Origin of the sequence: Prauserella sp. PE36 (genome assembly GCF_003311655.1) — a bacterium.
Lineage (GTDB): Bacteria > Actinomycetota > Actinomycetes > Mycobacteriales > Pseudonocardiaceae > Prauserella_A > Prauserella_A endophytica.
In genome coordinates this window covers 57672-113537 of record NZ_QEQT01000049.1, presented here as the reverse complement: position 1 = coordinate 113537, position 55866 = coordinate 57672, and the positions used below count along the sequence as shown (strand labels likewise).

General features: G+C 70.8%; 55 protein-coding genes (2 of these 55 running past the window's edge). 15 read left to right on the top strand and 40 right to left on the bottom strand.

Features of this window, described 5'->3' with window-relative positions; translation table 11 throughout:
• A protein-coding gene (locus tag DI005_RS10700; RefSeq protein ID WP_113642011.1) for a 2-oxoacid:acceptor oxidoreductase subunit alpha crosses the window boundary here: on the top strand, positions 1-1861 show its 3' portion. Its footprint begins 56 nt before the window's first position; only the last 1861 of its 1917 coding nucleotides appear in the window; its start codon lies beyond the left edge, outside the window; the stop codon is at positions 1859-1861.
• Positions 1861-2925: a 2-oxoacid:ferredoxin oxidoreductase subunit beta gene (locus DI005_RS10695; protein ID WP_113642010.1), complete on the top strand. Its 1065-nt coding sequence runs from the start codon at positions 1861-1863 to the stop codon at positions 2923-2925. The genes DI005_RS10700 and DI005_RS10695 overlap by 1 nt, the downstream gene beginning before the upstream one ends.
• Before the next feature lie 100 nt (positions 2926-3025).
• Here the strand turns inward: DI005_RS10695 and DI005_RS10690 are convergent, their stop codons facing one another.
• Positions 3026-4279: a LapA family protein gene (locus tag DI005_RS10690; RefSeq protein WP_113642009.1), complete on the bottom strand. Its 1254-nt coding sequence runs from the start codon at positions 4277-4279 to the stop codon at positions 3026-3028.
• A gap of 16 nt (positions 4280-4295) precedes the next feature.
• A complete protein-coding gene (locus DI005_RS10685) occupies positions 4296-5315 on the bottom strand; it encodes a polyprenyl synthetase family protein (protein WP_112266545.1) in 1020 nt (339 codons plus the stop codon).
• Between the two features lie 231 nt (positions 5316-5546).
• Here DI005_RS10685 and DI005_RS38170 point away from each other — a divergent pair, with 231 nt between their 5' ends.
• From DI005_RS38170 to DI005_RS10670, 4 genes are read left to right on the top strand one after another with little or no spacing between them, the layout of a single operon-like run.
• Positions 5547-5999 (top strand): hypothetical protein, encoded by a 453-nt coding sequence (locus tag DI005_RS38170; RefSeq protein ID WP_158303029.1) that lies wholly within the window; start codon positions 5547-5549, stop codon positions 5997-5999.
• Positions 5996-6637, top strand: coding sequence for a DUF3558 domain-containing protein (locus tag DI005_RS10680; protein WP_158303028.1), 642 nt, complete (start codon positions 5996-5998; stop codon positions 6635-6637). Before DI005_RS38170 ends, DI005_RS10680 begins: the two co-directional genes overlap by 4 nt.
• Before the next feature lies 1 nt (position 6638).
• Entirely contained in the window at positions 6639-7940 is a 1302-nt protein-coding gene (locus DI005_RS10675) for a PPE domain-containing protein (protein ID WP_113642007.1), read from the top strand.
• Positions 7941-7943: 3 nt separating this feature from the next.
• Positions 7944-8624 carry an ESX secretion-associated protein EspG gene (locus DI005_RS10670; protein ID WP_228713612.1) on the top strand — a complete coding sequence of 227 codons (681 nt, stop codon included), beginning with the start codon at positions 7944-7946 and terminating at the stop codon, positions 8622-8624.
• Here the strand turns inward: DI005_RS10670 and nuoN are convergent.
• The 18 genes from nuoN to DI005_RS10580 form a co-directional block, all read right to left on the bottom strand.
• Positions 8617-10185: an NADH-quinone oxidoreductase subunit NuoN gene (gene nuoN / locus DI005_RS10665; RefSeq protein WP_112266538.1), complete on the bottom strand. Its 1569-nt coding sequence runs from the start codon at positions 10183-10185 to the stop codon at positions 8617-8619. The two genes, DI005_RS10670 and nuoN, sit on opposite strands and share 8 nt — an antisense overlap.
• An 8-nt stretch (positions 10186-10193) precedes the next feature.
• Positions 10194-11741 carry an NADH-quinone oxidoreductase subunit M gene (locus tag DI005_RS10660; protein WP_112266536.1) on the bottom strand — a complete coding sequence of 516 codons (1548 nt, stop codon included), beginning with the start codon at positions 11739-11741 and terminating at the stop codon, positions 10194-10196.
• A complete protein-coding gene (gene nuoL, locus DI005_RS10655; protein WP_113642006.1) occupies positions 11738-13636 on the bottom strand; it encodes an NADH-quinone oxidoreductase subunit L in 1899 nt (632 codons plus the stop codon). The genes DI005_RS10660 and nuoL overlap by 4 nt, the downstream gene beginning before the upstream one ends.
• Positions 13637-13646: 10 nt before the next feature.
• Positions 13647-13946: an NADH-quinone oxidoreductase subunit NuoK gene (gene nuoK, locus DI005_RS10650; RefSeq protein ID WP_112266532.1), complete on the bottom strand. Its 300-nt coding sequence runs from the start codon at positions 13944-13946 to the stop codon at positions 13647-13649.
• A complete protein-coding gene (locus DI005_RS10645; RefSeq protein WP_112266530.1) occupies positions 13943-14827 on the bottom strand; it encodes an NADH-quinone oxidoreductase subunit J in 885 nt (294 codons plus the stop codon). The genes nuoK and DI005_RS10645 overlap by 4 nt, the downstream gene beginning before the upstream one ends.
• Positions 14827-15393, bottom strand: a complete 567-nt coding sequence (nuoI, locus tag DI005_RS10640; RefSeq protein WP_112266528.1) for an NADH-quinone oxidoreductase subunit NuoI — start codon at positions 15391-15393, stop codon at positions 14827-14829. Before nuoI ends, DI005_RS10645 begins: the two co-directional genes overlap by 1 nt.
• A complete protein-coding gene (gene nuoH, locus DI005_RS10635; RefSeq protein ID WP_112266830.1) occupies positions 15380-16678 on the bottom strand; it encodes an NADH-quinone oxidoreductase subunit NuoH in 1299 nt (432 codons plus the stop codon). Before nuoH ends, nuoI begins: the two co-directional genes overlap by 14 nt.
• Positions 16679-16707: 29 nt before the next feature.
• Positions 16708-19215, bottom strand: a complete 2508-nt coding sequence (locus tag DI005_RS10630) for an NADH-quinone oxidoreductase subunit G (protein WP_113642005.1) — start codon at positions 19213-19215, stop codon at positions 16708-16710.
• Positions 19212-20495: an NADH-quinone oxidoreductase subunit NuoF gene (nuoF, locus tag DI005_RS10625; protein WP_112266525.1), complete on the bottom strand. Its 1284-nt coding sequence runs from the start codon at positions 20493-20495 to the stop codon at positions 19212-19214. The genes DI005_RS10630 and nuoF overlap by 4 nt, the downstream gene beginning before the upstream one ends.
• Positions 20492-21352, bottom strand: a complete 861-nt coding sequence (nuoE, locus tag DI005_RS10620) for an NADH-quinone oxidoreductase subunit NuoE (RefSeq protein WP_112266524.1) — start codon at positions 21350-21352, stop codon at positions 20492-20494. Before nuoE ends, nuoF begins: the two co-directional genes overlap by 4 nt.
• On the bottom strand, positions 21349-22722 hold the full coding sequence (locus DI005_RS10615; protein ID WP_113642004.1) for an NADH-quinone oxidoreductase subunit D: 1374 nt from the start codon (positions 22720-22722) through the stop codon (positions 21349-21351). The genes nuoE and DI005_RS10615 overlap by 4 nt, the downstream gene beginning before the upstream one ends.
• Positions 22723-22756: 34 nt before the next feature.
• Positions 22757-23524, bottom strand: a complete 768-nt coding sequence (locus DI005_RS10610) for an NADH-quinone oxidoreductase subunit C (protein ID WP_113642045.1) — start codon at positions 23522-23524, stop codon at positions 22757-22759.
• Complete coding sequence (locus DI005_RS10605; protein WP_112266522.1) at positions 23524-24072, bottom strand: NADH-quinone oxidoreductase subunit B family protein; 549 nt, start codon at positions 24070-24072, stop codon at positions 23524-23526. Before DI005_RS10605 ends, DI005_RS10610 begins: the two co-directional genes overlap by 1 nt.
• Positions 24073-24077: 5 nt before the next feature.
• The gene (locus DI005_RS10600; protein ID WP_112266521.1) at positions 24078-24473 is read right to left on the bottom strand and encodes an NADH-quinone oxidoreductase subunit A; all 396 of its coding nucleotides are present in this window, start codon (positions 24471-24473) and stop codon (positions 24078-24080) included.
• 429 nt (positions 24474-24902) lie between these two features.
• Positions 24903-26171 carry a geranylgeranyl reductase family protein gene (locus DI005_RS10595; protein WP_113642003.1) on the bottom strand — a complete coding sequence of 423 codons (1269 nt, stop codon included), beginning with the start codon at positions 26169-26171 and terminating at the stop codon, positions 24903-24905.
• Entirely contained in the window at positions 26168-26884 is a 717-nt protein-coding gene (locus DI005_RS10590; RefSeq protein ID WP_112266519.1) for a demethylmenaquinone methyltransferase, read from the bottom strand. Before DI005_RS10590 ends, DI005_RS10595 begins: the two co-directional genes overlap by 4 nt.
• Before the next feature lie 10 nt (positions 26885-26894).
• Positions 26895-27998: a glycosyltransferase gene (locus DI005_RS10585; protein WP_112266518.1), complete on the bottom strand. Its 1104-nt coding sequence runs from the start codon at positions 27996-27998 to the stop codon at positions 26895-26897.
• A complete protein-coding gene (locus tag DI005_RS10580) occupies positions 27998-29116 on the bottom strand; it encodes a glycosyltransferase family 1 protein (RefSeq protein WP_199542713.1) in 1119 nt (372 codons plus the stop codon). The genes DI005_RS10585 and DI005_RS10580 overlap by 1 nt, the downstream gene beginning before the upstream one ends.
• Before the next feature lie 175 nt (positions 29117-29291).
• Between DI005_RS10580 and DI005_RS10575 the strand changes: the two genes are divergently transcribed.
• The gene (locus DI005_RS10575; protein WP_112266517.1) at positions 29292-30134 is read left to right on the top strand and encodes an inositol monophosphatase; all 843 of its coding nucleotides are present in this window, start codon (positions 29292-29294) and stop codon (positions 30132-30134) included.
• Between the two features lie 60 nt (positions 30135-30194).
• Here DI005_RS10575 and DI005_RS10570 read toward each other — a convergent pair whose 3' ends face one another.
• The 3 genes from DI005_RS10570 to menD form a co-directional block, all read right to left on the bottom strand.
• The gene (locus DI005_RS10570; protein WP_228713610.1) at positions 30195-30644 is read right to left on the bottom strand and encodes a DUF3592 domain-containing protein; all 450 of its coding nucleotides are present in this window, start codon (positions 30642-30644) and stop codon (positions 30195-30197) included.
• Between the two features lie 22 nt (positions 30645-30666).
• Positions 30667-32175 carry a M1 family metallopeptidase gene (locus DI005_RS10565; RefSeq protein WP_113642002.1) on the bottom strand — a complete coding sequence of 503 codons (1509 nt, stop codon included), beginning with the start codon at positions 32173-32175 and terminating at the stop codon, positions 30667-30669.
• 186 nt (positions 32176-32361) lie between these two features.
• Entirely contained in the window at positions 32362-34032 is a 1671-nt protein-coding gene (menD, locus tag DI005_RS10560; protein WP_113642001.1) for a 2-succinyl-5-enolpyruvyl-6-hydroxy-3-cyclohexene-1-carboxylic-acid synthase, read from the bottom strand.
• 48 nt (positions 34033-34080) lie between these two features.
• Here menD and DI005_RS10555 point away from each other — a divergent pair, with 48 nt between their 5' ends.
• The 4 genes from DI005_RS10555 to DI005_RS10540 all read left to right on the top strand — a co-directional run bounded on the left by DI005_RS10555 (position 34081) and on the right by DI005_RS10540 (position 38304).
• Positions 34081-35004: a 1,4-dihydroxy-2-naphthoyl-CoA synthase gene (locus tag DI005_RS10555; RefSeq protein ID WP_112266512.1), complete on the top strand. Its 924-nt coding sequence runs from the start codon at positions 34081-34083 to the stop codon at positions 35002-35004.
• Positions 35004-36143, top strand: coding sequence for an o-succinylbenzoate--CoA ligase (menE, locus tag DI005_RS10550; RefSeq protein WP_113642000.1), 1140 nt, complete (start codon positions 35004-35006; stop codon positions 36141-36143). Before DI005_RS10555 ends, menE begins: the two co-directional genes overlap by 1 nt.
• A 75-nt stretch (positions 36144-36218) precedes the next feature.
• Positions 36219-37331 carry a hypothetical protein gene (locus DI005_RS10545; protein ID WP_147263836.1) on the top strand — a complete coding sequence of 371 codons (1113 nt, stop codon included), beginning with the start codon at positions 36219-36221 and terminating at the stop codon, positions 37329-37331.
• 100 nt (positions 37332-37431) lie between these two features.
• Positions 37432-38304, top strand: a complete 873-nt coding sequence (locus tag DI005_RS10540; protein ID WP_113641998.1) for a 1,4-dihydroxy-2-naphthoate polyprenyltransferase — start codon at positions 37432-37434, stop codon at positions 38302-38304.
• Here DI005_RS10540 and DI005_RS10535 read toward each other — a convergent pair.
• Genes DI005_RS10535 through DI005_RS10525 form a run of 3 tightly spaced genes read right to left on the bottom strand, consistent with a single transcriptional unit; the run spans position 38297 to position 40121 of the window.
• Positions 38297-39370, bottom strand: a complete 1074-nt coding sequence (locus tag DI005_RS10535; protein WP_112266504.1) for a PLP-dependent cysteine synthase family protein — start codon at positions 39368-39370, stop codon at positions 38297-38299. The two genes, DI005_RS10540 and DI005_RS10535, sit on opposite strands and share 8 nt — an antisense overlap.
• Entirely contained in the window at positions 39367-39651 is a 285-nt protein-coding gene (locus DI005_RS10530; RefSeq protein WP_112266502.1) for a DUF4229 domain-containing protein, read from the bottom strand. Before DI005_RS10530 ends, DI005_RS10535 begins: the two co-directional genes overlap by 4 nt.
• Before the next feature lie 11 nt (positions 39652-39662).
• A complete protein-coding gene (locus tag DI005_RS10525; RefSeq protein ID WP_112266500.1) occupies positions 39663-40121 on the bottom strand; it encodes an Lrp/AsnC family transcriptional regulator in 459 nt (152 codons plus the stop codon).
• Positions 40122-40313: 192 nt separating this feature from the next.
• Here DI005_RS10525 and DI005_RS10520 point away from each other — a divergent pair, with 192 nt between their 5' ends.
• Together DI005_RS10520 and DI005_RS10515 are read left to right on the top strand one after the other, a co-directional pair.
• Positions 40314-40523 (top strand): BldC family transcriptional regulator, encoded by a 210-nt coding sequence (locus DI005_RS10520; RefSeq protein ID WP_112266498.1) that lies wholly within the window; start codon positions 40314-40316, stop codon positions 40521-40523.
• A 137-nt stretch (positions 40524-40660) separates the two neighbouring features.
• Positions 40661-40846, top strand: coding sequence for a hypothetical protein (locus tag DI005_RS10515; RefSeq protein WP_112266497.1), 186 nt, complete (start codon positions 40661-40663; stop codon positions 40844-40846).
• A 30-nt stretch (positions 40847-40876) separates the two neighbouring features.
• On the opposite strand, the gene DI005_RS10510 is transcribed toward DI005_RS10515, so the two are convergent.
• From DI005_RS10510 to DI005_RS10495, 4 genes are all read right to left on the bottom strand, one after another.
• A complete protein-coding gene (locus tag DI005_RS10510) occupies positions 40877-42094 on the bottom strand; it encodes a MinD/ParA family protein (RefSeq protein WP_112266495.1) in 1218 nt (405 codons plus the stop codon).
• Between the two features lie 86 nt (positions 42095-42180).
• On the bottom strand, positions 42181-43149 hold the full coding sequence (gene ccsB / locus DI005_RS10505) for a c-type cytochrome biogenesis protein CcsB (RefSeq protein WP_113641997.1): 969 nt from the start codon (positions 43147-43149) through the stop codon (positions 42181-42183).
• Positions 43149-44765, bottom strand: coding sequence for a cytochrome c biogenesis protein ResB (locus DI005_RS10500; RefSeq protein ID WP_113641996.1), 1617 nt, complete (start codon positions 44763-44765; stop codon positions 43149-43151). Before DI005_RS10500 ends, ccsB begins: the two co-directional genes overlap by 1 nt.
• Positions 44762-45511, bottom strand: a complete 750-nt coding sequence (locus tag DI005_RS10495) for a cytochrome c biogenesis CcdA family protein (protein ID WP_112266824.1) — start codon at positions 45509-45511, stop codon at positions 44762-44764. Before DI005_RS10495 ends, DI005_RS10500 begins: the two co-directional genes overlap by 4 nt.
• Before the next feature lie 218 nt (positions 45512-45729).
• On the opposite strand from DI005_RS10495, the gene DI005_RS10490 reads away from it, so the two are divergent.
• Positions 45730-46794 (top strand): hypothetical protein, encoded by a 1065-nt coding sequence (locus tag DI005_RS10490; protein ID WP_233520079.1) that lies wholly within the window; start codon positions 45730-45732, stop codon positions 46792-46794.
• On the opposite strand, the gene DI005_RS10485 is transcribed toward DI005_RS10490, so the two are convergent.
• From DI005_RS10485 to DI005_RS10450, 8 genes are all read right to left on the bottom strand, one after another.
• Positions 46699-47307, bottom strand: a complete 609-nt coding sequence (locus DI005_RS10485; RefSeq protein ID WP_112266475.1) for a TlpA disulfide reductase family protein — start codon at positions 47305-47307, stop codon at positions 46699-46701. The genes DI005_RS10490 and DI005_RS10485 overlap by 96 nt on opposite strands.
• Positions 47304-47936 carry a histidine phosphatase family protein gene (locus tag DI005_RS10480; RefSeq protein WP_112266473.1) on the bottom strand — a complete coding sequence of 211 codons (633 nt, stop codon included), beginning with the start codon at positions 47934-47936 and terminating at the stop codon, positions 47304-47306. The genes DI005_RS10485 and DI005_RS10480 overlap by 4 nt, the downstream gene beginning before the upstream one ends.
• Entirely contained in the window at positions 47933-49234 is a 1302-nt protein-coding gene (gene hemL, locus DI005_RS10475; RefSeq protein WP_113641995.1) for a glutamate-1-semialdehyde 2,1-aminomutase, read from the bottom strand. The genes DI005_RS10480 and hemL overlap by 4 nt, the downstream gene beginning before the upstream one ends.
• A gap of 24 nt (positions 49235-49258) precedes the next feature.
• The gene (locus DI005_RS10470) at positions 49259-49606 is read right to left on the bottom strand and encodes a hypothetical protein (protein ID WP_113641994.1); all 348 of its coding nucleotides are present in this window, start codon (positions 49604-49606) and stop codon (positions 49259-49261) included.
• Positions 49603-50043 (bottom strand): hypothetical protein, encoded by a 441-nt coding sequence (locus DI005_RS10465; protein WP_113641993.1) that lies wholly within the window; start codon positions 50041-50043, stop codon positions 49603-49605. The genes DI005_RS10470 and DI005_RS10465 overlap by 4 nt, the downstream gene beginning before the upstream one ends.
• Entirely contained in the window at positions 50040-50558 is a 519-nt protein-coding gene (locus tag DI005_RS10460) for a hypothetical protein (protein WP_112266465.1), read from the bottom strand. The genes DI005_RS10465 and DI005_RS10460 overlap by 4 nt, the downstream gene beginning before the upstream one ends.
• Positions 50559-50569: 11 nt before the next feature.
• The gene (gene hemB, locus DI005_RS10455; protein ID WP_112266463.1) at positions 50570-51541 is read right to left on the bottom strand and encodes a porphobilinogen synthase; all 972 of its coding nucleotides are present in this window, start codon (positions 51539-51541) and stop codon (positions 50570-50572) included.
• A 106-nt stretch (positions 51542-51647) separates the two neighbouring features.
• Positions 51648-52577 (bottom strand): nucleoside hydrolase, encoded by a 930-nt coding sequence (locus tag DI005_RS10450; protein ID WP_113641992.1) that lies wholly within the window; start codon positions 52575-52577, stop codon positions 51648-51650.
• Between the two features lie 64 nt (positions 52578-52641).
• Here DI005_RS10450 and DI005_RS10445 point away from each other — a divergent pair, with 64 nt between their 5' ends.
• Positions 52642-53760 (top strand): M20 family metallopeptidase, encoded by a 1119-nt coding sequence (locus DI005_RS10445; RefSeq protein ID WP_113641991.1) that lies wholly within the window; start codon positions 52642-52644, stop codon positions 53758-53760.
• Between the two features lie 73 nt (positions 53761-53833).
• On the opposite strand, the gene DI005_RS10440 is transcribed toward DI005_RS10445, so the two are convergent.
• Together DI005_RS10440 and hemC are read right to left on the bottom strand one after the other, a co-directional pair.
• The gene (locus tag DI005_RS10440) at positions 53834-55366 is read right to left on the bottom strand and encodes a bifunctional uroporphyrinogen-III C-methyltransferase/uroporphyrinogen-III synthase (protein ID WP_112266457.1); all 1533 of its coding nucleotides are present in this window, start codon (positions 55364-55366) and stop codon (positions 53834-53836) included.
• Between the two features lie 84 nt (positions 55367-55450).
• Positions 55451-55866 carry the final stretch of a hydroxymethylbilane synthase gene (gene hemC, locus DI005_RS10435; RefSeq protein ID WP_113642043.1) on the bottom strand. Its footprint extends 511 nt past the window's final position, so the window shows 416 of its 927 coding nt (coding positions 512-927); the start codon falls outside the window, past its right edge — the gene reads right to left on this strand; the stop codon is at positions 55451-55453.

The window sequence follows — 55866 nt, the reverse complement described above, 5'->3', positions numbered from 1 at the left end:
CGAGGTCAGCCAGCTCGATCGAGTCGTCATCCGCTTCGCCGGTGACTCCGGCGACGGCATGCAGCTGACGGGCGACCGGTTCACCTCGGAGGCGGCGGCCTTCGGCAACGACCTGGCGACCCTGCCGAACTTCCCCGCCGAGATCAGGGCGCCCCAGGGCACGATCCCCGGCGTGTCGAGCTTCCAGGTGCATTTCGCCGACTACGACATCCTCACGCCCGGCGACCGCCCCGACGTGCTGGTGGCGATGAACCCCGCCGCGCTGAAAGCGAACCTCGGCGACGTTCCACACGGTGGGACCGTCATCGTCAACACCGACGAGTTCTCCAAGCGCAACCTCACCAAGGTCGGTTACGACTCCGACCCACTCGCCGACGACTCGCTCTCGGCGTACGAGGTGCACCGCGTGGCGATGTCGACCCTCACGCAGGGCGCGCTCGCCGACACCGGCCTCGGCAAGAAGGACGCCGAGCGCTGCAAGAACATGTTCGCGCTGGGCCTGCTGTCGTGGATGTACCACCGGCCGACCGAGGGCACCGAACGCTTCCTGCACGAGAAGTTCGCCAAGAAGCCCGACATCGCCGAGGCCAACATCCTGGCCTTCCGCGCTGGCTGGAACTACGGCGAGACCACAGAGTCGTTCGCGACGACGTTCGAGGTGGCCCCCGCGAAGCTCGAGCAGGGCACCTACCGGCAGATCACCGGCAACACGGCGCTCGCCTACGGCATCGTCGCGGCCGGCCAGCTCGCCAAGCTGCCGATCCTGCTCGGCACCTACCCGATCACCCCGGCGTCGGACATCCTGCACGAGCTGTCGAAGCACAAGAACTTCGGCATCACCACGTTCCAGGCCGAGGACGAGATCGCCGGCATCGGCGCCGCGCTCGGCGCCGCCTACGGCGGTGCGCTGGGAGTCACCTCCACCTCGGGCCCCGGGATCGCGCTCAAGTCGGAGACCATCGGCCTCGGCGTGATGACCGAACTGCCGCTGATCGTGATCGACGTGCAGCGCGGTGGGCCCTCGACGGGTCTGCCGACCAAGACCGAGCAGGCCGACCTGCTGCAGGCGATGTTCGGCCGCAACAGCGAGTCGCCGGTGCCGATCATCGCGCCGTGCTCGCCGGCGGACTGCTTCGACGCAGCGCTCGAGGCCACCCGGATCGCGCTGACCTACCGCACCCCGGTGCTGCTGCTGTCCGACGGCGCGATCGCCAACGGCTCCGAGCCGTGGCTCATCCCCGATGTCAGCACGCTGCCGGACCTCTCGGTCGAGTTCGCCACCGAACCGAACGCGCCGGACGGCTCCGGTGAGCACTGGCCGTACGTGCGCGACCCGGAGACGCTGGCCCGCGAGTGGGCGGTGCCCGGCACGCCTGGTCTGCAACACCGCATCGGTGGCCTCGAGAAGGCCGACGGCAAGGGCAACATCTCCTACGACCCCGACAACCACGAGAAGATGGTGCGGCTGCGCCAGGCCAAGGTCGACGGCATCGACGTGCCCGACGTCGTGGTCGACGACCCTTCGGGTGGCGAGGCGCGCGTGCTGGCACTGGGCTGGGGCTCGTCCTACGGACCGATCGGCGCGGCGGCTCGGCGGGTCCGCAAGAAGGGCCTGCCGATCGCGCAGGCGCACCTGCGCCACCTCAACCCGCTGCCCGCGAACCTCGGCGAGGTCCTCTCCCGCTACGACACGGTCGTGGTGCCGGAGATGAACCTCGGCCAGCTGGCGATGCTGCTGCGCGCCAAGTACCTCGTGGACGTCAACTCCTACACGAAGATCGCCGGGCTTCCGTTCAAGGCCGAGGAGCTCGAGGGCGTCTTCACCGACATCATCACCAGCAGCAAGGAGGTCGCGCGCTGATGACCGCCACCGACCTTGGCCTACCCCGTCTCGGCGGGCTGGACCTCGTCCCCACGACGGACGAACCGCAGAAGGCCAAGGACTACAAGTCCGACCAGGAAGTGCGCTGGTGCCCCGGCTGCGGCGACTACGTCGTGCTCAACACCATCCAGTCGTTCCTGCCGACGCTGGGCCTCAAGCGCGAGAACATCGTGTTCGTGTCGGGCATCGGCTGCTCCAGCCGCTTCCCGTACTACATGAACACGTACGGGATGCACTCCATCCATGGCCGGGCCCCCGCGATCGCCACGGGCCTCGCCACCACTCGTCCGGACCTCTCCGTGTGGGTCGTGACAGGTGACGGCGACGCGCTCTCCATCGGAGGCAACCACCTGATCCACACGCTGCGCCGCAACGTCAACCTCAAGATCCTCCTGTTCAACAACCGGATCTACGGGCTGACCAAGGGCCAGTACTCGCCGACGTCCGACCAGGGCATGGTCACCAAGTCCACCCCCATGGGCTCGCTGGACACGCCGTTCAACCCCGTCTCGCTCGCGATCGGCGCGGAGGCGTCGTTCGTGGGCCGCGCGCTCGACAGCGACAAGAAGGGCCTCACCGAGGTACTGACCGCCGCTGCCCAGCACCGCGGCTCCGCGTTCGTGGAGATCTACCAGAACTGCCCGATCTTCAACGACGGTGCGTTCGACGTGCTCAAGGACAAGGACGAGGCCGCCCAGCGGATCATCCCGCTCAAGCCGGGCGAGCCGATCCGCTTCGGCCCCGAGGGCGAGTACGGCGTCACGCGCAGCGGCTGGGGCGGCTTCGAGGTCGGCAAGGTCGCCGACATCGGCGAGAACGACCTCGTGGTCCACGACCCGACGATCCAGGACACGTCCTACGCGTTCGCACTGTCCCGGATCGGCGACCAGAACCTCAACCATACGCCGACCGGCATCTTCCGCCAGGTCGAGCGGCCCACCTACGACGACCAGGCCCGCGCACAGGTCGAGCAGGCCGCACAGGCCAAGGCCCCGAACCTGCAGGCCCTCCTCACCGGCAAGGACACCTGGACGGTCGCCTGACCCCGCTGGGCCCACCAACGCCCCCCAAGGCCACCTTTGTTGCGCTCAACGCAACAAAGGTGGCCTTGGGGGGCTTTTGAGGACTGCGCCGGTGGAGCTTCTACGACAGCGGGCGGAAGCCGACGCGCTCGGCGTCGGCGGGCGTGCGGAACCACACCTCGGCCACCATGCGTGGGAACTGCGCCGAGTCCTCCGTGCAGTAGCGCAGCGCCGTGACGCTGGCCTTGACGGCGAACTCCTCCGACGGCCTCCCACCACCGGGACGCGGCATCGCCGAGCCGGGTCCGAAGGGACCAGGGGGAAGTTCACTGTCCGGTGTGGACTCACGGGCAGGCGGCGCCGCGCCGCCGGGGGCTACCGCGGGCTCGAAGAGCGAGCCGCTGTGCATGCCGCCATCGGACTCCGGCTCCCGCCGCTCGACCGGACGCATCGAAGGCTGGATCGGCCTCGGCGGCTCGAACCCACCGAGCGGCGACTTCCTCGGCTGGCGCTTGGGCAGCACCTGCGTCTGCTCAACGGCGTCCTCGGCATCGGGCGTGGCACCGGGCTCGCCGAAGGCGTACGTCGGTGGGGCCTCGGGCTCCCGGCGCTCCGGCTCGGGCTGCTCGTCCTCCAGGTCGAACGGCACCGGTTCGAACAGGCTGGGGGCCTTGCGGGGAGCCGGGCGAGGTTCCGGTTCGGGCTGCGGTTCAGGCTCCGGCTCGCGGTAGGCCTCTGGCTCCTCGTACCGCTCGGGCTCGCGATAGGGCTCGGGCTCGTGGTGCGGCTCGGGCTCCCGCTCGCTGTGCCGGCCGGCAGGCTGCTCCTCGTACGGCTCCGGCTCGCTGTGGTCAGCCGGCTGCTCCTCGGGCTGCCCGTGCCGTCCCTGCCCGGTGTCGCGGCCGCCGTCGAGGACCGAGGAGACGCCGGCCTGCTCCTGCGGCTCCAGGTCCCACGGCTGGTCGGCCAGGTGGAAGTCGTCCTCGGCGGGCTGCCGCTCATCCTGCTTCGGCTGCCGCGACCGGTACTCCTGGAGGCTGTCGCGCTCGGGCCAGTCGGTCACCGGGGCGATGTGCTGCGTCATCTCGGCGGCCTCGGGCTCCGACTCGGCAGGCTCGAAGTGGCGGGTCGACGGCATGGGTGCCACCGGCTCCTCCGCCTCCCGCTCAGCCGGGGGCGCGAGCGTCCTGGTCTCGGGAGCCGGAGCCGGAGCGTTGACCGGGGCGGGAACGGGTGCGCTCTCGGCCGCGGCGAGTCTGCGCTCCAGCTCTCGGATGCGCTTCTGGGCCGGCTTGACCAGGAAGAGCCAGGCCAGCAGAGCGCCCAGCACGAACGCCACCGCGCTGAACACCCAGACCTGCCCGAAAATGGACATACTCGCGCTGTCCTCCCTAGTGGGTGCGTGCGACGAGGTAGTCGGCCACCGACTCGCAGGCATCCCGCGCCGGAGACGGCGGCAACGCTGCCAGCTCCGTCCTCGCGCGCTGAGCGTAGTCGGAAAGGGTGGCCCTCGCGCGCTCGAGACCGCGCGACGTGCGAAGCAGGCCGAGCGCCTCCTCGATCAGCGCGTCGTCGTCGAGTGGCCCGCGAAGCAGCTCGGCAAGCCTCGGGTCGGGCCGGTCCTCGGCGAGCTCGTACAGCATCGGCAGTGTGCGCACGCCCTCGCGGAGGTCGGTGCCCTGCGACTTGCCCAGCTCGTGGGACGGCGAGTCGATGTCGATGATGTCGTCGGAGATCTGGAACGCGGTACCGATGATCTCGCCGAAGCGGCGCAGCGCGTCGATGTGCTCCTGCGAGGCGTCGGAGAGCATCCCGCCGAAGCGGCCGGCCGTGGCGATCAGGGAACCGGTCTTCTGCGCGATCACCGACAGGTAGTGCGCGACGGGATCCTCGCCGTCGCCGGGCCCTACCGTCTCGCGCATCTGGCCGGTCACCAGCTCGCTGAACGTCTCGGCGGTGATGCGCGCCGCGTCGGTGCCGAGATCGGCCACGAGGCGCGACGCGTGGGCGAAGAGGAAGTCGCCCGTCAGAATGGCGACGGTGTTGTCCCAGCGGGCGTTGACGCTCGGGGCGCCGCGCCGCATGGTGGCCTCGTCCATCACGTCGTCGTGGTAGAGCGTGGCGAGGTGCACGAGCTCGACCGCGGCGGCGGCGGTGATCACCGCTTCACGGCCCCCCTTGCCGAACTGGGACGCCAGCAGCGTGAACAGTGGGCGGAAGCGCTTGCCACCGGCCTCGACCAGGTGCCGAGCGGCCTCGTTGACGGCCTGCACGTCACTGCGGACGACCTCGCGCAGCAGTTCCTCGACGTCGTGCAAGCCACCCGCGAGGTCTCGGAGCAGTTCCTCGTCGGCGATCTGCAGCCCGACCGCGGCGCGCAAGTCCTCGATGGCGCCATCACGCACTGACACGTCGGTTCCGCCCTCTCGGCACTGGGTAACGATCGCCACCAGCCTAATGGCAACGGATCAACGGTCGATGACCCTCCGGACCAGCGGAATCGTGATGCTGGCGACATGTCGGCGCAAGCGCTTGCGCGCCAACCTCGCGGAATCGGCAGTGCGAGTGTGGATAGCGTGCTACGTTGCGAGGACGGGCACAGAGCGTATTCACGGCGTAACGGTCATAGTGGAGGGGGCGCGATGGCCAAGGAAATCCGGGGCCATGCCATGCCGGACCCGAAGGTCTACGTGCCGACCCCGCAGGACCCGGCACCGAACCAGTCCGGCGGCACGGTCCCGTGGGCGTCCCAGGCAGGCGGCAGCGGCCCGAACACGGGCCCAGGCTTCGCCTTCGACGCGGAACAGCTCAAGGCTCTGGCGAACAAGTGGGACGACCTGGCGGACAAGTTCCGCAACGCCCGGGTTCGCGCGGAGATGCTGAATGAAGTCAACGGACCGGGCCTCGAGTACGCGAGTGAGGGCAACGCCGAACGCGTTCGATCCTCGGCCCGCGAACTCGCCCGCGCACTTCAGCAACGCACGCGGTATTGCGAAGACATGGCGGAGCGATTCCGCGCCGCCAACTCGGCGTATCGCGTCGCCGACGAAGAGGCCACGATCACCGGAGGCAAATCGGAAGGGAAGTTCGGGTGAGCGTCCGCTGTGCAACGCCGTCGTGGCGCTGTCTTGCTCTGGTCGGAGCAGCCACCCTCGGCTTGCTACCGATCGCAGCGTGCTCGAATCCGGAGCCCGGGGAGGCCAGGCCAGCAGATTCCTCCACCAGCACTCCGACGGAGACGGCTTCGACCCCCGACTCAGCGATACCTGCTATCGACCAGCCACTCGACATCTCCTACCTACGCGCGGCGCCCTGCGAAGCCTTGACACCCGAGCAAGTCGAAGAATTCTTCGGTGAGGGCAACGTGGCGACACCCGATCTTGAGGCGTCCGCAGGCCCGGAGTGTGCTTGGCGCAAGGGAACTAGCGTATCCGGCATCCACGTCGCGCTCCCCGACGCGACGAACACCGGCCTTCGAGCTCTGTACGCAAACCGTGATGCCTACGAGTACTTCGAAGAGCTCCCACCTGCCAACGGTTATCCGGCCGTGGCTTATCAACTCGACGACAACCGCGCCGGTGGCGATTGCACGGTGCGCGTCGGGACCAGCGACGAAACCAGTGTGAACGTCAATGTCCTGCTCGGCGAGGACAAGGTCGGGCAGGTCGACCCCTGCGAGGCCGCATATGAAGTGACGACCGCGGTGATCGGCAATATCAAGGCAAGGAACTGACATGGCGACCGAAGGACCACTGACCGCTGCCGAGATCTACGAGCAGATCACAGGGGGCGTCGGCACCGACCCACTCCAGTCGGCGCAAAGTGTCAACGCCGACCTCCGCAAGGAGCTGCAGGAGTGTGCTGACGAGGTTGCCAAGCTTGCCGGGCAGATCGACTCCGGGTGGCAGGGTGAGGGTGGGAGTGCCGCCGCCAATGCCGCCTGGCCGCTCGCCAAGGCGTCCGATGTGGACAGCAAGTACCTCGACATCGCCGATCGGGCCGTCACCGACCAGATCAGCGCGTTCGGCACCGTGAGCAACAGCGTGGTGCCCGTTTCCGCCGATCCGCCCGCCATCACCGCAGACGACTTCGTCTCCTTCATGCAGGGGCAGAACTCCTACCAGGCCAAGCTCGACCAGTACAACACCGACAGCCAGGCCAACGTGCAGGCGTTCGCCGCCTACCACCAGGCCAGTACCGCCAACGGCGAGACCATGCCCGCCAGTTACGCCTCCCTCGCTGGCCTCGGCGCACCCGTCGGCCTCATCGACGGCGCCTCCGGCAAGGAAGCCACCACGACGAGGGACACCACCTCGGCTCCCGTCGTCGGCGGCGTGCGGCCCGCTCCGGTCACCGGTGGAAGCGTCGACAGCCCTCAGGGGAGGCCGGTCGGCAGCACCACCACGCCGGTCGGCAGCACCGGCGGCAGGGTCGGCGACGTTCCAGGGGGCAACACCGGCGGCCACGCCGGGGACACCTCCGCCGACGAGGGCACCCACGCCGCCGCCTACCGGCCCCAGCCCGTCAACCCGCCGGTCACCTCCCAGCCCGACTACCAGTTCGGACCCACCGGCAAGCCCATCAACCACCTCAACACCGGCAACGGGCCGTGGGCTCCGCCCAATCCCTACGCCGGCTACCCACCCGCCCCCGGCACCGGCCCACGCGCGGGAGCGGGAACAGGAGCAGGACCCGGAACAGGCACCGGCAACGGGTTCGCCCGGATACCCGGCGCACCGGGCACTCCCGGCTCTCCGGGGCAGGGCGGGCAGGCCGCGCCCCCTCCCGGCCGGGCCACCGGCACGGGGGTGCCGGGCGAGACGGCCACCCGCGGTGGCACCGCCCAGAGCGCCGGAGCCGGTCCACGCGGCTCCACCGGCATGCCCATGGGCGCCGTCGGCGGCGGACGCGGCAAGGAGGAGGACAAGGAGCGCACTCCGCCTGCGTACCTGCGCAACCCCGATCCCGACGAGACGTTCGCGGGGCCGGTCGAGAAGATCACGCCGCCGGTGCTCGGCGAGCGCAAGACCAACTAGCCCGTGTTCTGGACGGGTGCGGCAGAGCTGCCGCTGCACACCCTGCTCACGGCCATGACGTGGGCCGGCTGCGGGGAGCCGCACGCGATCTTCTCCGGCGGTGCCCGTTATGTCCCGCCTTCGGCGGCCCGGCGGGTGGACCGCGAGGCGTTCGAGCAACTCACCGAACAGGGGCTCACGGTCGGCAAGGGTCTCGATCCGGACTTCGAGGACGTGCTGCACGTGCTCGACCGGCCACACACCGAGTACTTCGCCCACATCCGCAACGGCGACGCGCAGTACGGCGTGCTCGTCGCCATCCGGGGACGCTCTGCCGTCCTCGCCCGGCACCGCGACCGGACGGTTCACCTGCGCTCGCTCGGCGACCGCGACTACCCGACCGTGCTCGCCGGGCAGCTCCCCCGCTACCGGCCCGCGCACGTCGAGACGTTCTCCCTGCCGAAGGACGATCTCGGCGGCCTCGCCGGACTGCTGGAGAGTCCCCATGGCATGGGCTTTCTGCACGTCGCTCGCCGCGCGGGCGGCGGGGAGCGCGTGGAGGCACCGACGCCCGTCGGCTACCTCGACAGCGACACCGGCAGGCTCGGCTTCGCGCACACCGAAGGCGGGCACCTGACGGTGTTCGCCGGCGAGCCGGGGCAGCTGGCCGCCCGGCTCGCCGCCGTCAGGGCCGGCCTCAGCTGAGGGCGAAGCCGCCGGCGCCCGCCCAGTTCAGCGCGAACGCCGGGAGCACGCCGAGCAGCAGGGTCACCACCACGCCGAGCGTGATCGCGGCCGTGGTGAACGCGCCGGGCACGGTGACCGTCGGACCGTCCGGGGCCGGCTCCGAGAAGTACATCAGCACCACGACACGCAGGTAGAAGAACGCCGCGACGGCGCTGAACACGAGCGCGATCACCACCAGCGGCGCCATGCCGTCGGAAAGGGCCGCCGAGAACACCACGAACTTGCCCACGAAACCGCTCGTCAGCGGGATGCCGGCGAGTGCGAGGAGCAGGAACGTGAACACGGCGGCGAGCAGGGGCGACCGTTTCGCCAGGCCCGCCCACGCCGACAGGTGCGTCGCCTCGCCTGTGGAGTCGCGCACCAGCGAGACCACACCGAATGCGGCGATGGTGGTGAAGCCGTAGGCCAGCAGGTAGAACAGCGTGCCGGACAGGCCGTCCTCGGTCAGCGCCATCGTGCCGACCAGCAGGAACCCGGCGTGCGCGATGGACGAGTACGCGATCATGCGTTTGACGTCGGTCTGGGTGAGGCCGAGCACGGCGCCGATCACCATCGAGATGATCGCGACGCCCCAGAGTACGCCGCGCCACTCCCAGCTGGTCGACTCGAAAGCGACCGTCAGCACCCGCAGCATCCCGCCGAACGCGGCGACCTTCGTGCACGCCGCCATGAACGCCGTCACCGGCGTCGGCGCGCCCTGGTAGACGTCGGGGGTCCAGGTGTGGAACGGGCCCACAGAGCCCTTGAACAGCAGGCCGACCATCAGCAGGCCGAGACCGGCGAAGAGCAGCGTGTCGGAGCGGTCGGTGCCCGCGGTGGCGTTGGCGATGTCGGCGAGCCGCACCGAGCCCGCGTAGCCGTAGAGCAGCGCGAGGCCGTAGAGGAAGAACGCGCTCGCGAACGCACCGAGCAGGAAGTACTTGACCGCGGCCTCCTGCGAGAGCAGCCGCCGCCGGCGCGCGAGCCCGCACATCAGGTACAGCGGCAGGCTCAGCACCTCGAGCGCGATGAACATCGTCAGCAGGTCGTTGGCCGAGCAGAACGCCATCATCCCGCCGAGCGCGAACAGCGCCAGCGGGAACACCTCGGTCTGCATGCCGGTGGAGCCGACCTGCGCGCGGTCCTGCACGGTGCCGGGCGAGATCCCGGCCTGCGCCACGAACGCGCCGCCCGGCTCGATGGACCGGTCGGCGATCAGCAGCACCGCGCCGAGCGCGAGCGCGAGCAGCGTGCCCCAGAGGAACAGCGCGGGCTTGTCGACCGACAGCGTGCCGCTGAGAGTGGTGACGCCGCGTGCGGGCGAGTCGCCGACGTAGGCGCCGAGTGCGACCCCGGCCGCGGCGATGGCGAGCAGGCTCAGCACGACCTGCCCCGGCCACCGCTGGTGCTTGGGCAGGAACGCCTCGAACAGCACGCCGATGCACGCGGCGCCGAGGATGATCAGCATCGGCAGGATGGCCGCGTAGTCGATGGCGGGCGCTTCGATGCGGTCCGCCTGCTGGGCGAGAAAAACGTTCACGGCTGGGATTACCTTTCCTGCACCGCTGTGAGGGTCGCTTCCACCGACGGCGTGACCGTGTCGAGCACCGGCTTCGGGTAGAAGCCGAGGCCGACGATCAGCACCACCAGTGGCGCGAGTACCGCGATCTCCTTCACCGACAGATCACGGATGGCCTTCTTCGCCCCGGCTTCGGGGGCCACCGCCGTCCCAGGTCCCCCGCCGGCGCCGATGAGCGCGTCACCGCGCACCGGACCCGTCATGATCCGCTGGTACAGCCACAGCACGTACGCGGCGGCGAGCACCATGCCGACCGTCGCGATGATCGCGTAGACGGGCCTCGTTTCGAACGAGCCAAGCAGGACCAGGAACTCGCTGATGAACGAGTTCGTGCCCGGCAGGGACAATGTGGACAGACCGGCGATCAGGAGCATGCCGCCGAGGATCGGGGTCACCTTCGCCATGCCGCCGTAGTCGGAGATCCGCGTGGAACCGCCGCGCGCGGCGATGATGCCGACGACGATGATCAGCATGCCGGTGGCGAGGCTGTGGTTGAGCATGTACGTCGCCGAGCCCACCACCGACTGCGGCGTGAACGCGAAGATCCCGAGCGCGATGAAGCCGAAGTGCGCGATGGAGACGTAGGCGACGAAGCGCTTCATGTCCTGCTGACCCGCCGCGAGCACGGAGCCGTAGATCACACCGGCGACGGCGAGCACGAGGACGAGCGGCGCGAGCCGTTCGCTGGCCTCGGGGAACATCGGCAGGCAGTAGCGCAGGAAGCCGAACGTGCCGACCTTGTCGAGCACGCCGACGAGCAGCACGGTGACGCCGATCGGCGCCTGCCCGGCCGCGTCAGGCAGCCAGGTGTGGAACGGCACCAGCGGCGCCTTGATCGCGAACGCGAGGAAGAAGCCGAGGAACAGCCAGATCTGCGTGCTCGCCGGGGCGTCGCGCACCACCTCGACGAGCGTGGCCCAGTCGAAGGTGCCCTGGCCCAGCTCGTCGGAGGCGAGCGAGTACGCGCCGATCGCCGAGGCCAGCATGATCAGGCCGCCGAGGAACGAGTAGAGGAAGAACTTCACCGCCGCGTACTGGCGGTTGGCGCCGCCGTAGCCACCGATGAGGAAGTACATCGGGATCAGCATGATCTCGAAGAGCACGTAGAACAGGAACACGTCGGTCGCCGCGAACACGGCGATGGTCAGCGCCTCCTGCACCAGCACCAGCGAGAGGAACCCGCCCGCGCTACGCCCCTCCGGCAGCTTCCCGGTGGAGTTCAGCGTGCCGATGATGATCGGCACCAGCAGCGCGATCACGGCGATCATGATGAGCGAGATGCCGTCGGTGCCGAACGAGATGTGGATGCCGAAGGTCGGGATCCACTCCATCGAGGACGCCTGCTGGATGCGCTCGCCCGCCGGGTCGTAGGCGAGCCAGAACGGCACGATCAGCGCGAGTTCCGCAATGGACACCGCGAGCGCGGCAAGCGTCGCCAGCCGGTCGTTGGACCGCAGCCCGGCGACGACGAGCGCGCCGGCCAGCGGCAGCAGGATCAGGGCCAGTAGCCAGGTCATGAGAACCTCACCATCAGCAGTGCGGCGACGATCAGCACCGAGCCGCCGAGCATCGACAGCGCATACGAGCGGACGAACCCGGTCTGGAGTCTGCGCATTCGGCCCGACCCGCCGCCGAGCGCGGCGGCGAGCCCGTTGACCGCGCCGTCAACGCCCCGGTTGTCGAGGAACACCGCGAAGCGCGTAGCCCACAGGCTCGGCGTGGCGACCAGCGCCTCGTTGAGCGCGTTGCCGTACAGGTCCTTGCGAGCGGCCCGCACCGGCCACGCCACGTTCCGCGGACGCTCGATCGCGGTGTCCCTGCGGCCGAACAACATCCAGGCGAGGCCCACACCGAGCGCGGAGATCAGCACGGTGAGCCACGGGACGAGCGCGTGCGGCAGCACGCCGTGCTCGCCCTCGGCCAGTTCGCCCACCGAGGGCGCCAGGAAGTCGGCGAGCGTGTCGCCGCTGATCAGCAGCGCACCGGCGGCGACGGAGCCCACCGCGAGCACGATCATCGGCGCGGTCATCACCGCGGGCGACTCGTGCGGGTGGAACTCCCTGCCGTCGGCCGACTTCGCCTGGCGCCAGCGCTCCTTGCCGAAGAACGTCAGCAACACAAGGCGGGTCATGTAGAAACCGGTGATCCCGGCCGCCAGCAGCGCCGAGCCGCCGAACACCCAGCCGCGCCAGCCTTCCTGGCCGAACGCGGCCTCGATGATCGCGTCCTTGGTGTAGAAGCCGGACAGGAACGGGAAGCCGATGATCGCGAGGTAACCCAGTCCGAACGTCGCGAACGTGATCGGCATCTTCTTGTAGAGGCCGCCGAACTTGCGCATGTCGACCTCGTCGTTCATGGCGTGCATGACCGAACCGGCCCCGAGGAAGAGCCCCGCCTTGAAGAAGCCGTGCGTGAGCAGGTGCGCGATGCCCAGCGCGTAGCCGAACGGGCCGAGCCCGACGGCCAGCATCATGTACCCGATCTGGCTCACCGTGGAGTACGCGAGCACCTTCTTGATGTCGTCGTAGGCACAGCCGATGATCGACCCGAGCAGGAGCGTGAACGCGCCGACTAGGGTGACGACGAGCCTACCGTCCTCGGTGAGGTTGTAGATCGGCGCCGAGCGGGCAACGAGGTAGACCCCGGCGGTCACCATCGTCGCCGCGTGGATCAGGGCCGACACCGGGGTGGGGCCCTCCATCGCGTCTGGCAACCACGCCTGCAGTGGGAACTGGCCCGACTTGCCGCACGCGCCGAGCAGAAGCAGCAGGCCGATCGCGGTGACCACGGCAGGCGAGACGTCGCCGATGCCCGCGAACACCTCTTCGTAGCCGGTGCTGCCGATGTACTTGAACATCAGGAAGATCGCGAGCGCGAGGCCGACGTCACCGACGCGGTTCATCAGGAACGCCTTCTTCGCCGCGGTGGCCGCGGACGGGCGGTCCTGGTACCAGCCGATCAGCAGGTAGGACGCGAGGCCGACACCCTCCCAGCCGAGGTACAGCGTCACGAAGCTGTTACCCAGCACCAGTACGAGCATCGAGGCGACGAACAGGTTCAGGAAGCCGAAGAACCGGCGCCGGTCGGCGTCGTCGGCCATGTAGCCGATCGAGTAGATGTGGATCAGCGACCCGACACCCGTGATCAGCAGCACGAACGTCACCGACAGCGCGTCGATGCGCAGTCCGAAGTCGACCTGCAGCGCCTCCACCGGGATCCACGAGTAGACCGTGGTGTCACCGGCCTGCTCGAAGGACTCGGAGAAGAACAGCACCAGGCCGTAGACGAACGACGCGATGACCGTCGCGCACCCGAGCAGGTGCCCCCACGCGTTGGTCCGCTTACCGCCTGCCAGCAGGATGAGCGCGCCGAGCGCCGGGAACGCGACCAGCAGCCACGATGATGCGATCAAGGTTGGTCCCCTAGTACTTCAGGAGGTTGGTGTCGTCGACCGAGGCCGAGCGGCGGGTGCGGAAGATCGCCATGATGATCGCGAGCCCCACCACGACCTCTGCGGCGGCGACGACCATCACGAAGAACGCCATCACCTGGCCGTCGATGTCGCCGTTGATGCGCGCGAACGTCACGAGGGTGAGGTTCACGGCGTTGAGCATCAACTCGATGCACATGAACACGACGATCGCGTTGCGCCGCACCAGCACGCCGACGGCGCCGATGGTGAAGAGCAGCGCCGACAGCAGCAGGTAGTACGTCGGTGTCATCGGTCGCCGTCCTCCCTCTCGGCCTCGGCGGACTTCGCGGCGTCCTGCTCGGAGCCCACCAGCGCGTGCGCGTCGGGCTGCGGCGTCTCGCCGGTCACCTGCTTGCGCTCGGCCTCCAGCCGGGCCGCGGAGGTCGACTCGATGAGCTCGGACAGCGACTCGGGTGCCACGGAGCCGTCGGGCAGCAGCGCGGGCGTCGCGACGGAGTTGGAGGTGGCGAACACGCCGGGGCCGGGCTTCGGCGACGGGCGCTCGTACTCACCGCGGAACCTGGCCACCACCAGCTCACGCTGGGAGCGCTTGCCCGTCTTGGCGTGCCGATCGGTGAACGTGAGCACCATCGCGCCCATCCCAGCGGTGATCAGCAGCGCCGACGTGAGCTCGAAAGGGAACAGGTAGTCGGTGAAGATCAGCCTGCCGAGGCCCCCAGCGCCACCGCCCTCCGGCGACCACGGGTCGAGCGGCGGCGCGGGGGTGACGTCGGTGAGCGCCCGGGTGAGCGCGCCCGCGAGCACCCCGGCGACGCCGATGCCGAGCACCGCCGCGGTGAGCCGTTGCCCGCGCAGGACCTCGACCACCGAATCCGACGACTCCCTGCCCACCATCATGAGCACGAACAGGAAGAGCATCATGATCGCGCCGGTGTAGACGATGATCTGCGTGAAGCCGAGGAACGGCGCCTGCTGGATCAGGTAGAGCATCCCGAGCGAGAGCATCGTGAGCACGAGCCACAGCGCCGAGTGCACCGCGTTGCGGGCGAAGATCATGCCCAGCGCACCTGCGACCGCGATCGGCCCCAGTACCCAGAACGAGATGGCCTCCCCGGTGGAGACGGTCGCCTCGGCGCCCGCCTGCGCGAGGAAAAGAGCACTCTGCGTCATCACTGCATGGCCTTCTCTTCGGACGTCTCCACGGTCTCGCCGGACGGGACACCGCGGCCGCGGGCCAGTTCGGGGCCGTGCACGTAGTAGTCCTGCTCGTCGTCGCCGAGCCGCATCGGGTGCGGCGGCTGCTCCATGCCTGGCAGCAACGGCGCGAGCAGGTCCTCCTTGGTGTAGATCAGCTTCTGCCGGTCGTCGTCGGCCAGCTCGTAGAAGTTGATCATCGTGAGCGACCGGGTCGGGCACGCCTCAACGCAAAGGCCGCAGCCGATGCAGCGGAGGTAGTTGATCTGGTAGTCCTTGCCGTACCGCTCACCCGGCGAGTAGCGCTCCTCGTCGGTGTTGTCGCCGCCCTCGACGAAGATCGCGTCGGCGGGACACGCCCAGGCGCACAGCTCGCAGCCGACGCACTTCTCCAGCCCGTCCGGGTGCCGGTTCAGCTGGTGCCTGCCGTGGTAGCGGGGAGCCGCGGGCGCGCCGATCTCCGGATACTCCTCGGTGGCCACCTTCTTGAACATCATCCCGAAGGTGACGCCGAAGCCCTTGATGGGATCAAAGATCCCCATCGGAACCCTCCTTGGTCGAGGCGAGCGCGGCGGTTCGCTTGGCGGACTTGGCCTTTGCCTTGAGCGCCTTGCTGCGCGGGGTGGTCTCCGGCACCTTCAGGTCCAGCGGCGGCACCGGGTGGCCACCGCCGGTGATCGGTACCGAGTCGTCGTCCTCCACGCGCTTCTCCGGGATCAACAGCGTCAGCAGCACGACCACCACGATGGCGATGCCGCCGATCACGAGGATCTGCCCCGTGGAGACGTTGCCGTCGTTGCGGATCGCTCGCACCAGTGCGATGAGCACGAGCCACACGAGGCCGGCGGGCACGAGGACCTTCCAGCCCAGCTTCATGAACTGGTCGTAGCGGAAACGCGGGAGTGTGCCGCGCAGCCAAATGAAGCCGAAGAGCAGCACGGCCATCTTGGCGAAGAACCAGAGGACCGGCCACCAGCCCTGGTTGAGCGGCGAGTCGAGCCCGACGAACGGGAACATCCAGCCGCCGAGGAACAGTGTGGTCGCGAACGCCGAGACGATCACCATGTTCGTGTACTCGGCGAGGAAGAACATCGCGAACTTCATCGAGCTGTACTCGGTGTGGAAGCCGCCGACGAGCTCGGACTCGGCCTCGGGCAGGTCGAACGGCGCGCGGTTGGTCTCGCCGACCATCGAGATCAGGTAGATCACGAAGCTCGGCAGCAGCAGGTAGAAGTACCAGCCGCTGGCCTGCGCTTCCACGATGTCACCGGTGGCGAGCGACTGAGCGTAGAGCGCCACGCCGATGATGGCCAGACCCATCGCGATCTCGTAGGAGATCACCTGCGCCGCCGAGCGCATGCCGCCCAGCAGCGGGTACGGCGAGCCCGACGCCCAGCCGGCGAGCACGATGCCGTAGACGCCGACCGAAGCGCCCGCCAGCACGAGCAGCACGCTGACGGGCAGCTCCACGAGCTGCAGGACCGTGCGCTCCCCGAAGATCGACACCTCGGGGCCGAACGGGATCGCGGCGAGGCCGATCAGCGCGGGAACCACGGCGATCACCGGCGCGAGGAAGTACACCTTGCGGTCGGCCGTGTCGGGGATGACCTGTTCCTTGAACGGCAGCTTGATCGCGTCGGCGATCGACTGGAGCATCCCGAACGGTCCGACGCGGTTGGGACCGGGCCGGTTCTGCATGCGGCCGACGATCTTGCGTTCGCCGACGATCAGGACAACGGTGAGGATCGGGCCGACGAGCATGAGCACGACGGCCTTCATCAGGATGAGCCAGAGCGGATCGTCCGCGAGCAGCTCCGCCCTGGTCATGGACTCCTGCGCCTGGGCGAGAAGCGGGGTCACTGTGCACCTCCGGCCGCGATGGAGACCATGGCGCCGTGCCCGGCGCCGAGCGTGGCACGGACCTTCGAGCCCGGCGAGTTGCCGGGCAGCCAGACCACGCCGTCCGGCAGGTCGGCGACCTCGATGGGCAGCGTGATCGAGCCGCGGTCGGTGGAGACGGTCACGTGCCCGTTCAGCCCTTCCGCGGTGGCGGCGGACATCCTGGCGACCACGGGGCGCGCGGTTCCCGCCAGGTGCGGCTCGTCGACCTGCAGGGAGCCGTCGTCGATCAGCTGCCGCCAGGTCGCCAGCACCGCCTGCCCCTCACCCGGCGCCGCCACGGCTCCGTTCGGGACGTCCGGAGCGGCCCCCAAGGCCACCTTTGTTGCGCTCAACGCACCCAAGGTGGCCTTGGGGGACAGTCGCGCGAAGTCGCCTGCCGCGGCGGCCGGGGTCTGGGTGAAGAGGTCGGCGTCCATTTCGACGGCCAGGGTGTCGAGGACCCGGCAGTCGGGCAGCGCGCCCGTGCCCTCCAGCGTCACCGAGAACTCGCGACGACGACCCTCCCAGTTCAGGAAGCTGCCCGCCTTCTCGTCGACAGGGGCGATCGGCAGGACCACGTCCGCGTGCTCGGTCACCGCGCTCGGCCGAAGCTCCAGGCTCACCACGAAACCCGCCGCCGCGAGCGCCTTGCGCGCCAGCGCCGGGTCCGGCAGGTCGTCCGGGTCGACGCCGCCGACGAGCAGGCCGTCGAGGTCGCGGGTGACCAGCGCGTTCAGGATGCCCGTGGTGTCGCGCCCCGGTTCGGCGGGCAGCGCGCCCTCGGCGAGGTTCCATGCCTGCTCCACCTCCGCGCGGGCCGCAGCGTCGGTGACGGACCGGCCGCCGGGCAGCAGCGTCGGCAGCGCGCCGGCCTCCACCGCGCCTCGCTCGCCCGCCCTGCGCGGGATCCACGCGAGCCGGGCACCGGTGCGCTCCGAGAGCCGGTGCAGCGCGGAGAACAGGCCGGGCACCTCGGCGGCCCGCTCACCGACGAGCACCACGGCGCCCTCGGCCCGCAGCCCCTCGTCGAGGTCGGGCGCGTGCTGGGCGATGCCCTCCACCGCGCTCGCCTCGCCGCCGGGCACGCACGCGAGCAGCTCGCCGAACGTCCTCGTCACCGCGGGCGTGGACCACTGTCCGATGTGGACCACCTTGGTGCCGTGCTTGCGCGCGCCCTTACGCAGCCGCAGGTAGACGGCCGGGGCCTCCTCCTCCGGTTCGAACGCCACGCACAGCACCAGCGGCGCGTGCTCCAGCGCGTTGAACGTGACGCCGTTCTCCGGGCTGGTGCCCACCACGCGCGAGGCCAGGAAGTCCAGCTCCTCGGGCGAGTGCGCCCTCGCGCGGGCGTCGATGTCGTTGGTGCGCAACGCGACGCGGGCGAACTTGCTGTAGGCGTAGGCGTCCTCGACCGTCGAGCGGCCGCCGGGCAGCACCCCGACGCCCTTGCCGTCGCGAGCCTTCGCGAGCCCCTCGGCGGCAACGCGGAGCGCCTGCGTCCAGGACGCCTGCTCCAGCTCACCGGTCTCGGCGTTGCGCACGAGCGGGGTGCGGATGCGGTCGGCGGCCGTCGAGTACCGGAACGCGAAGCGGCCCTTGTCGCAGATCCACTCCTCGTTGACCTCGGGGTCCTCACCGGCGAGCTTGCGCATCACCTTGCCGCGCCGGAAGTCCGTGCGCTCCGCGCAGCCCGACGAGCAGTGCTCGCACACGCTCGGCGACGACACGAGGTCGAACGGCCGCGACCGGAACCGGTACTGCGCGCTGGTGAGCGCGCCGACCGGGCAGATCTGGATGGTGTTGCCGGAGAAGTAGCTCTGGAACGGCTTGCCGCTGGTGGTCCGCGACGCCATGTCCAGCACGTCGGCCGTCTCCGCGGTGCCGATCTGCTGGTGCACCCCGCGTTCGAGCAGCTCGATGAACGGGTCGCCCGCGATCTGCGCGGAGAACCTCGTGCAGCGCTGGCACAGCACGCACCGCTCGCGGTCGAGCAGCACCTGCGTCGAGATCGGCAGCGGCTTGGGGAACGTGCGCTTCTTGTCCCGGAACCGCGAATCCGGCCGCCCGTGCGCCATCGCCTGGTTCTGCAGCGGGCACTCGCCGCCCTTGTCGCAGATCGGGCAGTCCAGCGGGTGGTTGATCAGCAGCAGCTCCATCACGCCCTGCTGCGCCTTGTCGGCGACGGGCGAGGTGCGCTGCGTCTTGACCACCATGCCGTCGGCGACCGTCATCGTGCACGACGCCTGCGGCTTCGGCATCGGCCTGCCGCCCATCTCCACCTCGACGAGGCACTGGCGGCACGCGCCGGCCGGGTCGAGCAGCGGGTGGTCGCAGAACCGCGGGATGACGGTGCCGAGCCGCTCGGCAGTACGGATGATCAGCTCGCCCTTGGGGGCGATGACCTCTTCCCCGTCGATCGTCAGCTTGACGTAACCCGGCGGGGTTTCAGTCACCTCGTCCTTGTGGCTTGGTGCCATCGTCATGCTTGCGCTCCCACCAGCTCACGCCTGTTGCTCTCACACAGCGCCAGGAACTCGTCCCGGAAGTACTTGATGCCGCTGGTGATCGGGCTGACCGCGCCGTCACCGAGTGCGCAGAACGAGCGGCCGAGGATGTTGTCGCAGACGTCGAGGAGGGTGTCGATGTCCTCCTCGGTGCCGTGACCGGAGACCATGCGCTCCAGGATCTGCGCGAGCCAGTACGTGCCCTCGCGGCACGGGGTGCACTTGCCGCACGACTCGTGCTCGTAGAACTGCGTCCACTTCATCACGGCCCACGGCACGGAGACGGTCTCGTTGAAGACCTGCACCGCGGTGGTGCCGAGCATCGACCCCGCCTCGGCGGCGCCCTCGAAGTCGAGCGGCACGTCCAGGTGCTCGGCGGTGAACAGCGGCGTCGACGAACCACCCGGCGTCCAGAACTTGAGCGGGATGCCGTCCTTCATGCCCCCGCACAGCTCCAGCAGCTCCCGCAGCGTGGTGCCCAGCGGGGCCTCGTACTGACCTGGCCGCTCGACGTGGCCGGAGATCGAGAAGATCTTCGGCCCCGGCGACTTCTCGCTGCCCATCTGGCGGAACCAGTCGGCGCCGCCGTTGACGATGTAGGGCACGCTCGCGATCGTCTCGACGTTGTTCACCGTCGTCGGCGCGGCGTAAAGGCCCGCCGCGGCGGGGAACGGCGGCTTGAGCCGCGGCTGGCCGCGACGGCCCTCGAGCGAGTCGAGCAGCGCCGTCTCCTCGCCACAGATGTAGGCGCCCGCTCCCGCGTGGACGGTGATCTCCAGGTCGAAACCGGAGCCGAGGATGTCGGTGCCGAGGTAGCCCGCCGCCTTCGCCTCGCGCACGGCGGCGTTGAGCCTGCGGATGCAGTGCAGTGCCTCACCGCGCACGTAGATGAAGCAGTGGTGCGAGCGCATCGCGTACGAGGCGATGACGCACCCCTCGATGAGCGAGTGCGGGTCGGCCATCATCAGCGGGATGTCCTTGCAGGTTCCCGGCTCGCCCTCGTCGGCGTTGATGACGAGGTAGTGCGGCTTGTCCTCGTTGGGCGGCATGAACGACCACTTGACGCCCGCGGGGAACCCGGCACCGCCGCGACCGCGCAGGCCCGAGTCCTTCACCAGCTGCACGAGCTGCTCCGGCGTGCCCTTCAGCGCCTTGCGCAGCGCCGTGTAGCCCTCGAGCTTCTCGTAGGTCGACAGCCGCCACGACTGCGGCGACAGCCACCTCTTGGTGAGTACCGGGGTAACGGGATCGGCCGTCATTTCGCCTCCACCTCCGGCAGGGGTACGTCATCGGACATCGCTGGCGCCGTCCAGCCGCGCTCCGCGGCCAGCTGCGCCCCCCGCAGCGTCTCGACGGCCTGCGAGGGGCCGTCCACGTCGATGCGGAACGCCTCGTCGTCCTCGGGGAAGAACCCGGCGAGCTGGAGCTCCACCGACCTGAAGTCCGACAGCGGGGCGCCGCGCGAAGGGGCGGGCTTGTCCCCGCGCCGCAAGGCGTCCACGAGCTCCACCGCCTTCTCGGGCGTCTGGTTGTCGTAGTACTCGTAGTTGACCTGCAGCACCGGGCCGAGGTCGCACGCGGCGAGGCACTCGGCGTGCTCGATGGTGACCGAACCCGGCTCGCCAGGCGTGCCCGCGGTCTCCTCGTGCCCGAGCGGTTTCCCGTCCTCGCCGAGGTGTTCCTGGAGCCGCTTGTAGATCGCGTCGCCACCGAGCGCGGCGCACAGCGTGTTGGTGCACACGCTCACCAGGTGCTCGCCGCAGGGCTTGCGCTTGTACATCGTGTAGAACGTGGCCACCGCGCTGACCTCGGCCTCGGAGAGGTCGAGCTGGTGGGCGCAGAAGGCGATGCCCTCCTGGCTCACGTAGCCCTGCACCGACTGCACCAGGTGCAGCATCGGCAGCAGCGCCGAACGCGACTGCGGGTAGCGGGCGGCCAGCTCCTTTGCCTTGGCCTCGATGTCGGGGCCGAACGGGTCGGCCAGCGCGTCGTCGGCCAGCATGCCCTCCTCGCGGACGGGCGAGATCGCGACGACGTCGACGTCCTCGCCCGCGGCGGCGAAGGTCTGCTTGGCGGGCTCCTTGCCCGGCCGCGGCGTCTCCGACGGCGTGGTCATCGGTCCACTCCCCCCATCACCGGGTCGATCGAGGCGATCGCGGCGATCACGTCGGCGACGAGGCCGCCCTCCGACATCGCCGGCATCGACTGCAGGTTCACGAAACTCGGCTCGCGCACGTGGACGCGCAGCGGCCGGGTGCCGCCGTCGGAAACGAGGTGGTAGCCGAGCTCCCCGCGCGGCGATTCCACCGGCACGTACACCTGGCCCGGCGGGACGTGGAAGCCCTCGGTCACGAGTTTGAAGTGGTGGATCAGCGACTCCATCGACTGACCCATGATCTTGCGGACGTGCTCGAGCGAGTTGCCCATGCCGTCGCTGGAGATCGACAGCTGCGCGGGCCACGCGATCTTCTTGTCCTCCACCATCACCGGACCCGGTTCGAGCTTCTTCAGCACCTGCCGGACGATCCGCAGCGACTGGTGCATCTCCTCGACGCGGATCAGGTAGCGCGCCCAGCAGTCGGCGCCGTTCGAGGTCGGCACGTCGAACTCGAACTCGTCGTAGCAGGAGTACGGCTCCACCTTGCGCAGGTCCCACGGCAGGCCGGCGGAGCGCAGCACCGGGCCGGTGACGCCGAGCGCGAGACACGCGTCGACGGGAAGGTAGCCGACGCCCTTGAGCCGGTTGCGCCAGATCGGCTGGCCGGTGAAGAGCTTGTCGTAGAGCGGAAGCCGCTCGTCCATCACCTTGCAGAACTCGGTGACGGCCTCGTGGAAGTCCTCCGGCATGTCCTGCGCGAGCCCGCCGGGCCGGATGAACGCGTGGTTCATGCGCAGGCCGGTCAGGTGCTCCAGCAGGTGCAGCACCTCCTCGCGCTCGCGGAAGCCGAGCGTCATCGCCGTGGTGGCGCCGAGCTCCATGCCGCCGGTGGCGATGTAGACGAGGTGCGAGCCGATGCGGTTGAGCTCCAGCAGCAGCACGCGCAGCAGCTGCGCGCGGCGAGGCGCCTCGATGCCGAGCAGCTTCTCGACGGCGAGGCAGTAGCCCATCTCGTTGGACAGCGGCGCGAGGTAGTCCATGCGCGTCACGAACGTGACGCCCTGGGTCCACGTCCGGTACTCGCAGTTCTTCTCGATGCCGGTGTGCAGGTAGCCGATCACCGAGCGGAGCTGGGTGACGGTCTCGCCCTCCATCTCCAGCACGAGCCTCAGCACTCCGTGGGTCGACGGGTGCTGCGGGCCCATGTTGATGACCATGCGCTCGTCGTGCGCGGCGTCGGAGAGGACGTCGTCCCAGTCGCCACCGCTGACCGTGTAGACGCGGCCCTCGGTGGTCTCGCGGTGTGCGGCGTAGCCGACGCTGTCGGCACCTTCGGGTGTGGTGTCGGTGCCGGTCGTCGCGTCGGCGAGACGATCGCTCGTTGTCATTGCGCCTCCAGCGGGAAAGAGTGCTTCGGCCGTGTCATGAGTACGACCTCCGCGTGTCGGGCGGCGGGATCTCCGCGCCCTTGTACTCCACCGGGATCCCGCCGAGCGGGTAGTCCTTGCGCTGCGGGTGCCCGTCCCAGTCGTCCGGCATGAGGATGCGGGTGAGCGCGGGGTGCCCGTCGTAGACGATCCCGAACATGTCGTAGGTCTCGCGCTCGTGCCAGTCGGCCGTCGGGTAGACGTCCACAATGGACGGCACATGCGGATCCTCGACGTCCAGCGTCACCTCGAGGCGGATCCGGCGCCGGTAGGTCATCGACGTCAGGTGGTACACCGAGTGCAGGCGCTGCGGCACGTCGACGCCGTAGTCCACACCGGACACCGAGCTGCACAGCTCGAACCGCAGGCCGGCGTCGTCGCGCAGCGTGCGGCAGATGGCGACCAGGTGCTCGCGGGCGACGTAGAAGGTGATCTCGCCGCGGTCGACGGTCACCTGCAGGATCGCCTCGGCGGGGATGCCGTTGTCGGCCAGCGCCGCGTAGAACTCGTCGGCGAAGTCGTCGAACCAACCCCCGTAGGGCCGTTCGGCCGGTGGCGGTGAGTACGCGGGCAGCCGCAGGCCGCCGTAGCCGGAGGTGTCGCCCGTGCCGGAGACGCCGAACATCCCCTTGCGCTCCCGGCCCGCGACCACCGGCTCGGCAGGCCGGGCGGGTTCGGATCCGCGCGGCTCGAGCCCACTCTCCGGCCGCTCGGCGCTCGACTGTTCGGCTCCGGTCTCTGGCTTCTCTTCAGGCACTGGGATCACTTCTTCGCGAACTTGATCGACGAGGGCACGATCGCGGTCTGCTCGCCGCTGGCGGCCCTGGCCGCGGCACGGCGCGGGCCCATCGGCTCGTCCTGGATCTTGGCGTGCAGCTTGAGGATCGCGTCGAGCAACATCTCGGGCCGGGGCGGGCAGCCCGGCAGGTACATGTCCACCGGGACGATGTGGTCGACGCCCTGCACCACGGCGTAGTTGTTGAACATGCCGCCGGAGGAGGCGCACACGCCCATCGCCAGCACCCAGCGCGGCTCGGCCATCTGGTCGTAGATCTGGCGCAGGACCGGGGCCATCTTCTGGGTCACCCGGCCCGCGACGATCATCAGGTCGGCCTGGCGCGGCGTGGCGCTGAAGCGTTCCATGCCGAACCGCGCGATGTCGTAGCGGGATCCGCCGGTGGTCATCATCTCGATGGCGCAGCAGGCGAGTCCGAACGTCGCGGGCCACAACGAGTTCTTGCGAGCCCAGTTCACCACGCCCTCGAGCTTGGCCAGCAGGATGCCGTTGGGGAGCTTCTCTTCGAGACCCATAGCCGTCAGTTCCAATCCAGCCCGCCGCGCCGCCATACATAGGCGTCGGCGATGAAGAAGGTTGCGATGAAGAGGGTGGCCGCCGCGACGCCCCACAGCCCGAGCGCGTCCGCCGAGACCGCGTAGGGAAACAGGAACACCATCTCGATGTCGAAGAGGATGAACAGCATCGCCGTCACGTAGTAGGCGACGGGCATGCGGCCCGCGCCGACCAGCGGCTGCGGCGACGGTTCGATGCCGCACTCGTAGGCCGAGAGCTTGGCCTTGTTGTAGCGGCTCGGCCCGACCAGCGGGCCCAGCAGCACGGAGAACACGGCGAAGGCGAGCGCCAGTACGAAGATCAGCACCAGCGGCAGGTAGACACCGATGCCGGCCTCCGCACCGCCCTGTGCCAGCACCATCCCTGCCGAGGCAACCGATGAGTTCACTGCGGCACCATCCTTTCCGCGCCGCTGCGTTACGGACGTGTGTTTCTGTGCGACTTCTGGGCGGCACCCTAAGGGACCTGAGTCACACCGCTGAGGGTTAGGCCACCCTTACCCCGTGTGGTCAACCACCCCTGTCTCCGCCCGAGAGCACAAGGGCGCTTGTGAAATAGTTCACAAGCTTCTCGTCGAAGTTGTGAAGCCGTTCACAAAGCATGGGGGCAGTGTAGGACTCGACTCACATGCTTGTCGCTAGTGCCCGTGCTATAAGGGTTACCTAACTTGCTGTGCCACAGAGTGCACACGCAGTGCCACGCGAACCCCGGTCACCTGCGCAAAAGCGACGAACGGCGCCGTACGCACAGCACAAAGTACAGCCGTACTGTGAGCTATCCCACGTGCCCGTCAGGCGCTGGGCGTGACGCGCGCGAGCAGGGAGATGAGCCGGTCGACGCCGTCGCCGCCCTTCGCGTCGTAGCAGCCGGAGAGCCCCTTGTAGACGAGCGGGATCAGCGGGTTGACGCGCAGGCCGTACTTCGTCGCCGCGCGCATCACCTTCGGCTTGCCGATGGCCTTGGCGAAGACGTTGCCGAGCCGGTAGTAGCCGCCCATGAGATCGGCCAGCGCGCGCGGGTAGCCGCTCAGCGCACGCTCACGCGAGGGCCCCTCCGGCCGGGCCAGCGCCTGCACCACGTGCTCGGCGGCCAGCTGCGCCGACTCCATCGCCGCGGAGATGCCCTCGCCGTTGAACGGGCTCACCATGCCGCCCGCGTCGCCGAGCAGCAGCAGCCCGTCGCGGTAGTGCGGCGTGCGGTTGAAGCCCATCGGCAGGCCGGCGCCGCCGATCTTGCCGACCGCGTTCTCCTCGCGGTAGCCCCATTCCTCCGGCGTCGAGTCGAGCCACGACCGCAACAGCGCGCGGTAGTCGGTGTTGCGGAACGACGCCGACGTCGAGAGCATGCCCAGCCCGACGTTCACGGTGCCGTCGCCGAGAGGGAAAGCCCAGCCGTACCCGGGCAGCAGCTTGGGCCTGCGGGGATCGCTGCGGTCCCACAGCTCCAGGTGACCCTCGATGTAGGGATCTTCGTGGCGCGGGCTCTTGTAGTAGCGGCGTACGGCCACCCCCATCGGCCGCTTCTCGTCCTTGTCGATACCCACCGAGAGCGCGAGGCGTGCCGAGACACCGTCGCACGCGAGCACCAGCGGCGCGCGGTAGCTGACCGGCGTCTTCTCGGGGCCCACCTTGGCTTCCACGCCGACCACACGGCCGGCCGCGTTGGTGATCGCGCCCGTGACGGTGGTGCGCTCGTACAGCCGCGCACCGGCCTTGACGGCCGTCTTCGCGAGGAGGTCGTCGAAGTCGTGCCGGGTCCGCGCCACGCCGTAGGGCGGATAGCTCGTCAGGTCCGGCCAGTCCAGCTCGAGCGTCAGGTCGCCGGTGAGGATGCGCAGGCCCCTGCTGTGCACCCAGCCCGCTTCCCGGCTCGTGTCGACACCGAGGTCGATCAGCTGCTTCACGCCGCGCGGGGTGAGGCCGTCGCCACACACCTTCTCGCGCGGGAACGTGGTCTTCTCCAGCAGCAACACGTCCACACCGGCGCGGGCGAGGTACGTGGCCACCGTGGAGCCGGCCGGACCCGCACCGACGACGATGACCTCGGCATCGTTGTTCATGCGTCCGAGTTTACGGAGGAGTCCGCGGCGGGCTTGCGAGCACGGTGGATGGCCACGACACCGAAGGTGAGGTTGAGCCACTCCACCTTCGTCCAGCCCGCCGAAGCGATGATCTCGCCGAGCGCGCGCTGGTCGGGCCAGGTGAGCATCGACTCGGCCAGGTAGCCGTAGGCGTCCGGATTGGACGATGCGCGCCTGCCGAGCCACGTCATCGCGCGCAGGATCACCTTGCGGTAGAGGAACCGGATCGGCGGGAACGTGGGCGTGGACACCTCACAGATCACCAGCCGCCCACCCGGCTTGACCACGCGGGCGATCTCGGTGAGCGCCGCCTTGGTGTCCACGAAGTTGCGGATGCCGAAGGAGATCGTCGCCGCGTCGAAGCTCTCGTCGGCGAACGGCAGGCGCAGGGCGTCGGCGGCGACCATCGGCACACCGCGCTGCCTGCCGTTGCGCAGCATCTCCAGCGAGAAGTCCGCGGCGACGCAGTAGGCGCCTCCCCGCGAGTACTCCTTGGTCGAAACCCCGGTGCCGGCCGCGAGGTCGAGCACCGTCTCCCCGCGCCGCGCCTCCAGCACTCTGGCCGTGGTGATGCGCCAGCGCCGGTCGAAGCCGAACGTCATGACGGAGTTCGCGCGGTCGTATCCCGCCGCGACTCCGTCGAACATGGCGGCGACCTCGCGAGGATCCTTGTCCAGGCTCGCTCGTGACATGCCCGCGAGTCTAGGCGAGAACCGAGAGCATCCCCCGCACCGCGACCGGCCACGCGAATTCCTCCGCCCTCGCCCGTGCCGCCGCCCTGCGGTGGGGCTCCGGCTCGTCCAGCAGGCCCGTCACCGCCGTGGCGAAGGCGGGCGCGTGGTCGGCGACGGCGGCACCGCAGCCCGGCCGCACGATCTCCCGCAGCGCCGACGAGGCCGACACCACCACGGGCGTGCCCGACGCGAGCGCCTCCAGCGCCGCGAGCCCGAACGTCTCGTGCGGGCCGGGGGCCAGCGAGACGTCGGCGGTCGCGAGCAGCCTGGCGACCTCGTTGCGGTCGGCGAGGAATCCGAGGAACGTCACCGGCAGCCCGCGGGCCCTGCGCTCCAGCGCCCTGCGCCTCGGCCCGTCACCGGCGACGACGAGCCGGACCTTCGCCCCGGACTCGGTCAGCTCGGCCACCGTGTCGACGCTGCGCTCGACGTGCTTCTCCGGCGACAGCCGTCCACAGTGCACGATCAGCGCGTCGGCGCCGCCGGAGAGCGTGTGCCGCCAGCCGTCGTCACGCAGGGTCGGCGTGAACGCTCGCAGGTCGACACCGAGCGGCACGCGCTGCACGTTGGGCGAGCCGATCCGGTCGAACTCGGCGCGCGCGAACGCCGTGGTGCACACCACCTTGTCGTAGCCGGCAGCCATGCGCCGGTTCGCCGCATCGGCGGCCCGGCGGGCCACCGGGCCGGGCAGCAGGAACTGCTCCAGCAACCGGTCGAGCCGCTCGTGGGAGATCACGACGCTTGGCACGCCCCGGTCCCTGGCCCAGCGGCCCATGCCGCGCAGCGTGAGCCGGTCGGAGACCTCGAGGCGGTCGGGCTCCAGCACGCGGAGCAGGCTCCGAACGCGGTACGGGTCGACCGCGCGGTACCCGCCGGTGCCGGGGATCCGCGGCGCGGGAAGTGTGACGCGGCGCACGCCGTTGGGCAACGTCTCGTCGGCGTGCCGGGCACCGGGCACGACCAGGGTCACGTGGTGCCCGCTCGCGACGTAGCCCGCGCCCAGATGGTGCAGCGCGGTCCGCAGCCCGCCGGAGCGGGGGCCGTAGAAGTTCGCGAGCTGCACGATGTGCATCACGCGGCCCGTAAGACGTGGCCCCGGACCGCTTCGTAGTGGCCCACGAGCTGGTCGCACACGGCGGGCCAGGTGCGCCCGAGCACGCCGCGCCGCGCCTGCGTGCCGAGCCGGGCGCGCAGGTCGCCGTCCCGCAGCTCCTCGACGCGCGCCCGCAACTCGGCGGCGAACCGCGAACGCTCCGGTGACAGCAGGAAGCCAGTCGAGCCGTGGTCGACGAGATCCCGGGGGCCGCCCGCGGCGGGCGCGAGCACGGGCAGGCCCGACGCCATGGCCTCCTGCACGGCCTGGCAGAACGTCTCGTGCGGGCCGGTGTGCACGAACACGTCGAGGCTCGCGTACGCGGTGGCCAGCTCCTCGCCGTAGCGGGCGCCGAGGAACGCCGCGCCGGGCAGGCTCGCGCGCAGGCCGTCGAGCTCGGGGCCGTCGCCGACCACGGCCACCCGCACACCCTCGATCCCGGCGAGCGCGGTCAGGCGGTCGACCTCCTTCTCCGGCGCCAGCCTGCCCACGAAGCCGACGAGCAGCTCACCGTTCGGGGCCAGCTCGGCGCGCAGGGCAGGGTCGGCGTGCGCCGGGGAGAACCGCTCGATGTCGACGCCCCTGCCCCAGCGGTAGACGCGCGGCACGCCGTGCAGCCGCAGCTCCCGCACCGAGTGGGTGGACGGCGCGAGCGTCCGGTCGGCCTTGCTGTGCAGGCGGCGCACCCAGCGCCAAGCGGCGCGAGCACCGAGGCCGAGCCCGTACGCAGTGGCGAACCCGGCGATGTCGGTCTGGTAGACCGCGACCACCGGCACCCCGAGGCGCCGCGCCGCGGCGAGCCCGCGCGCCCCGACCACGAACGGTGACGCCAGATGGACCACGTCCGGCACGAAGTGCGCGAGCGCGGTGAGCACGGTCCTGGTCGGCACGCCGACCGGCAGTGAGTTGACGACGGGCAGGTCCACGGCGGGCACCCGCACCACGGGGGCACCCCGGTACTCCTCTTGGCCCGCACCCGGTGCGATCACGAGGACCTCGTGACCGTGTTCGCCCAGATGCTCCACCACCCGGAGCACGGAGTTGGTCACGCCGTTCACCTGGGGCAGGAAGCTCTCGGTGACGATGGCGACTCGCACGTACCGACTCTCGCAGCGGTGCCGGGCAGCGGAACCACGGACACGTAACGGATGAGCCAACGGTGCCGAAACTCTTCGCCCGGGGCGTCACAAAGCGTAGTCGTTCACGAATGGCGAGCGACCCTTCATCTGCGCGTCGCGTGCCGGACACTCGGCGCCGCCACGCTAGAGAGGCATGACCCTCTTGTCCTCCCGCCGGGCGCGGCCGGTCGAACCGGGCCTGCTCTCCAAGGCCCTCGAGGTCGCAGGCCGCCTGGCCAACGACGCCACGGACGTGATCACCGCGACGGCCGGACGGGGTGCGCAACCCGGCACAAAGGACTCGCCGTTCGACTGGGTCACCGACACCGATCGCACGCTCGAACGGCACACGCGGCGGGTGCTGACCTCCGAGTTCCCCGGCATCCCCGTCGTCGGTGAGGAATACGGGCCCGACGTGGGCGCCGACGCAGCCGAGTACCGCTGGGTGGTGGACCCCGTCGACGGCACCGCGAACTACGTCGCCGGGGTGCCATGGTGCGCCTACAGCCTCGCGCTGGTGGACGCCTCCGGGCCGGTGGTCGGCGTGGTGGCCGACCCGTACCGGGCGCAGATCTACGCGGCGGCGAGGGGCCGGGGCGCGAGGGCCAACGGAAAGCCGGTACAGCTCACCGCGCGGACGAGGACGGCGGGCGCGATCGTGTGCACCGAGCTGGCCCGCACGGGTCCGTGGCCGGGCATGGGCGAGTTCATCGAGCGCGCGGCCGCGGCACACGCCGGGGTCCGGGTGCTCGGCTCGGCGGCGTTGTCGATCGCCCAGGTGGCGCTGGGCCACGCGACAGCGGCCGTGCTGCACAGCTATCACGAGTGGGACGTCGCGGGCGCGGTCGCGCTGGCGATCGAGGCGGGCGCCGTGGTGCTGGACCGGCGCGGCGAGGGCACCGCCCTGCCCACCGACGGCCTGCTCGTCGCCGCACCGGGCGTTGCCGACGAGGTGATGGGCTGGTGGTCGGGCGTGGTCCCGGCCGCGGCCCGCTGAGCCGTACCCCCGACCGCAGTGAAGGCCACCTTCACTGCGTTGCGGCACACCGCGGTTTGGCTAGGCGGCGACGGGTTCCTCGGTGAGCTTGCGGCGGCGCGAGCGGATCCACCACAGCAGCGGCCCCGCGACCAGCCACGTGAACAGCGCCGTGGTGCCCACCGGCAGCAGCGTCAGCAACCACGTGCGCCCGGCGACCTTCGCCAGGTCGGGGTTGGTGGTGTCGTACTCGATGCGCACGAGCTGCCCCGCGTTGAGCCCGTCGGGGTAGAGCACGCCGTTGGACGGGCTGTGCGTGACGCCGTCGGGCGTGTCGAAGCGGATGATCGTGCGGTCGAACAGCACCTGGTCGACCTGTGCCGTCGCGATGCCGTGGTTGGCGGCGATCGCGCGGTCGTTGCGCAGGGCCCCGAAGACGAGCGTCGCGCACAGCAGCGTGATCACAGCGGCCACTCCGAGGACCACCCACGCCCCGATGCGCAACGCTCGTTCGTTCGGGATTCCTAGCACGCGGCGAGCATAACCGCCCCGATCACTCGCCCGCGGCGAGTTGCTCGTGCGTGAACCGGATCTCGGGGTACGACTCCGGCTGCGCCACGGCCGCGGCGCGTGCCGTCGCGGGCGTACCGTTCGGGCTCTCGGCGGGCTTGCCCGCGGTGAAGAGCCACGTCTCGAACACCTCGTCCAGCTGCTGTCCGGAGATCCGCTCGGCGAGCTCCACGAACTCCGGGATCGTGCCGTGGCTGTCCTTCTTCTTCTCCAGCCACGTCCGGAGGATCGTGAAGAACGCATCGTCTCCGACGGCCTTGCGCAGCGCGTGCGCGGCGAGCGCGCCCCGGTCGTAGACGGCGGCGTGGAACTGGTTCTCCGGGCCTGGGTCACCGGGCAGGACCTGCCAGAACTCGTCGTCGGCCGGGTAGAGCTCGTAGACGTACTGGGCCAGCTCGTCGGCCGTGCCCTCGCCCGCGTACTCCGACCACATGAACTCCGCGTAGGTGGCGAAGCCCTCGTTGAGCCAGATGTCACTCCACGCACCGAGCGCCACGGAGTCGCCGAACCACTGGTGTGCGTTCTCGTGGACGACCACGGACATGTTGGTGCCGGAGCGGAAGAACGCCGCGTCGTACACCGAGCGCGTCTGGTTCTCCAGCGCGAAGCCGAGGCCCGTGGTGGCGATGCCGCCCTGCGCCTCGAACGGGTAAGGGCCGAAGTAGCCCTCCAGGAACTCGACGACCTCGGGCGAGCGTTCGATGCTCGCCTTCGCGGCCGGCAGGCTGGGCCCGAGCAGCGGGTCGTAGGCGGTGACGAACGGCTGGCCGCTCGGCGTCTCCGACTGCAGCACCTCGTAGTCGCCGACCGCGATGAACGCGAGGTAGGTGGCCATCGGCTCGGTGCTGCGCCAGTTCCAGCGCGTCCAGTCCTTGCGCTGCTTGGTCTTGCGCACGAGCGTGCCGTTGGACAGCGCGGAGACGTCGTCGGGCACCTCGACCGAGATGTCGAAGGTCGCCTTGTCGGTCGGGTGGTCGTTCGAGGGGTACCACCATTCGGCGATGGTCGGCTGGTCGACGGCGAGTGCGCCGGTCGGCGTCTTCTTCCACGCCTGGTAGCCGTCGATGGTGACCTTCGATGGCACGTCGGCGTAGGTGACGACGACGGTCACGAACTGGTTCTTCGCCAGCGGCCTTCGCGGCGTGACCACCAGCTCGGTGAAGTCGTCGGGGTCCTTGGCGAACCGGGCGGGCTGGTTGTTGACCCGCACCGAGTTGACCTTGAGCCCGAAGTCGAGGTTGAGGCTGGAGAGCTCCTGCGTGGTGGTGGCGAGGATCGTGGTGGTCCCCGCCAGCTGGTCGGTGTCCGGCTGGTAGGTGAGCCGGATGTCGTAGTGGGCGACGTCGTAACCGCCGTTGCCCGCGCCCGGGTAGTACGGGTCGCCGAGCCCGGGGTCGCCGGGCGCGGGGGCCGCACTGGCCGTGGTCGCCAGGAGAACTGTCGCGAGACCCGTCGCGACTGCGCCGGTGGCGGCGCGTATTGGAAGGCGCATGGCGGGCAAACTAGCGCCGATCTCACACGGGGAACACGGCCGAAAGGCGGCTCTTGTCCCGTAGGCCCGACCGCAGTGAAGGCCACCTTCACTGCGGTGAATCAGGCACAGCGGCGCGCAGCGCCTCCGTCTGGGCGGTGGGGGGAGACGGGCGGGCGCAGGCATGGTGGCCTTCACTGCGGTCGATCAGGAGCTGGTGACCGCGTCGGCGACCGCGGCGCGGAGGCGGGCGTGCAGGTCCCGGTGCCGCGAACGGTCCACTCGCACCTCCACCACGCGCAGACCCGGCCGCGGGCGCAGCGCGGCGCGGAACTCCGTGAGCGTCTCGACGAGCGTGTGCGGCACGTGGTACCCGGCGCACAGCGCGGCGAGGTCGGCGCCGTGCGGCGTGCCGAAGACCCGCTCGAAGGCGTCGCTGTGCTCGGGAGCGCCCTGCTCCAGCAGCGAGAAGATGCCGCCGCCGTCGTCGTTGAGCACCACGATCGTGAGGTCGGGCCGCTGCTCGGCGGGCCCGGTGAGCAGGCCGTTGATGTCGTGCAGGAACGTCAGGTCGCCGAGCAGCGCGTACGACGGGCCGCGATGCACCGTGGCCGCCCCGATCGCCGTGGACACCGTGCCGTCGATGCCCGCGACTCCTCGGTTGCGGTGCACCAGCACGTCGGGCCGCTGCCCGCCGGCCAGCGCGACGTCGCGCGCCGGGTTGGAGGAGCCGACCACCAGCAGTGAGTCCTGCGGCAGCCCCCGCACCAGTTCGTCGGCCACGCGCAGCCCACTCGGCCACGGCTCGTCCGCGAGCAGGTCCCGCACGGTCTCGGTCGCTGCCGCGTCGGCCCGCTGCCAGCGCGCGAGCCACTCCGGGTCCGACGGCTTGGTCGGCTCGTCGAACCACTGCCCCACCTGGCGGACGTTGTGGGCGGGCGCGGGCCAGTCCGAGTCGGGCCGCACCAGGAGCACCTCGATCGACGGGTCCGACAGCAACCGCTGCACCTGCCGGAACACCGTGGGCCGCCCGATGCACAGCACCTGCTCGGGCTTGTGCGCTGCGATGAACTCCTCCACGCCCAGCACCCACGCCCCGCCGGAGATCGCGGTCGCGCCGCCGAGGCCGAGCCCGCCGGTCTCCGACACCACGGGCCAGCCGTGCTGCTCGGCCCACTCGCTCGCCGCGCGCACCCCGGCGTCGCACGCGATCACCAGCCCGTGCCGGGCCGAGGGGACCACGAACGACGGCAGCGCGCCGAAGTCGGGCAGCTCCGTCCAGCGGGCGCCCTGCGGACGGCCGTCGAGCGACTCGTACCACTCGTCGTCCCCGTCGGGCACCAGCGGCTCACGGAAGGGGACGTTGAGGTGCACCGGGCCGCAGCGCCACTCGCCGTAGGCGGCGTTCCACGCCCGGCACACCTGGCTGCGCCAGTACGCGTTCTGGCCTGCCCTGCGCTCGGCGACGGCGAGCTCGTCGAAGTAACGGACGGCGTCGCCGTAGAGGTTGTGCTGGTCGATCACCTGGTTGGCCCCGGCCGCGCGCAGCTCCGGAGGGCGGTCGGCGGTGAGCACGATGAGCGGCACCCCGGCGCGGTCGGCCTCCAGCACGGCGGGGTGGAAGTTGGCCGCCGCCGTGCCCGACGTGCACACCACGGCGACGGGCCGCCCCGTGCGAGCCGCGATGCCGAGCGCGAGGAACGCCCCGCTCCGCTCGTCGATGCGGACGTGCAGGGTGAGCTTGCCCTCGGCGGCCGCCTCGTAGAGCGCCAGCGACAGCGGCGCGTTGCGTGACCCGGGGCTCAGCACCACGTGGGACACCGTGTTGCGAACGAGCTCGTCGACGATGACCCTCGCCTGCGCGGTGGAAGGGTTCACGAGCGAGCCCCCTCAGGCCTGACGGATGAACGGCATATTCTCCCAAGCGTGCATGACGCCCAGGTATCGGAACTGTTCGACCCCGCCGCGTGGACGCAGCTGGAGGGCTTCGACTTCACCGACATCACCTACCACCGTTCCACGGAGAGCCGATCCGGCAAGCGCATCGTCCGGATCGCGTTCGACCGTCCCGAGGTTCGCAACGCTTTCCGGCCGCACACCGTCGACGAGCTGTACCGCGCGCTCGACCACGCCCGGATGAGCCCGGACGTCGGCTGCGTCCTGCTCACCGGGAACGGCCCATCACCCAAGGACGGGGGCTGGGCGTTTTGTTCCGGCGGTGACCAGCGTATTCGCGGTCGGTCCGGGTATCAGTACGCGAGCGGCGAGACATCGGACACGGTCGACCCCGCGCGGGCGGGCCGGCTGCACATCCTGGAGGTGCAGCGCCTGATCCGGTTCATGCCCAAGGTCGTGATCGCGGTGGTACCGGGCTGGGCGGCGGGCGGCGGGCACTCGCTGCACGTCGTGTGCGACCTCACGCTCGCCTCCACCGAGCACGCCCGTTTCAAGCAGACCGACGCCGACGTGGGCTCGTTCGACGGCGGGTACGGCTCGGCCTACCTCGCCCGCCAGGTCGGCCAGAAGTTCGCGCGCGAGATCTTTTTCCTCGGCCGGGCCTACACCGCCGAGGAGGCCCACCAGATGGGCGCCGTCAATGCCGCGATCCCGCACGCGGAGCTGGAGAAGACCGCGATGCAGTGGGGGTTCGAGGTGCTCGGCAAGTCGCCGACCGCGCAGCGCATGCTCAAGTACTCGTTCAACCTCATCGACGACGGGCTCGTCGGCCAGCAGCTGTTCGCGGGTGAGACCACGCGCCTGGCGTACATGCAGGACGAGGCCGTTGAGGGCCGCGACTCGTTCCTCCAGAAGCGCGAGCCCGACTGGTCGGACTACCCGTACTACTACTGATGCGCGTCGTCCGGACCGGCGGGGACCCCGCGTCGATCGGTGAGCTGCGGGCCGCGCTGCTCGCCGCGCTCGACGGGGGCCCCGCCGTCCTGCCGCTCGACCCGCGCAATCCGGCCGCGCCCGGCCTGCTCGCGGCGATGGAGCCGGACACACCCGTCGAGCCTGGGACGGCGGTGATCATCCCGACCTCGGGTTCCACGGGCGGCCCCAAGGGCGTGCTCCTGTCGCCGAAGGCGCTGCTCGCCTCGGCGCACGCGACGCATGCCCGGCTCGGCGGGCCGGGTCGTTGGCTGCTTGCCACGCCCGCGAACTACGTCGGCGGCCTCCAGGTGCTCGTGCGCGCGCACGTCGCGGGCTCGGAGCCGGTGGTGCTCGACACGTCCCGCGGCTTCGACCCGGCCGCGTTCGCCGAGGCCGCGGCCACGCTGTTCGCTTCGCCGGGCCCGCACTACACCGCGCTCGTGCCCACCCAGCTGGCCCGCCTGCTCGACGCGGGCGGCTCAGGCGCGAACGGGTTCGACGCGATCGTGCTCGGCGGTGCGCGTCTCGACGACCGGTTGCGGGAGCGGGCCGCCGAGGCGGGCGTGCGGGTGGTGTCGGCATACGGGATGAGCGAGACGGCGAGCGGCTGCGTCTACGACGGCGTGCCACTCGACGGGGTGCGGGTGCGGCTGGGGGCGGGTGACCGCGTCGAGCTCGCGGGCGACGTCCTCGCGCACGGCTACCGGCTGCGTCCCGGACTGACCGCCGAGGCGTTCTCCGGCGGTTGGTTCCGCACGAGCGACGTCGGCAGGCTCCACGACGACGGGCGGCTGGAGGTGCTGGGCCGCGCCGACGACGTGATCAACACCGGCGGCGTGAAGGTGCCCGCCGGCAGCGTGGAGCGGGCGCTCACCCGGCACGCGGGCGTGCGCGCGGCGTGCGTGGTGGCGCTGCCCGACCCGGAGTGGGGGCAGATCGTGGCGGCGGCGGTGGTGCCCGAAGGGCCGGCGCCGCCGGCCGAGGAGCTGAAGGCGCTCGTCCGCGAGGCGCTGGGCGCGCCCGGCGTCCCGAAACGGCTCGCGTTCGTCGCCGAGCTGCCCCTGATCGGGCCGGGCAAGATCGACCGCGCCGCCGTGCGGTCCACCCTGCTGGGGTAACCCGGCAGGCTGGCGTTCTACGACGGCACGTCGTGGTTCGTTGACATGCCCGCGGCCGCGGCTTTTCCTGCGGGCATGAAGCAGCGAAGACGCAGGTCAGCCGCATTGTCGGCGATCATCGGACTGGCACTGACCTTCCCGGCGGCGATGGCCGATGCGGACGAAACGGTCAGCTGGACCCTCGACCCCGCACCCGGGCCCGTCGTCCGCGCGACGACGGACCCGTTGGGACTCGGCGTCACCGACCACCCCGTCGAGCACCTCGACGTCGGCGTCAACTCGGTCACCACCACGGCGCCCGGACCCGGCGCGGCCGTGGACGTGCGAGGGCTGCGCGCCGACGGCACGTGGTCGGAGTGGATCGAGATCGGTGAAAGCGCGCCAGCCGTGCTACCCGAGCGCACGACGTCGGTACAGGCCCGCGTGGTGACGACCGCCGGGGGTGAGCCGAAGCCGGTGACCCTCACGGCCTGGCACGACGCCTCGGCGGAGGCCGGTGGCACGGCGCACGGCACGACGTTCCGGATCTTCGCCACGCGCGAGGGTCTCGTCGGCGGCACCACCGCGAACGGGCACGTGATCACCGAGCGGGACCACTTCGTCGCGCTGCCCTCCCGGCGCGGCCTCGCCACCCGCGCCGGGGGCGACTACACGGTCAAGGTCTGCACCATCGGCAACCAGCGCTGTGAATGGGCGCCGGTGTGGGACGTCGGGCCGTGGAACACCAAGGACGACCACTGGAACCCCGGCCGCGAGTCGTGGCGGGACCTGCCGCACGGCGTGCCGCAGGCGCAGGCCGCCTACCAGGACGGCTACAACGGGGGCCGCGACCAGTTCGGGCGGAAGGTGAAGAACCCGGCGGGGATCGACCTCGCCGACGGCACCTTCTGGGACGGCCTTCGCCTCGCCGACAACGCCTGGGTGAACGTGACCTACCAGTGGACCGGGCACGGGCCGTGGGGCACCGTCGAGGCGCCGTGGGCGCTCAACGTGCGCACCGGACCCTCGCTCTCGGCGCCGCAGGTGGGCTTCGCCGCACCGGCCGCGCGGGTGCGCATCGAGTGCGTCGCCGTCGGGCAGTGGCAGGCGGGCTCCCAGGGCCACTCCAACCGCTGGTACCGCCTCGCACCCGGCATGTACGTCTCGGCCGCCCACATCCGCGAGGCCCTGCCCGCCCCCATGTGCTGAGCCAACCCCACCCGCCGCGCACCGGCCACCCAGCCGCGGTGAAGGCCACCTTCCCTGCGGTCGGCACCGCGTGGAGATCGGCATGGCGAAGAATGGCGGTATGGCAACCGTTGCGGAGTGGATCGAGGGGGCGCGGCCGCGGACGTTGCCCAACGCCGTCGCCCCCGTCCTGGCCGGCGTCGGCGCGACCGTACAGCTCGGCGCCTTCTCGTGGTGGCAGTCGCTGCTGGCGCTGCTCGTGGCGCTCGCGCTGATCATCGGCGTCAACTTCGCCAACGACTACTCCGACGGCGTGCGCGGCACCGACACCGAGCGCGTCGGCCCGCTGCGGCTGGTCGGCTCCGGCGTTGCCAGGCCGAAGGTCGTGCTCGCCGCCGCACTCGCCTCGCTCGGCATCGCCGGGGTGCTCGGGCTCGTGCTCGTCGCCGCGACGGGCACGTGGTGGCTGCTCCTGCTGGGCGCCGCGTGCATCGCGGGCGCCTGGTTCTACACCGGTGGCCGCAGGCCCTACGGCTACGCGGGTCTCGGCGAGGTGGCCGTGTTCGTCTTCTTCGGCCTCGCCGCCGTGCTCGGCACGGTCTACGTGCAGGCGGGCACCGTCAGCTGGGCGGCACTCGGCTGCGCGGTCGCCATCGGATCGCTGTCCACAGCGGTGCTCGTGGCCAACAACCTCCGCGACATCCCCACCGACCGCGAGGCGGGCAAGCGCACGCTGGCCGTCAAACTCGGCGACGCCGGAACCCGGCGGCTGTACCTCGTGCTCGTGAGCGTTCCGTTCGCGGTCACCGTGGCGCTCGGCATCGCGAGCCCACTCGCGTTCGTGGGCCTGCTCGCCGCGCCACTGCTGGCCGTTCCGGTGCGCACCATCGCGGGCGGCGGCTCGGGCAGGGCGCTGATCCCCGTGCTCGGCGGCACCGGCATGGCCATGCTGGCCTGGGCCGTGCTGACCGGCGGCGCGCTCGCTTTCAGCTAGGGAACCGGCCCGTCTCCAGGAACCGCTCCATCGCCGCGCGGTGCGGCGCGAGGTCGTGGCCCTGCTCGGCCACCCACGCGTCGTCGTAGTAGGTCTTGGCGTAGCGCTCCCCGCCGTCACACAGCAACGTGACGACGCTGCCCTGCTCCCCCTCGGCGAGCATCCGCGAGATCAGCGTGAACGCACCGTAGAGGTTGGTGCCGGTCGAACCGCCCGCCCAGTGCCCCGTGCGCTCCCGCAGGAACCTGATCGCCGCCAGCGAGCCCGCGTCGGGGACCTGGAACATCTCGTCGATGATCTCCGGCACGAACGACGGCTCGACGCGAGGCCTGCCGATGCCCTCGATCCGCGACGGCATGCCGGTGGCGTAGTCCATCGCGCCGGTCTCCCACGCGCCGAAGAACGCCGAGTTCTCGGGGTCCACCACGGCGATCCTGGTGTGGTGCCTGCGGTAGCGGACGTACCGGCCGAACGTGGCGCTCGTGCCGCCCGTGCCCGCGCCGACCACGATCCACGACGGCACCGGGTGCCGCTCCGACCGCAGCTGCGTGAACACCGACTCGGCGATGTTGTTGTTGCCGCGCCAGTCGGTGGCCCGCTCGGCGAAGGTGAACTGGTCGAGGTAGTGCCCACCGCATTCGGCGGCGAGCCGCTCGGCCTCGGAGTACATCGCGGGCGGGGCGTCCACGAAATGGCACCGGCCGCCGTAGAACTCGATGAGGTCGATCTTCTCCTGACTCGTCTTGCGCGGCACCACCGTCACGAACTCGAGCCCGAGCATCCTGGCGAAGTAGGCCTCGGAGACCGCCGTCGAGCCGCTGGAGGCCTCGATGAGCACCGTGTCCGGCCCGATCCGGCCGTTGACGAGGCCATAGAGGAACAGCGAGCGCGCGAGCCGGTGCTTGAGCGAGCCGGTGGGGTGCACGGACTCGTCCTTGAGGTAGAGGTCGATGCCCCACTCGGAAGGTAAAGGGAAGACATGCAGGTGCGTGTCGGCACTGCGATTGGCGTCGGCCTCGAGGACCCGGATGGCCTCACGGACCCACGCGGCGGTGCTCTCGCTCACTCCGTCTCCGGGGTGTCACCGCGCAGCTGCGCCCGCAGCGCGGCCCGTTCGCGGGCCCGGTTCTCGTTGCGGGCGGCCAGCCCGGCCGTGACGCGGGCGTTGAGCTTGCGGAGCAGGAGGAGGCCGAGCGGCAGGCCGACGACCAGGCCCACCGCCAGTGCCACCAGCAGCGGCACGCCCACCAGCACGAGAATCGCGGCCACCACGCCCACCAGCACGAAGCGCGCCAGCACGTACAGGGTCAGGTCGCGGGCGAGGTGCTCACCTGGTCGTTCGCTCACGTTCTACGAGGCTACCCCTGGTCGAGGCCGGTGTTGTTGGGGCGGCCCTCGAACCGGGTCGACAGCACGACCGTGGTGCGCGTGCGCGCGACACCGTCGATGCGGCGGAGCCTGCCGAGGGTGTGTTCCAGCTCGTCGACCGTCTCGACCCTGACCTTGACGACGAACGCCTCGTCGCCCGCGACCGCGTAGCAGCTCTCCACCTCGGGCAGCTCCCCGAGCGCGACGGCGACCTCGTCGTCGGAGGCGGTGTCGGTGGGCTGGATGCCGACGAGCGCGGTGACCCCGAGGCCGACTCTGCGCGGGTCGACCACGGCGTGATAGCCGGTGATCACCCCGGCGGCCTCGAGTTTTCCGACGCGTTCGTGTACGGATGAAGCGGAGAGGCCGACGGTCCTGCCGAGCTCGGCGTAGGTGGCCCTGCCGTTGTTCCGGAGCTCGGCGATGATCTTGCGGTCGAGTTGGTCCACGGGCCAAGGCTAGATCCAGGTGAACCGTGTCCGAACCGGCCCTTTTGTCCCTTACTACCTCTTTACCCTTTGACAACCGTTCGAGTACCCGACGGGTGAAGTGCAACGATTGCGGCGTCGAAGACCAGGCACGCCGGTTGTGAAGCCCGACGCGCTCTCGGTATGGCACTGATGGTGTGAAGGAGGCGGAAAGTGACCGCGACCACGGGAGGACGGCTACTGACACCGGGCGAGGTCGCCGCGTTGTTCCGGGTGGACCCGAAGACGGTGACCCGCTGGGCGACGGCTGGGCGGATCGGCTCGATCCGCACCCCAGGAGGGCACCGCAGGTTCCGCGAGGCCGAGGTCAACGAGCTCCTCGCCGAGCTGACCACTGACGCCAGCGAGCCCAAGCGCGCCTGATCCGGCGACCGCGCGATGGTGGTGACGGAGGGCAACCCTCCAGTGCCGCAGGGCACCCTCCGCCCCCCGAACCCGGCAAAAGGGTTAATCTCGAGGTAAGCACAGTCCACCTCGCGCAGCATACGAAGGGAGCGAGCATGCTCTACCTGCTCGCAGCGATCGGCGCGCTGACCATCGCCGTCCTGTTGTGGCGGGTGTTCGGGGCCGAACGCGTCGGCGTTCCGCAGCGCCCGAGTGCCGTCGCTCCCGACGACGACCCGGATTTCCTTCGCAAGCTCGGTGAGCAGCGCCCGAAGAAGCCCGACGAGGACGACAAGGGCTGACCTGGCCGCGGCTGACCTGCCCGCTGGGCCTCAGCGCACCATCCGGTCGGCGGCGAAGCCGTCGGCAACCGTCGCGGCGAGTTCGAGCAGCGCGAGCCTGGTGGCCTCCTCGAGGCGTTCCAGCTCGATCTCCGCGCCTTCCTCCAGGTGCGGGTCGAACGGGATCCGCACGACTCCCCTCGTCCGCGCCGCGAAGTGCGCGGCCAGCTTGTCGAGGTCGACCGAACCCGCCTTCGGGCGCACCGAGTTGATTACCGTGACCGAACGTTTGACCAGGTCACCGTAGCCGTGCGCGTCGAGCCAGTCGAGCGTGGCCGACGCGCTGCGCGCACCGTCGACCGAGCCAGACGACACGATCACGAGCGAATCCGCCGAGTCCAGCACGCCCTTCATCGCCGAGTGCATCAGTCCGGTGCCGCAGTCGGTGAGGACGATGTTGTAGAAGTGCTCCAGCAGCGCGACCGTGCGCCGGTAGTCGTTCTCGGAGAACGCCTCCGAGACGGCCGGGTCCTGCTCGCTCGCGAGGATCTCCAGCCTGCTCGAGCCCTGTGACGTGTAGGCCCGCACGTCGCTGTAGCGCGTGATCCGGTCGGCGTCGCGCAGCAGGTGCCGCACGGTCGCCGTGGTCTCGATCGGGATCTTCTGCGACAGCGTGCCCCGGTCCGGGTTCGCGTCCACCGCGATCACGCGGTCGCCGCGCAGCGACGCGAACGTGGAGCCGAGCGTGGTCGTGGTGGTGGTCTTGCCGACGCCGCCCTTGAGGCTCAGCATCGCGATCTTGTAGCAGCCCCGCAGCGGCTGGTTGACGCGCGAGATCAGCTCGCGGCGCCTGCGGTCGGCCGGGCTCTCCCCCGGGTTGATCAGCTTGCCCGTGCCCAGGTAGAGCGCCTTGCGCCAGCCCGACTGCGGGGTGCGCTTCATGCGCTTGACGAACTGGCCGCCGGTGAGGTCGGCGCCATTGCCGAGCGCGTGCCGCGAGCGCTGCGGCTGCGGCAACGGCGGCAACTGCTGACCGCCCTGCTGTGGCGCCGGCGCGTACGGGTGCTGGTGCTGTTGCCGGGGCTGAGCGGGCTGCTGCGCCTGCGGGGCCAGCGGGGGCAGGTTCGGGTCGTACGCCGGCTGCTGCGGCGGGTACGCGGGCCGCTGGGGCGGCTGCGCAGGCGGCACGGCGGGGTGGGGCGTGGAATCCGTGCTCGCCTCGGACGAGAGCGGCTGGTCCTGCCCGTTCGGGTCGATGGGTCCGGTCACCGCGTCATTCCTCCGATGGTCGCGAGGTTGTCCCCCTTACCTTCACCCGCGACGGTAGTCGGTGCCACCTCAAGACAGCATGTTGCCTAGGCGTACGAGTGAAGACCGACCGTCACCAGGTTCACGAAGAACAGGTTGAAGACCGTCGCCGCGAAGCCGATCACGTTGATCACCGCGGCCCGGTTGCCCCGCCAGCCCGCCGTCGCCCGCGAGTGCAGGTACGCGGCGTAGATGACCCAGGCGATGAACGCGACGGTCTCCTTGGGGTCCCAGCCCCAGAACCGGCCCCACGCCGCCTCGGCCCACACCGCGCCGCACAGCACGCCGAAGGTGAACACCGGGAACGCGAACACCGTGGTGCGGTAGGCGATCCGGTCGAGCACGTCGAGTGCGGGCAGCTTCGGGCCGAACCGCGCGAACTTGGCGGGGTTCTTCTCGTTGCGTGCCTTCACCAGGTACAGCAGGCTCGCCACGCCGGGGATCAGGAAGATCCCCGAACCGACCGCGGCGGCGGAGACATGGATGACCAGCCAGTACGACTGGAGCGCGGGCTGCAGCGGCGCGGCGATCGTGTAGAGCCACGTGCCGCCCACGAACATCAGGATCACGACCGGCAGCAGCACGAACGCCGACAGGTGCCGCACCGGGGACTTCCGCAGCACCACCAGCCACGTCACCACGGTGACGAAGCAGATGATCGCGATGTACTCGTACATGTTGCCCCACGGCGCGCGGCTCGTCGCGAGCCCGCGCAGCACGAGCGAGGCCAGGTGGAGCAGGGCACCGAGGACGGTCAGCGCCACGCCCATGCGGCCGATGCGCTCGGCCCTGGTGCGCGGCTTCGTCGGGCGCTCCTCGCTGGTCGACGGCGTGACCGTGGTGCTCGGGCCGCCCGCGCCGACCAGCTCACGCGAGCGGGTGCGCGCGGCGGCCTGGCGCCCCTTGCGGCCGAAGGACTGTTCGACGAGGAAGAACACCATCGCGAACACGTACACCGCTACCGCTGTGGTGTAGGACCAGTCGCTGTACTGCGACAGCGTCTCGTTCACCGGCATCAGGGTGCCTTTCTGTCACCGGTCAGGAGGTCGTCGGCGATCTTGGCGAACTCCTCGCCGTACCCGGCTTGATCCGTGCGGGCGAGACCGCCCACCTCTACTACGGTACGTCGTTTCCCGTCCGCGTCCTCGACCGGGGCCACCCGGACCCACAGCCTCCGGCGCTTGATGAACAGCGAGCCGCCGAGCCCGGCGAACATCGCGATCGCGAAGCCCAGCACCCACACCTGGGTCGGGTCGTGCGACACCTGGAGCGACACCCACTGGTCGACGCCGTCGAAGCGCACCTTCGTGCCGTCGTCCAGGGTCAGCTGCTCGCCGACGTCGAGGTTCTCCCTCGCCACGCGCTCCAGCCGTCCGCTGTCCACCATCGACTGGTCGATCTCGAAGATCGACTGGCCGCGGCCGGAGTCGACGCCGAGGTCGCCGCGCATCACGTCGACGGCCACGGCGGGGTTGGTGAGCTGGGGGCCCGCCGAGGTGAGGATCTCGCCGTGCATCAGCGCGTTCGGCGCGAACAGTCCGGTCACCGCGAGCTGGTTCTGCCTGCGCTCCTCGGCGTCGGTGATGCCGGGCGGCTCGAACTTCGTCGCGCCCTCGGAGAGGCCCGTGGTGTTGTCCACCGGCCGCCACTGGATGGCCTGCGTCCGGCTGGTGCCGTCGGGGAAGGTGACGGTGAACGTCGGGGCGAAGCCGTGGTCGAGCAGGTAGACGCGGTCGCCCTCGGTGCGCAGCGGCTCGTTGACCTCGAGGTGGTACGGCCGCCAGGTGTCGGCGGCGAGGTCGGCTCCGGACTGGTACTCGATGTTCGCCTCGTAGGCGATCGGCTGGCCGGTGTCGGCGTAGGTCGCCGCGAAGTCGTTGACGCGCAGGCAGAACGGCGTCAGCTCGGTGCCGTCCACGCGAAGGCCAGGGTTGAACGAGTCGTAGGCGTAGATGCCGGAGTTGCAGAACTCGGAGGCCTCGGAGCCGTCGGCGAAGACGATCACCTGGCCCTCGTAGGAGTACATCGCGCCGAGGGCGAACGCGACGATCACGCCGAGCATGCCGAAGTGGAAGAACAGGTTGCCGGTCTCGCGCAGGTACCCGCGCTCGGCGCTGATGCTGCGGGCGCCCTCCGTTTCGTCGCGCTGAACGCGGCGCCAGCCGCGCAGGCGCCGGTCCGCCGCGGCGAGCACCTCGTCGGGGTCGGCGTCGACCTCGGCGCGCACGTGGTGCGGGAGGCGGCCGAGGTTGCGCGGCGTCAGCACGGGCTTCGCCCGCATGGAGCGCACGTACTCGACGCTGCGCGGCGCGAGGCAGCCGACCAGCGACACCATCAGCAGCAGGTAGATCGCCGAGAACCAGACGCTGGAGTAGACGTCGAAGAACTGCAGCCGGTCGAGCAGCTGTCCCCACCAGCCGTGGTTGGCGATGTACTCCCGCGTCTTCGGCTCGTTGAGGTCGTGCTGCGGCAGCAGCGCGCCGGGCAGGGCGGCGAGTGCGAGCAGGAACAGCAGCACCAGCGCGGTGCGCATCGACGTGAGGCCGCGCCACGTGTTGCGAAGGAACGCCAGCGCGCGGCGGGCGGGGGTGGGCCGGTACTGCTTGCGCTCCGGCGTGACCGTGCTCGTCACAGCGGGAGCCTCACGTCGCTGATGAACGCGTCGCGCATCCAGGCCACCAGCTCCGCCCACAGGCCCGTGACGAGGAGCACGCCGACGGCGAGCAGCAGCACACCGCCGAAGATCTGCACGCGGCGGCCGTTGCGGCGCAGCCAGTCGGTGGCGCCGACCGCCCACCTGGCGCCCGCGGCTATCAGCAGGAACGGCACGCCGAGGCCGAGGCAGTAGACGAGCACGAGCACGAAGCCGCGCGCGCCGGTGCCGCCGCTCGCGGCCGCGATCGAGAGCACGCCCGACAGCGTCGGCCCGATACACGGCGTCCAGCCGAGCCCGAACACGGCGCCGAGCACGGGCGCGCCCCACAGCCCCGCCTTGGGCACGTGGTGCGAACGGACGTCGCGCTGCAGCCCGGGGATCAATCCGAGGAACACCAGCGCCATCGCGATCGTGAGCACGCCGCCGATGCGCTGCAGCGTCTGCTCGTTGGTCAGCAGCGCGTCGGCGAGCCAGACCAGTGTGCCGACGCCCGCGGTGAAGACCACCGTGAAGCCGAGCACGAACAGCGCGGCGGCGCCGACGACCGCGCCGCGGCCCTTCTTGCGATCCTCGTCCGGCCGCACGGCGGGCGCGTCGGAGCCGACGAGCGCGGCGAGGTAGGCGAGATAGCCCGGAACGAGAGGCACGACACACGGCGAGGCGAACGAGACCGTGCCGGCCAGGAGGGCCACGGCTGCCGCGAGCAGCAGCGGGCCGGACATCGCCAGCGCGGTCGGATCCACGACCTTCAGAGTAAGGAATGGGTTTCGTGTGAAGTCGCAGGGTCCGGGTCGCGTCTGGACGATGCCGTCCACCGCCACGCGAGACACCACGCTGGTCCCTGCTGATCCCTCGCCGCCCGGCGGAGGACCGCCGGCCACGACCTTGCCGCCACGTATTGCTCCCCTGCTGTTCACCACCGCTGGCTACGTTGCCGATCATGCGATCTTCTGGGGTATCCCGCCGCTCACTGCTCCTCGGCGCCGCCGGCGGCGCCGGGCTCGCCGTCCTCGGCGGCACCGCGCACGCCCGGCCTCGGCGCCCGCTCCGCGTGGTCGTGGCCACCAACGAGCCGTGGGGCACCTACCACGTCGAACCCCTGCTCGCCGAGGCCGCCCGCCGCGGCTGGCGACTGACCCAGCTCGTGCCGGACCTCTCCGGGATCGAGCCCGGGGGACCCGTGCCCGTGGCGACGCCGGAGCAGGTGCGTCAAGCCGACCTGCTCGTGGTGACGGGCGCGGGCGAATGGCCGGTGAGCTGCGCCGAGCGCTTCCCCCGGCTCCCGCTCGCGGTGAGCTCGCTCGCCTACCTCGGCCCCGCCGAGGCCGAGCTGGCCCACCGGCTGCGCAGGCGGCTGCGGCGGATCACGTCGTCCTCGCCCGCCGAAGGCCGCGCGTTCGCGAGCTACCTCGGCACGAGCCGCAAGATCCACGTGGTCGGCTCCCCGCAGACCGACGAACTCCCGGAACGCAGGCCGGAGCCGGGTGTGGTGCTGGTGGCGACGAGCGTCACACACCCCGACGGCACGGGCGGCGCCGCGCCGGGCACCGAGGTGCTGCTGGAGTCGGCGGAACGGCTCGCCGCCGCGGGCAGGCACATCCTCGTCGGCCTGCACCCGCGCGAGGACCGCTCCCTGTGGGACCGCTTCGAGATCAGCGACGTGCCCACCCTGCGGGCGTCCGCGCGCGCCGAGGCGTGCATCGGCATCCCCGGCACGGTCTTCCCGCTGATCGCGGCGGTCGGCACACCGCTCGTGGGCGTCACCGACCCGGCGCTGCGGGTGCCGCAGTACCTGCTCGACGTGTGCTCGTCGACCGTCGATGACGCGACGCAGGCGGTACCCGCGGTCACCGGCGCCCGGCTGCCCGACGAGCGGACGCTGGCCGACGCGGTGAGCCCGGTCGGCGGCTCAGCCGCCCGGCTGCTCGACGCCTGGCGCCTGGCCGCCCTCGGCGGCAAGCCGGTTCACCACGGGAATCACGTCGGTCGCGAGGAGGTCGCGTAGGAAGATGGCGGCCACGCGCTGCTGCTGGTCCACGATGATCGTCGAGGGCACCACGTTGCGCGGGTAGCCGGAGAACTGCAGCAGGGACCTGCCCGACGGGTCGTAGATCGACGGGTAGGTCAACTGCCGGTTGCGCATGAAGTCCTGCGGCGCGGAGCGGTCCGGGTCGCGGACGTCGATGCCGAGCACCTGCACCTTGTCGCCGAGCTCGTCCTGCACCCGCTGCATCTCGGGGGCCTCGGTGCGGCACGGCCCACACCACTGGCCCCAGACGTTGAGCACCACGACCTTGCCGCGGTAGTCGCGAATGGACAGTTCCTTGTTCTCGTCGAACAGGTCCTCGCCCGAGACTTCGGGCACCGGCTGGCGATCGGCGCCCTCGTAGAAGATGTCGGTCTTGCCTCCGGGCGCGACGAACTCGAAGCTCGTGCCGCGCGAGACGGCGTCGTCGCCCGTGGTGCAGCCCGCGAGGACGAGCGCCGCCGCGAGCAGGAGTGCCAGTGCCCGTCTCATGCGCCGGTCACCGTGGGATCCGTGGAGCCAGCGGGCTCGCTGTAGACGATGTCGGTGAGCTCCTCGCCGGTGAAGACGAGCGTGGTCAGCGACGCGAGCGAGCACTGTCGCCTGCGTGGGTCGTGCCAGAGCCGCTTGCCCTCGAGGAACCGGCGCAGCGTCCAGATCGGCAGCTGGTGCGACACGCACAGCGCCTCGTAGCCCTCGGCCTGCGCGCGGGCCCGGTACACGGCGCCGAGCATGCGGTGGGCGATCTCCACGTAAGGCTCGCCCCACGACGGCACGAGCGGGTTGCGCAGCTTGCCCCAGTGCCTGGGCTGGCGCAGCGCCCCGTCGCCGACGCCGACCTTGAGGCCCTCGAACCGGTTCCCGGCCTCGATCAGCCGCTCGTCGGTGGCGATGTCGAGCCGGTGCGCTGCCGCGATCGGCGCCGCGGTCTCCTGCGCGCGCTCCAACGGAGAGGCCACGACGTGCACCAGCCCGTGCCCGGCCAGCGCCTCGGCCACGGTCAGCGCCTGCTGCCGGCCCCGCTCCGAGAGCACGAACCCGGGCATCCGGCCGTAGAGCACGCCGTCGGGGTTGTGCACCTCGCCGTGGCGTAGCAGGTGCACCAGCGTCTGCTTGCTCATGGGCGCTCCGCCGCCGCGGCCGCGCGCGCCGCCTGCTTCAGTGCGGTCTCGATCACCTCGAACGCGGCGTCGTCCATGGCGGCGTTGACGAACCACGCCTCGAACGCGCTCGGCGGCGCGTAAACGCCCCCGTCGAGCAGCGCGTGGAAGAACGGCGCGAACCGCCAGGTCTCCGCCGCCGCGGCGCCCGCGTAGTCGTGCACCGGCTGCTCGGTGAAGAACACGCTCACCAGGTTGCCCGCGTAGGCCACGGTGTGCGGCACGCCCTCGGCCGTGAGCGCCCGGCCGAAGAGGTCGCCGAGCCTGCGCGCGTTGGCGTCGAGCGCCCGGTAGACGTTCTCGTCGGCTGCCCGCAGCGTGGCGAGCCCCGCGGCGACCGCGACGGGGTTGCCGGAGAGCGTGCCCGCCTGGTAGACGGGGCCGCTCGGGGCAAGCTTGGCCATCACGTCGGCGCGCCCGCCGAACGCGGCCGCCGGCAGCCCGCCGGACATGACCTTGCCGAACGTGTAGAGGTCGCCCGCCACGCCGTCGAGGCCGTACCAGCCCGCGGCCGAGACCCGGAAGCCCGTCATGACCTCGTCCATGATCAGCAGCGCGCCGTGCTCGTGGGCCAGCTCACGCAGGGCGGCGTTGAACCCTTCGCGCGGGGCGACGGCGCCCATGTTGCCCGCGGCGGCCTCGGTGATCACGGCGGCGACCGAGTCCGGGTTCTCGGCGAAGGACTTCCGCACGGCCTCGATGTCGTTGTAGGGCAGCACGATCGTGTCGGCCGCCTGCGCGCCGGTGACGCCGGGCGAGGTCGGCAGGCCGAGCGTCGCCACACCGGAGCCCGCCTGCGCGAGCAGCGCGTCGACGTGGCCGTGGTAGCAGCCGGCGAACTTGATGATCTTGGCGCGGCCGGTGAAGCCGCGGGCCAGCCGGATGGCGCTCATCGTCGCCTCGGTGCCGGAGTTGACCAGGCGCACCTGCTCGAGCGGCCTGACCCGGCGAATGATCTCCTCCGCGAGCTCGACCTCACCGGTGGTGGGCGTGCCGAAGGAGAGACCGGACGACGCGGCGTCGCGGGCCGCGCCGACGACGTCGGGGTGGGCGTGACCGAGGATCATCGGCCCCCACGACGACACCAGGTCGACGTAGCGGTTGCCGTCGGCGTCCCACAGGTGCGGGCCCTCGCCGCGCACCATGAAGCGGGGCGTGCCGCCCACCGCGGCGAAAGCGCGAACCGGCGAGTTGACCCCGCCGGGCGTGGCCGAGGCGGCGCGTTCGAACCAGGACTTGCTCTGCTCGACTCCTGTCACGCCTGCCAGTCTGGCAAAGCCGGGTCAGCCTTCGGCGACCTGCCCGTTGTCGCGTGACTTGCGGTACCTGCGCCTGCGCGTGCGCACGCCGAGCAGTGCCTGCCGGATCGCGTCGACCACCAGGATCCCGGCCAGCCCGCCGAGTCCGATGGCGAGCGCGATCCAGTTGCCCGCGTAGACGCGGGAGACGAGCTCGGTACCGTCGTCGAGGCGGACGATGACGGTGGTGAGCGAGTTGTCCCAGGCGAGGAACGCGACCCAGACAGCCACGGCGGCCACCACGACCTCGCACGCGGCGACGAACAGCCGCCACGGCTGGTGGAGCCGCTCGGTGGAGTAACCGGGTACCGCTGGCCAGACGACGTCGCTCACGGCGTGCAGTCTTTCACGGCCTCGCGCAGGGCGTCGCGAAACGCCTCCTCGTCACTCGCCCAGGCCAGCACCCTGGTGCCGTCCTTGAGCCTCACCGGCACCTCGGCGTACTTGCGCGGCACGCTCAGCCCGCCGCCGAGCACCCGCGTGCCCGGCTTGGCCTCCTCGTCCGGCAGCGACGCGATGTCGGCGATCTTCAAGTGCTCCCGGCCCTGCGTCAGGTGCGTCGAAGTGACCCTGACGGCCAGGAACCGGCGCCGCGCGTACACCCACACCGCCGTGAGCCACAGCAGGCCGAGCCCGGTGACGATCCACATGAGGGTGTGCGGGCGGTCGCCGATGATCAGCTCGGAGAGAAACCCGAGCACCGCGAACAGCGGCCCCCACACCAGGGGCCAGCCGCTCGCGCCGCGCTCGGAGTACAGCTCCGTCGTCACAGTGTCTTGGGCACCTTGGGGAAGTAGTCCTGCACGCTCGGCAGGTACATGATCGCCACGGCGACGATCGAGACGAGCGCCGAGGCGAGCGTGATGATGTTGGAGAACAGCACCATCTGGAAGATCAGCGACACCGCGGCCAGCACGGTGAGGATCGTGCGCGCCGAGCGGGTGCCCTCGCGGGCCTTCCAGGCGAAGAGTGCGAAGAGCACCGCGAACACGATCGCGCCGACGAACAGCGTCCACAGCAGCGAAGTGGCGCCCGAGGCCAGCTGCTCCTCCGAGATGCGCGGGTCGTTGTTCATCTCGACGAGCCGGTCGATGATGTCCTGCTTCGCCGTGAGCGTCAGCCCGAAGCCGGCGATCAGCACGAGCCCGGACAGCAGCCACAGCACGAACGACACCTTGATCGGCGTCGGCGGGTTGACGGGCTCCCGGTCCTCGCCGCTGAAGCGGGGCGCGGGCGGCAGGCCCTTCTTGCGCCGCTGGTCGTCCGTTTCGTCTGAGTCGGTCACGCCTGCAGACCTTAGTCCAGCCAGGTCGCGGCCTCGGCCGCCCAGTACGTGAGCACCATGTCGGCGCCCGCGCGGCGGATCGAGGTCAGCACCTCGAGGATCGTGCGCCGCCGGTCGAGCCAGCCGTTGGCGGCGGCCGCCTCGATCATCGAGTACTCGCCGGAGATGTTGTACGCGGCCACCGGCACCGGCGACAGCTCCGCGGCCGCCTTGATCACGTCCAGATAGGACAGCGCGGGCTTGACCATGATCGCGTCGGCGCCCTCGGCGAGGTCGAGCTCGATCTCGCGCAGCGCCTCGCGGGCGTTGCCAGGGTCCTGCTGGTAGGTCTTGCGGTCGCCCTTGAGCTGCGAGTCGACAGCCTCACGGAAGGGGCCGTAGAACGCGCTGGCGTACTTGGCCGAGTAGGCGAGGATGCCGGTGTCGGCGTAGCCGGCGTCGTCGAGCGCCCTGCGGATCACACCGACCTGGCCGTCCATCATGCCGCTGGGACCGAGCACGTGGGCGCCCGCCTTCGCCTGCGCGATCGCCATCTCGGCGTAGCGCTCGAGCGTGGCGTCGTTGTCGACGGCGCCCGCCTCGTCGAGCACGCCGCAGTGGCCGTGGTCGGTGAACTCGTCGAGGCACGTGTCGGCCATCAGCACGGTGTCGTCACCGAGCTCGGCGCGCAGGTCTCGCAGCGCGACGTTGAGCACGCCGTTCTCGTCGGTGGCGCCGGAGCCGACGGCGTCGTGGACCTTCGGAACGCCGAACAGCATCAGCCCGCCGACCCCGGCGCGCACCGCCTCGACGGCGGCCTTGCGCAGGGAGTCCCTGCTGTGCTGGACGACGCCCGGCATGCTGCTGATGGGGCGCGGCGAGTCGGCGCCCTCCGCGACGAACATGGGCAGGATCAGCTGACGTGGCCGCAGCGTGGTCTCGCTGACCAGGCGCCGCATGGCCGCCGTACCCCGCAACCGGCGAGGCCGATGCTCAGGAAACACCCCGCACACGCTACTCCGCCACGAACGTCCCATTCACCGCGCCCACACCGGCCCCCAAGGCCACCTTTGTTGCGTTGAACGCACCTAAGGTGGCCTTGGGGGGCGGTCAGGCGAGGCGGGCGACGGCGGCGAGGACGCGGTCCCAGAAGGGGTCCGCGTCGAGGGTCACGGCGACCTTCGCGTTCGGGGGTTCGCCCAGGTAGCCGTGTAGGTCCACCACCGTCGCCCCGCGCGTGAACTCGCCGTGCAGCTCCACGGCCACGTGCGCGTCCACGCACTCCACCAGCGCAGGGTCGAGCGCCCGCGCCACCGCCACCGGGTCGTGCAGCGGCGGCGCCTCGAAGCCGAACAGCCGCCGGTACGTCGAGCCGAAGAACGTCATCAGCTCCACGCACGTCCGCCCCAGCGCGCCGCCGAGCCCCTCGAAGCGGGCCACCACCTCGGGCGTCACCAGCGCCTGGTGCGTGACGTTCAGCCCACACATCGTCACCGGCACCTCGGCGGCGAACACGATCGCCGCCGCCTCCGGGTCCACGTAGACGTTCGCCTCTGCGTAGGGCGTCACGTTGCCGCGTTCGGTCGAGCCGCCCATCAGCACGACCTCACGGATGCGCTCCGCGTCCTCCGGGTACCGCGTGAGCAGCAGCGCGATGTTGGTGAGCGGGCCGGTCGGCACGATCGTCACCGGCTCGGGGTGCGTGGTCAGTATCCGGTGCATCAGCTCCACGGCGTGCTCGCCGCTCACCCGCACCGAGGGGTCACCGAACGTCGGCCCGTCCAGCCCGGACTCGCCGTGCACGTCGTCGGCGATCCGCAGCGGCCGGGTCAGCGGGCGCGGGCACCCGGCGGCGACGGGCACGTCGGTGATCCCAGCGATCGTGCACACGCGCAGCGCGTTCAGCGTGGTCTTCTCCAGCGTCTGGTTGCCGCCGACCGTCGTGATCGCGAGCAGCTCCAGCGCCGGGTCACCCGCGGCCAGCATGATCGCGATCGCGTCGTCGTGCCCTGGGTCGCAGTCGAGGATGATCGGGGTCATGGTCGCTGAGCCAACCGGCCCCGCAACGGCCCCGCAAGGCGGCGATCGGCCCTAGTCTGGCCCGATGAGCGCCGACGTACTGAACCTCACCAGGGAACTCGTGGCGGTCGACACGATCGGCCACGCCGAGAGCACCGCGCTGGCCGTGGTGGCTCCGCTGCTGGAGAAGGCGGGCTTCACCGTGGACGTCGCCGAGCACGAGCCGGGCCGGGGCACGCTCATCGCGGAGTGGCACACCGGGCTCGACCAGCCGCCGCTGTGCCTGTCCGGCCACGTCGACACGGTGCCGCTCGGCGCGGCGTCGTGGCAACACGACCCGTTCCACGCCGAGCCCGACGGCGACCGTCTGCACGGCAGGGGCACGAGCGACATGAAGGGAGGGGTGGCCGCGATCGTCGCCGCCGCGACGAAGGTCGCCGCTCTCCGGCCGAGCCGGGCGGGCCTGCGGCTGGTGCTGACGGCCGCCGAGGAGACCGGTTCGGCCGGTGCCCGGCTGGCCGCGGAGCGGCTGGCGGGACGGCCAAGCGGACCGCTCGTGATCACCGAGCCGACCGGCAACGCCGTCTTCCACGGCCACAAGGGCGCACTGTGGCTGTCGGCGAGGACGGCCGGGGTGACGGCGCACGGCTCGATGCCGCACCTCGGCGACAACGCGGTCTACAAGCTCGCGCGGGCCGTGACGCGGCTGGAGTCCTACGCCTTCGACGCGCGGCCGCATCCGGTGATGGGCGGGCCGACGCTGAACGTGGGGACGTTCCACGGCGGGCTCAACACCAACTCGGTGCCCGACAGCGCGGAGGCGACCGTGGACGTGCGCACCGTGGCCGGCCAGGACCACGGCGACGTGCTGGCGAGTCTCGCCGAGCGGGCGGGTGACGAGGTGCGCCTGGCCCCGCTCGTGGACCTGCCGCCGGTGTGGACGGAGCCGGGTGACGCGTGGGCGGCGTCGGTCGCCGAGATCGCGCGGGAGATCACCGGCCACGGCGACGGGACGCCGCGCGCGGCGACCTACTTCACGGACGCCTCGGTGCTGACGCCGGCGTTCGGGCTGGTGCCGACGGTGATCTGCGGCCCCGGCGAGGCCGAGCAGGCCCACGTGACCGACGAATGGGTGTCGATCAGGAAGCTCGTCGAATCGGTGGCGATCCTGGAGCGGGTGGCCGTCGCCTGGTGCGGCACGTAGTACCCCAGAAGCACCCAAGGCCACCTTTGTTGCGTTCAACGCAACAAAGGTGGCCTTGGGGAGCGTTACCCGCTCAGGAGCGGCGGGCGCGCTTGGCCTTGCGGGGCGGCGGGAGAGCGCCCTCGGCACGCAGCTTGGCCGCGTGCTCGGCGAGCGCGTCCACCAGCTCGATCACGTTTGGCTTCTCCGGCTGCACGTCCACGCGCAGGCCGAACTCCGTCGCCGTCTCGGCCGTCTTCGGGCCGATGCACGCCACGAGCGTGCGCGCGTGCGGCTTGCCCGCGATGCCGACGAGGTTGCGGACCGTGGACGACGAGGTGAAGCACACCGCGTCGAAACCGCCGGTCTTGATCATCTCGCGGGTCTCGGCGGGCGGCGGAGCGGCACGCACGGTGCGGTACGCCGTCACGTCGTCGATCTCCCAGCCGCGGTCGCGCAGCCCGGCCGACAGGGTCTCGGTGGCGATGTCGGCACGCGGCAGCAGCACGCGGTCCACCGGGTCGAGCACGTCGTCGTACGGCGGGAACTCCGCGAGCAGGCCCTCGCTCGACTGCTCACCGCTGGGCACCAGCTCGGGGATGATCCCGAACGAGCGCACCTTCTCCGCGGTCGACTCCCCGACGCAGGCGATCTTCACGCCGGAGAACGCGCGGGCGTCGAGCCCGAACTCGGCGAACTTCTCCCACACCGCGCGCACCGCGTTGGTGGAGGTGAACACGATCCACTGGTAACGGCCATCGACGAGGCCCTTCACCGCGCGCTCCATCTGCGCGGGGCTGCGCGGCGGCTCCACCGAGATCGTCGGCACCTCGTGCGACGTCGCGCCGTGGCTGCGGAGCCGGTCGGCCATGTCGCCCGCCTGCTCCTTGGTGCGCGGCACGAGCACCTTCCAGCCGTACAGTGCGCGCGACTCCCACCACGACAGCTTCGAGCGGTTGCCGACGACGGAGCCGATGCTCACCACGAGCGGGCCGACGAGCTCACCCGCGTCCGCGGCCAGCGACGCGAGCGTCGAGTCCACGGTGCGCTGGGTGTTGATGGTGCCGTTGGAGGTCACGGCCACCGGGGTCTGCGGCGCGAGACCGTGCTCGACCAGCGCGGAGGCCGCCTCGGCGAGGTGGCTCGACGTCGCGTGCAGCACGATCGTGCCCGGCGTGCCGGCGAGCCCGGCCCAGTCGACGTCGCCCCGGACGTCGACCTCGGTGTGGGCGCCACCCAGCGCCACGCCCGCGTAGGCGGGCACGGCGGCACCGGGCGAGACACCCGGCACCACGTCGAACACGGCGCTCGTGCGTGAAACCGCCTGCACCTCGGACACCACGGCGGGCTGGGTCAGCGGGTCACCGGCGACGAGGCGCAGCACGAGGCGGCCCGCCTTCGCCTCGGTGGTCAGGTCCTTGGCGACGTCACCCGGCTCGCCGACGGCGGGGCGGACCTCCGCCTCCGGGCCCGCGAAGGCGAGCACGCCTGCCGGCACATCCGGGTCCGTCACCACGAGCTCGGCCTTCGCGAGCAGCTCCTGGGCACGGACGGTCAGCAGTCCGGCGTCGCCGGGGCCCGAGCCCACGAAGGCGACGCGCCCCGTGGTCTTGCGTGCGCGGGTCATCTACTTCGTCTCTCCTCTGGTCGGCCGTCAACCACCGCAGCGGCCGAATCGTTCTTCGTGCGTGCTGTTGAACTCAGCGGGACCTCAGCGGGACAGGGCCCCGGCACCGAGGTCGAGCAGCTCGGCGGCCAGGTCGCGGCCGAGCTTGTCCGCTTCGTGTTTCTCGGCGATGGCCGAGGCACGGAGGATCTGGATGGAGTCACCTTCGACCCCGGTGGCGGCGATCCCACGCAGGGAGAGGCGTTCGATCACAGCCCCATCACCGTCCAGGTCCTCCACGACATCGGCCAGTGCGCCGACGGGCGCGCTGCAACCGGCCTCGAGCGCGGCCAGCATGGCCCGCTCAGCGGCAACGGCCGCCCGTGTCGCTTCGTCGTCCACAATGGACTGAAGCAGGTGTTCGGTGTCCACGTCGTCGACGCGGGTCTCGACAGCCAGCGCACCCTGCGCGGGGGCGGGCAGCAGCTGGATCGGGTCGAGCGTCTCGGTGATCACGTCGA

Excerpts from the sequence above, each read along its gene's own strand:
- DI005_RS10695 (WP_113642010.1), top strand. The coding sequence starts at position 1,861 with ATGACCGCCACCGACCTTGGCCTACCCCGTCTCGGCGGGCTGGACCTC.
- DI005_RS10690 (WP_113642009.1), bottom strand. The coding sequence starts at position 4,279 with ATGTCCATTTTCGGGCAGGTCTGGGTGTTCAGCGCGGTGGCGTTCGTG.
- DI005_RS38170 (WP_158303029.1), top strand. The coding sequence starts at position 5,547 with ATGGCCAAGGAAATCCGGGGCCATGCCATGCCGGACCCGAAGGTCTAC.
- DI005_RS10675 (WP_113642007.1), top strand. The coding sequence starts at position 6,639 with ATGGCGACCGAAGGACCACTGACCGCTGCCGAGATCTACGAGCAGATC.
- DI005_RS10660 (WP_112266536.1), bottom strand. The coding sequence starts at position 11,741 with ATGACCTGGCTACTGGCCCTGATCCTGCTGCCGCTGGCCGGCGCGCTC.
- nuoK (WP_112266532.1), bottom strand. The coding sequence starts at position 13,946 with ATGACACCGACGTACTACCTGCTGCTGTCGGCGCTGCTCTTCACCATC.
- DI005_RS10645 (WP_112266530.1), bottom strand. The coding sequence starts at position 14,827 with ATGACGCAGAGTGCTCTTTTCCTCGCGCAGGCGGGCGCCGAGGCGACC.
- nuoI (WP_112266528.1), bottom strand. The coding sequence starts at position 15,393 with ATGGGGATCTTTGATCCCATCAAGGGCTTCGGCGTCACCTTCGGGATG.
- nuoH (WP_112266830.1), bottom strand. The coding sequence starts at position 16,678 with ATGACCAGGGCGGAGCTGCTCGCGGACGATCCGCTCTGGCTCATCCTG.
- DI005_RS10630 (WP_113642005.1), bottom strand. The coding sequence starts at position 19,215 with ATGACGATGGCACCAAGCCACAAGGACGAGGTGACTGAAACCCCGCCG.
- nuoF (WP_112266525.1), bottom strand. The coding sequence starts at position 20,495 with ATGACGGCCGATCCCGTTACCCCGGTACTCACCAAGAGGTGGCTGTCG.
- nuoE (WP_112266524.1), bottom strand. The coding sequence starts at position 21,352 with ATGACCACGCCGTCGGAGACGCCGCGGCCGGGCAAGGAGCCCGCCAAG.
- DI005_RS10615 (WP_113642004.1), bottom strand. The coding sequence starts at position 22,722 with ATGACAACGAGCGATCGTCTCGCCGACGCGACGACCGGCACCGACACC.
- DI005_RS10605 (WP_112266522.1), bottom strand. The coding sequence starts at position 24,072 with ATGGGTCTCGAAGAGAAGCTCCCCAACGGCATCCTGCTGGCCAAGCTC.
- DI005_RS10600 (WP_112266521.1), bottom strand. The coding sequence starts at position 24,473 with ATGGTGCTGGCACAGGGCGGTGCGGAGGCCGGCATCGGTGTCTACCTG.
- DI005_RS10595 (WP_113642003.1), bottom strand. The coding sequence starts at position 26,171 with ATGAACAACGATGCCGAGGTCATCGTCGTCGGTGCGGGTCCGGCCGGC.
- DI005_RS10590 (WP_112266519.1), bottom strand. The coding sequence starts at position 26,884 with ATGTCACGAGCGAGCCTGGACAAGGATCCTCGCGAGGTCGCCGCCATG.
- DI005_RS10585 (WP_112266518.1), bottom strand. The coding sequence starts at position 27,998 with ATGCACATCGTGCAGCTCGCGAACTTCTACGGCCCCCGCTCCGGCGGG.
- DI005_RS10575 (WP_112266517.1), top strand. The coding sequence starts at position 29,292 with ATGACCCTCTTGTCCTCCCGCCGGGCGCGGCCGGTCGAACCGGGCCTG.
- DI005_RS10565 (WP_113642002.1), bottom strand. The coding sequence starts at position 32,175 with ATGCGCCTTCCAATACGCGCCGCCACCGGCGCAGTCGCGACGGGTCTC.
- menE (WP_113642000.1), top strand. The coding sequence starts at position 35,004 with ATGCGCGTCGTCCGGACCGGCGGGGACCCCGCGTCGATCGGTGAGCTG.
- DI005_RS10545 (WP_147263836.1), top strand. The coding sequence starts at position 36,219 with ATGAAGCAGCGAAGACGCAGGTCAGCCGCATTGTCGGCGATCATCGGA.
- DI005_RS10540 (WP_113641998.1), top strand. The coding sequence starts at position 37,432 with ATGGCAACCGTTGCGGAGTGGATCGAGGGGGCGCGGCCGCGGACGTTG.
- DI005_RS10515 (WP_112266497.1), top strand. The coding sequence starts at position 40,661 with ATGCTCTACCTGCTCGCAGCGATCGGCGCGCTGACCATCGCCGTCCTG.
- ccsB (WP_113641997.1), bottom strand. The coding sequence starts at position 43,149 with ATGCCGGTGAACGAGACGCTGTCGCAGTACAGCGACTGGTCCTACACC.
- DI005_RS10495 (WP_112266824.1), bottom strand. The coding sequence starts at position 45,511 with ATGTCCGGCCCGCTGCTGCTCGCGGCAGCCGTGGCCCTCCTGGCCGGC.
- DI005_RS10490 (WP_233520079.1), top strand. The coding sequence starts at position 45,730 with ATGCGATCTTCTGGGGTATCCCGCCGCTCACTGCTCCTCGGCGCCGCC.
- DI005_RS10485 (WP_112266475.1), bottom strand. The coding sequence starts at position 47,307 with ATGAGACGGGCACTGGCACTCCTGCTCGCGGCGGCGCTCGTCCTCGCG.
- DI005_RS10480 (WP_112266473.1), bottom strand. The coding sequence starts at position 47,936 with ATGAGCAAGCAGACGCTGGTGCACCTGCTACGCCACGGCGAGGTGCAC.
- DI005_RS10450 (WP_113641992.1), bottom strand. The coding sequence starts at position 52,577 with ATGACCCCGATCATCCTCGACTGCGACCCAGGGCACGACGACGCGATC.
- DI005_RS10445 (WP_113641991.1), top strand. The coding sequence starts at position 52,642 with ATGAGCGCCGACGTACTGAACCTCACCAGGGAACTCGTGGCGGTCGAC.
- DI005_RS10440 (WP_112266457.1), bottom strand. The coding sequence starts at position 55,366 with ATGACCCGCGCACGCAAGACCACGGGGCGCGTCGCCTTCGTGGGCTCG.